The sequence below is a fragment of the Acanthopleuribacter pedis genome (genome assembly GCF_017377855.1).
In the GTDB taxonomy this organism is placed as follows: domain Bacteria; phylum Acidobacteriota; class Holophagae; order Acanthopleuribacterales; family Acanthopleuribacteraceae; genus Acanthopleuribacter; species Acanthopleuribacter pedis.
On the sequence record NZ_JAFREP010000025.1, the window covers coordinates 57,672 to 115,342 of the forward strand.

Below are 57,671 nucleotides of genomic sequence, written 5' to 3' on the forward strand. Positions count from 1 at the left end.
TGTTGCTGCGTTTGAGTTTCGAGAGTCCGCTGGTGAACGAATTGCTCATGCACCTTTATTGGCCGGATGTACAGGGGTCCAAAATCATTCCCTACGCGGTCGGCCTTGGCTTGTTTGAACTGGGAACCGTTGTATTTCTGGTTCGACGCGGCCTTGAACATCTGCGACGCGGCGACTTCTAAAAAGGACGAGACTCATCGGGGGCGTGACGGTGATCACCACGGACGAATTTGAGATTGGCCTGCCGGAGGGGCATCTTTTGCGGGATGCCGCCGCCGAAGATGCCGCCGCCGTTGCGGAAATCTACAACCAGGCCGTTCGGCGCGGTGGGGCGACCATGGACACCGTCGAAAAAACCGAGGCCGTGATCCAGGCTCAATTGAGGCGCTTGGATGCACGAGAGTTTTTGCTGGTTCTTGAAGGCAAAGGTGTGATGCTCGGCTGGGGGGCGATTAAGCGCTACAGTGATCGCGAGGGTTATCGGTTCGCTTGTGAAACCTCGGTATACATCCACATAGCGTATCTAAGGCGTGGTTACGGCAGTCTTGTTAAACGGGCCCTGATCGCCCGCTCGCGCCGGTTGGGTTATCGCCATCTCGTGGCCAAGGTTTTTGCGGAGAATCAGGCAAGCATCGATTGTAATTTGAAGCTGGGTTTTGAGGTGGTCGGCACCCAAAAACAGATCGGCTTTATGGGGGGTCGGTGGCACGATGTCGTCATCATGCAATTCATCCAGCCTCACGAGCCGGAGGCAGGTTCCGCGTGGTGAATGGGGTGCCGCCCGATTTTCGGCGTGGCGGCGCGGTAATCGTTTTTTTGTTTGGGAAAAGACGACAGAAAGAGACCTTTTTACGATCCTGTGCCAGGTATGAACCTTTGTTGTAACTGTTTTTTTTAAAGTGATTTTCTTTTGGGGTGCCCGAGAAAAAGGAAGAATTTTTGGAAAAAAGTAAAATTCCTTCTTGAGTTCCCGAGGTCATGCGTCGAAAACATCTCTGTCGGCCGGCGTGGTTAGGTGCGTCGGCCGCGAAAAGTTGCGAGGCATTCAACTTGGGTTAAGGAGGAAGTGAATGCGCCTGAAAGATATCGAGAGTGACATTATTTTGATGGAACAGTCGATCAAACAATGCGAGTCCATTAATAAGGAAATTGTCGACATTGAACATCAAGTCGAACATGTGTGCCACGATCTCGAAGAGGAACTTCACACGATTAACACCAACTTAAAGAAAAACGAAGCACGCCGCGCGGCCCAAGCTCGTTAAGCTCACCACATTGTTACTCGTTTAAAATTTTCCCAACAAAAACAAATAGCCACCCGTGCGGGTGGCTATTTGCGTTTTTACCGAACCTGTGCAAAACGCGTTAGCGCGGTTATGCAAGGTGTTGAAGCGAAACCGATTGGGTAAGATGCGAGTCTACCTGAAAGGTACTTTGCGCATTTTTTCTGCACGTTGCGCCCCAACAGATGGCGCAAGTGCGCCGCCAAGCATCCCCAACTAGGTTTTAGCGAGCCTACTAGAACGGGATATCGTCGTCACTGAAATCACTGTTCGGCATGTCGTAGTCGCCGCCACCGCCGCCGCTGCCGTTACCGCTACCGCCGGAATTACCGCCGAACGTCATGGGTTTCGGGCCGCCGCCGCCGCCTTCATTGTTGCCGCCGAACGACATGGGCCGGGCATCGCCACCGCCGCCGCCTGAACCGCCGTCGAAGCCGCCACCGCCACCGCCGCCGCCGTAACCACCGGAGCCGCCGCCGAAGCCGCCCTCGCGGGGACCGGGGCCGTCGCTTGCACGGCCCAGCATGACGAAGCGGTCGCAACGGATGTCGGTGATGTTGCGGCGCTGACCGTTTTGGTCATCGTACTCACGGTACTCAATGCGCCCCTCCAGATAAATCTGTTTTCCCTTGTGTAAGTAACGACCCGCGATTTCGGCTTGCTTGCCCCAAACCACGATGTTGTGCCACATCGTCTTCTTTTGGCGCTCGCCTTGCTGATCTTTGTATTCTTCAGTCGTGGCCAGGGAAAAACGGGCGAAGGGGGTCTGTGACTTGGTGTAACGGACCTCGGGATCTTTGCCCAAATTACCGATAAGCGTGACTTTATTCAAACTGGCCATGGATGTCTCCTTGTCTGCACTTTTCAGCATGGTGCGCCGCGGGGTGTTGGGACCCGCGGGCGGTCGCTGGTCAAAAGTGCCCTATCTTAACAATCGATCTGGGGTTTTTCACCACCTAAATTACCACAGCGGCATCCCTGATTCCACGGGCTTCTCTTGGCGTCAATCGTGCCCCGGGTTCTGGGTTACGGTGCGGCGATTGCGTGAAAACCGTAAAAAAATCAGGCTGATAAGTGCTCTATTTGCCTTTGTTTTCGCAAGCCGTCCCCTGGGGTGAGCGCCTGTGGTTCATGGCCGGCCGCTCCGCTCTTGGATTCCGTGGCCAAAGGAGGGCGCCGCCGCGGCCGTTCCCGGAAATCTGCTTCGCAAGCATCCTACGCTTGATTTAGATTTCAACTATCCTCTATGGTAAGCAGACGCGCCGTCTCGGCGTGACCGCGGTGCTTTTTATCCGTGGAAAAGAGCTAGGAGCCGTACCTTGCAGTTCTTGAGAACGACCGCCGCCACCTTGGTCGGCCTCGTCTTTCCTTACCGCTGGATGGCCAGCATTGTCCTGTTGCTACTGCTCGACTTTATCAGTTACCAAGCATTTACCCGGTCCGCTGTCGGTCTGCCCTTTGCCCATCAAGATAAAGTGCTCCACTTCGGTGCTTTTTTTGTCCTTTTCCTGTTGGGTCACCTTAGCCTTAACTACGATTTTTTCCCGCGGGTTACCCGCTTTTCTTTTAAAATACACGCTTTGAATTGGCTGATCTGGCTATGTTACGGCTTGTTAATTGAAGGGGTCCAAAGCTTTTTGAACTACCGCGGCGCCTCGGCCGCCGACTTTATCGCCGATCTGTGCGGCATCACGTGCGCCAGTCTAACGGTTGTTTCCCTAAAGCTTTATCCCAAGCCGACCGCGGCCGAGACCCATCCCGAACCGATCAGCCCGAACCAAGGGGCGAACCACCATGACTAAGGCTGCCGGCGCCGGCAAAAAACGCGGCGCTAACAAGAAAGACGGTGCCAAAATGACACCGATGATGGCCCAATACCACGCCATCAAAAAAGAATACCCGCGCGAGATTCTGTTTTTCCGCATGGGCGACTTTTACGAAATGATGTTTGACGACGCAATTAAGGCCGCTGGATTATTGGGGATTACCCTCACCAAACGGGGCCGCGGCACCGCCTCCGAGGCGCCCATGTGCGGCATTCCCCATCACGCCGCCGAAAATTACATTGCCAAGCTCATAAAGCTCGGTCAGCGCGTTGCCGTTTGCGATCAGGTCTCCGATCCCAAGGACGGCAAAGGCATCGTCCAGCGCGAGGTCACCCGTGTCGTAACCCCTGGCACCGTGCTCGATGAGAATTGTATGGAAGGCAAAGAATTCCAGTACCTTGCCGCAATTCTCGACGAGGGCGACCGCCTCGGCGTCGCCTTCATGGAGTTTTCTACCGGACGGTTTGAAGTGTCCCAACTTGAGGGCGAACAGGCCTACCTTCAACTCATGGACTTGTTGACCGCTAAGGACCCGGCCGAACTGTTGGTCCGCGAAACCGACGACCTGGAACGCATCGATCCCGGCTTCCTCAAGGAACGCTGCGTCACGCCCATCGACGATTGGTATTTCGGCAAAGACTACGCGCGCCAACAATTACTCGACCACTTTGAAACCCTTACCCTCGACGGTTACGGTCTCGAGCCCCTTGACCTGGCCACGCGCACCGCCGGTGCCGCACTGAGTTACATCTACCAAACCCAAAAATCCAAAGCATCCCACCTTCAAAGTCTTAAAGTGCTCAACCAAAGCGCCTACATGGTGCTCGACGGCACCACCCAACGCAACCTCGAGCTGACCCGCTCCTTGTTTGACGGCAACCGCACCGAAAGCCTGCTGGGTCAAATCGATATGTGCCGCACCGTGATGGGCTCGCGCTTACTCAAAGAGTGGATTCTCCAGCCGCTCACCGATGTGGCTGAAATCGTCGCGCGCCAGACCTATGTCACCTCTTTCGTCACCGGCACCATCCCCCGTACCGAAATGCGTGCCGTGTTGGGCGGCGTTCCCGACTTGGACCGTCAGGTCAGCCGTCTGGCGATGGGCAATATCAATCCACGGGATTTATTGGGGATCGCCGAGGCCTTGGGCAAAATTCCCGATATTGTCAACCAACTCGATGAGGTTGTCCCCGACCGTTACGGGCTCGATGACGACCTGTTCAGCGCTTTGTGGGGCATGCACGAACACATTCTCAAATCCCTGCCCGACGAACCGCCCAGCCACATGCGCGACGGCGGTTACATGGCCGACGGCGTTGACGCCGAACTGGACGAATTACGCACCCTGCGCCGCGATTCACGTGCCATATTGGCGCAGATTGAAGCACGCGAGCGCGAGGTGACCGGTATTCCCAAGCTCAAGGTGCAGTACAACAAGGTATTTGGCTATTACATCGAGGTCGGCAAGGTCCATACCGCCAAAGTGCCCGAACACTACGTGCGCAAACAAACCCTGGTCAACTCCGAGCGCTATATCACCGGGGAACTCAAGGAATACGAAACCAAAATTCTGGGTGCCGAGGAGAAAATTCTCGAAATCGAAGCCCGCCTCTACAGCGAACTGCTGCGCCATTGTCAGGACCGCATCAATCACTTGCGTACCTGGTCGCGAACCGTTGCGCAAATTGATTTACACGCCGCTTTGGCCGAACTGGCCGTCCAGCGCAACTACTGCCGTCCCAACATGTCCGATAGCGATGAGCTCGAAATCATCGACGGGCGCCATCCCGTGGTCGAGTCCCTGTCCGAGGAACCTTTTATCGCCAACGACACCTTCCTCAACAACCGCGAGGATCGGGTGCTCATTATCACCGGTCCCAACATGGGTGGTAAAAGTACCTACCTACGGCAAGTCGCCCTGATTACCTTGATGGCGCAGATGGGCTCTTATGTTCCCGCGAGCAAGGCGGATATCGGCGTGGTTGATCGGATTTTTACGCGCGTGGGGGCCAGCGACCATTTGGCGCGCGGGCAGTCGACCTTTATGGTCGAAATGACCGAAACCGCCAATATTTTGAACCACGCGGGCCCACGCAGCCTCATCATCATGGATGAAATTGGGCGAGGTACCTCCACCTTCGACGGTTTGTCGATTGCCTGGGCTGTTGCCGAGTACCTTCACGACAAAGAGCGCATCGGTGCCAAAACACTGTTCGCCACCCATTACCACGAGATGACCGATCTCGAAAAACTCTGCGAAGGCGTGACCAACCTGCACATCACCGTCAAAGAGTGGAAGAACAAAATTGTCTTTCTGCGGCGTATCGAACGCGGTGCCGCCGACCAGAGTTACGGCATTCACGTCGCGCAGTTGGCCGGTTTACCCGGTGAGGTCGTGCGCCGCGGTCGGGAAATTCTGAGTAACCTCGAAAAAAATGAACTGGATACCACGGGTAAACCGCGCTTGGCCGCCGCCAAGAAGCCCGATCCGGCCGCCGCCGCTCAAGCCGCACCACTCCAGCTCAGTTTGTTTGGACCCGAACCTTCGCCCGTATTAGACGCCTTGCGGGCACTGGAAGTCGATGAACTGACACCGCGCAAAGCCCTCGACCTGTTGTTTGAATGGAAAAGTATGGTGTAGGCTGCCCCTAACAGGTGGTTTCGGGGCGGGCTGATTTGAGATCTGCCTGCCTCGTGCTTCTCCGATAGGGTTTGGCTCCGCGGGGGTGAAGGATGATGTGGTTGGTGGTCGCGATAGGGGGCGCGCTTGGTGCCCTTGCCCGTTACGGTTTGGCATTGTGGCTGAATCCCATGGGTTCGCGGTTGGTGTTGGGCACCTTGGTCGCCAACCTCTTGGGCTGTTTCCTTGCCGGCTGCCTCATGGGCTGGTTGCACACCAAACCGATGGATCCCCACCTGCGCTTGTGCCTGCAAACCGGCTTGTTGGGCGCGCTCACGACCTTCAGTACCTTCGCCGTGGAAACCTTGGCCTTGTGGGTTGCCGGCCGTTTTGGCGATGCCTTTTTGCAGTGGGGCGCGAACGCGCTTGGAACCCTTTTGGCCGCCTGGTTGGGTTTTGTGTTGGTGCGCTTGATGGCGCCATAACCTAGCCCGCATTTCTCGCAAGGATTCGTCGCGAGAAGCAGAAAGCCTTGTGAGTACGAAGATTACGACCGAGAGACGGCACAGGGGTCCGACCTTTCGGCGTAGCAGCTGAGGCGAAGGCGACTCGGCCGAGTAATGCGGGAGGCCGCCCCCTCGTAATCGCATGGCTTGCCCCGTAGCAGAATTCCTTGTGAGAAATGCGGGCTAGCCTTGCTTGGGTTGAACCCACCGCTTTCGGTCTCGTTCTGATGGGGTTTGTGAGCGTCGGCTACCGCGTGGAGGCGTCCCTTTTTGCCGGGCGTTGCCGCCGAAATCCGTGGTTGCGCCCATCATGGACCGATAATTAAGGCTGAACCTTGGTTTTATGGGCGCCGCTGCTTATTGTTGGTGTGGAGGGAGTGAACTATGAGCGCAAATCCAACTTTTGTCGGCATACGCCGATTCTTTTACCTGGCCCTGGCGGGAAGCATCCTGCTGTTTGCTTATGGTTACCTGACCAAAGGGACCCTGCCCGGCGTGGATCAGGTGGATGAGGCTTTGTTTTTAGAACCCGTGCAAGAAGCCACCGTCAGGGCGCCGTTCGAGCTGACCTACGCCGGCAATAGCTACCATGTGGTGCCGCGCGCCGAATACCGATTACAAGGCCTGGTGGTAACCCACAACAACATCACCGGCTTCAGCGACATCTACCACGACAGCGGCTCCGTGGATACCAAGGACATTTGTGTGGTTTACGGCACCAACGCCCGAAGCGGGGTGTACCTCAACAGCGAATTTTGGTCGGGTGCCTGGACCTGTTACTACCGCACGGATTTGGGGTTTCTGTTTTCCAACAGCCACATTTCCAATAACCACTTGATTACCGACCGCGACGCCCTACGGCGACAAATCGCCGATATTCGCATTGGCGATCAGGTGGTGGTCGAGGGTTTGCTGGTCGATTACAACCCGATCAACCAACCGCGTAACGTGCGCGGTACCAGCCTGACGCGCGACGACACCGGCAACGGTGCCTGCGAGGTGTTGTTTGTTGAAAACATCGAAGTTTTGAAAAAGGGCACGCCGCTGGCCTATGCCGCGACCCGCTTCGGTGCCTACGGTTTTGTGCTCAGCCTGGTGGGGATGCTGGCCGCGCTGGCGATTGAAGCGCACACCACACCGCGCCACCAGTACAGTTCCCGCTGGGGCGAATACAAAGGGTATTAGGTTTCTTTCCGTTAGGTGTGGAGCTGTTCGGGATAGTCGCGTTTGAGCAGCATGTGCAGCTTGCGCGAGAGCAGATCGAGACCCACCTTGTTCTTGCCGCCGTGGGGGATGATGATGTCGGCCCAGCGTTTGGAGGGTTCGACGAACTCCAGGTGCATCGGTTTGACCGTGTTTTGGTACTGACTCAAGACCTCGGTCAGGGTGCGGCTGCGTTCGCCAATGTCGCGATTGAGACGGCGAATGAGGCGGTCGTCGTCGTCGGTGTCGATAAACACCTTCATGTCAAAAAGATCGCGAAGCCGGGGTTCGGAAAAAATCAAAATGCCTTCGACAATCAGTACGCTGGGCGGGGCCAATTCGTCCACCTGCGTTTTACGGGTGTAGAGACTGAAGTCGTATTGAGGGACCGCGATGGTTTCGCCGGCCCGTAAACGCTTGATGTCTTCAATCATGCGTTGGGTGTCCAAGCTGGCCGGATGGTCGAAGTTGATCTGTTTGCGTTCGTCGAGGGTGAGGTGGTCGAGCGATTTGTAATAAGCGTCGTGGCGAATGATGGCGAGGTCGGCGTCGTCGAGTCCGGCCTGCACCAAATCGGCAAAGGTACTTTTGCCGGAGCCGCTGCCGCCGGCGATTCCGATGACCACCGTGGTGGCGTGAGATGATTGACTCATGGGACGTGAAAAAGCCTCCGCGTGTGAATGGTTCATCTTACACAATTCGCCGCTTCTGATGCGACCAAAGGCGGGAAATGAGGCCGAACGGGGATCGTATGACGGCCGCGGCAACCAGAACGTAGGAAAAGATACGGACGGTAACTTTTTCCGATATTTGGATTTGAAATAAATGGGTTCAGTTGGTACATTGGTGGTCGCCCCACTCGTGAGTCTTAGGGATGGGCAGTGAAACCGCAACAGAGACGGTCGACTGTCAAATTGTGCTTAGACATTTAAGCATGATGGCCTATACTCGTTGACGGGCTCCGTCTTGCTAGACAAGCACTTGATCGTTAGCATGGGCTATCCCTTGCCACATTGCCCTACATTTTTGCGAGAGGAACTCCACCCGATGGATTTAATCCTTTATGACGAAGAACTGCAGCAGGTTCAGAAAGTTATCAACCAGTTACACATCGACGCGCGTTCAAAAATCGTGTTTGTCGTCGATAAGAACGGCCAGCAAATCGCGGCGGCCGGCGAAATTGGCGACATTGATCCCACCTCACTCGCGTCGTTGACGGCTGGTAACGTAGCCGCGACGGATGGGCTGGCAAAGTTAATCGGCGAAAAAGAATTTTCGATTCTGTTCCATGAGGGCGAGCGCGACAACGTTCACATTTCAATTGTGGCCAACCGTGTCATCCTGGTGATCATCTTTGACCACCGTTCCTCCTTGGGCCTTGTTCGTTTGCGCGTCAAAAAAGCATCGGTCGAGCTGGCTTCCATTTTTGAAACCATTATGGAAAAAGCCCAACGGGAATCGTCCAGCGGTCTCGAAGCCGCCTTTGCTGAAATTACCGATGACGACATCGACAATCTCTTTGGCTAAGTCAATTACCACACTTCAGGTCGGACAGGTGCTCGAATATGGCTTTTATCAACTATGCTGCACGAGAAGTAAACTGTAAGATTGTTTATTACGGTCCCGGTTTGTGCGGGAAAACCACGAACCTACAGTTTATTTACGAAAAAACGGATCCACGTAACAAAGGGAAAATGATCTCTCTTGCGACGGAAACGGATCGGACCCTCTTTTTCGACTTTCTGCCGCTTGATCTCGGCACCATTCGCTCCCTGAAAGTCCGTTTTCACCTCTACACCGTCCCCGGTCAGGTGTTCTACAACGCCAGCCGAAAGTTAATCCTCAAAGGGGTTGACGGGGTGATCTTTGTTGCCGATTCCCAGGAAGCGCGTCTCGACGCCAACCTCGAAAGTATCGACAACTTGGACAAGAACCTTAAAGAGCAAGGGTTTGATTTATCCACCATTCCCTACGTGCTCCAGTTAAACAAACGCGACCTGCCCACGGCCCTCTCGGCCGAGGAACTCACCCAGGAGTTGCGCATCAAAGGTGAGCCGGTTTTTGAAGCCATCGCCCCCAAGGGCATCGGTGTTTACGAAACCCTCAAAGCCGCCGCCAAGCAGGTTCTTACCGAACTGAAGAAGAGCAGCTAACCTTTTACACCGCTCCATTCCCATCTTGAAGGCCGACTCGTTCGGCCTTTTTTAATGCCCCGAGTGGCGCGGAACACGGCTTTCTCGCAACGCTCCTGGTTGAGGTGAGATACGTGTCTCCTTTTGAATGGCTTGACGGCCGTTTTCAACTGACCGATCAGCCCTATTACGTGCTTTTCTTGATTGGGGTTGCCGTCTTGCTACTCGCTTCCGAATTGGTCGTTTTTGTGTTGGCCAAACTCGAGAGTCATCAGTTCGGCGTCGTCCACCTCGGCACCCTGTTTACCCCGCTGTGCACCGGTTTTCCAAACCTCATGCTGGGCATTTTTGGGCAGAGCCGGTTGAGCGGTGATTTGGTCATCCACCTCAATATCGGCAACAACATCGCCAATACCACCCTGGTGACCGGTACCATCATTTTACTGGCCGGGCCGCTTACGGTGCGTGTCGCTTCCGGTAAAAGCAAAAAGGCGGTTCAAGCGCGCCGTGACTTTAACATCGCCCTTGCCGTGTTGTGGTTGGGTGCGGCGCTGTTGGTATACCTTTGCCACGACGGCTTGGTTTCCCGCTGGGATGCGGCGGCGCTGGTCGGTTGTTATGCCGCCTATCAGGCATTGATGTTGTTCCGACGGGGTAAGCCAACCAAGTCAAAACGTTTACCCAAGTCGCTCGGCGCCGCGCTTTTGGGGGCGTTGCTTGGTTGCGCCCTGCTGATTTCCTTCAGTGTTGATGCCGTCGCCGCCGGGATGGAAGGAATGGGCACCCTCGTTCCCGGTGCCTCGCTGGGGATGTTGCTTGGTTTGCTCACTGTTTTGCCGGAAAGTTTCCTGCTGCTGCGGTTAACGCGCAAGCAAGGCAGTCTCGGCCTCACCGGTTTGGTCGGTGATTGTTTGGTAAGCATCCCGCTGGTGATCGGCGTGTCCGCGCTCATTGTGCCGATTCCAACCGCGGTGCTCGCCGGGCCTTGGGACGTCGCCGCGCGTGGCTACTGGATGTTGGGTGCGACCATGCTGGGTTTCTCGATACTTGCCATGCAGCCCGGACAAATTAGCCGTAAGGTGGGTTTCGGTTTTTGCTGCCTCTACGCTTTGGTGTGGGTGTGGCTCTAGCCCGCATTTCTCACAAGGAATTCTGCTACGGGGCAAGCCATGCGATTACGAGGGTTTGCCTTCCGCGGGGCGGCCTCCCGCGGGGCGGCCACCCGCATTACTCGGTCGAGCCACCTTCACCGTAGCGCTGCTACGCCGATAGGTCGGACCCCGATAGGTCGGACCCCGAATGGTCGGACCCCGAGAGGTCGGACCCCGAGAGGTCGGACCCCTGCGCTGTCTCTCGGTCGTAATCTTCGTCCTCACAAGGCTTTCAGCATCTCGCGACGAATCCTTGTGAGAAATGCGGGCCAGTGCTTGTTTTGCCGCACAAACAAGATTAGCTTGGTGATGCTGGACGTCTCTCGTGGCGGAAAGGTTCGCTTAGATTGCGTTAAAGCAAAAGAAATAGAGGGCTTAAGGTGCATGCGGTTTTTTGGAACCCAAATTGCAGTTACTTCAGCCTGCTACCCGTGGGGCGACATTCGCCTCGAAATCAGAACCTCCCCTTATGTTTATCTGTGATCATCCCCAAAGGAGCATTGAGATGTTAGTGCAAAGTATGACGACCGACTTCCCCGCAAAAATTCTCAACGTGGTTGACGACTTTATCGCAACCGAACTGGAAAGCGTCCGTACCCGTTTGTTGGCATGCCTGCTGGATCACGACGCCGGCCTCGAAGATTTCGCGGAATTAGGGGCGCTTCACCTCTCGCGGCAGCTCAAAATTGATCGGGTTTTTGTCTGTGATACCGCCGACGGCACGATTGTCGCCGGCTGGGGGCGTGGCAAAAATGTGGTGAATTCAGAGGATTGGCCCAAGCAGTACCGTCCCTTGGAAATGGACGAAACCCTGATGCAAGCCCTTGAGGGCGACAACCTGGTGGCAAACCCGGTGCCCGGTGTCGGGGCGGATTTTGCGCTGCCCGTGCGATTGAGCGACGGGCGACTGTGGATTTTGGTCTTTGACGAGACGGAAACCGCGCGTGAGTTTTCCAATCGCGACCTGGCCCACACCTACTTGGTGCGCGATTTATTGTTGATAAAAGCGCGGCTCGTGGGCAGTGCTGACAAAGCTTATGCGGTTTCGCTGTAACCGGGTTCTCATTTTTCGCCGGTATTTTGCCGCCTGCCCGGTCGAAACAACCGGGCTTAGGCTCCCCGGAACGCGGTGCCGCTTTCCGGGGAATGCCTAACCTAACTCAAGACGGCGGTGGAACACAAAAGGCGCCGCATCGGTGACCAAGCTACCCGCGACGATCACAAAGAAGCTGTGGTCGTCGTCTTCACCCGCGCTAAAACGATCACCGGGGATTGTATACTCGCCGCTGAGTTCGTTGGGGTTGAAGTCGGCCGTGGGGACCAATGGGTGGGTTTCGATAATGTCGATGACAATATCGCGGCTGGTTTGGGCGAGGAACAAGTCCGCCGCCTTGATTTCATGTTCGCGGCTCTCGCAATCGAGATGGACGCTGATGGTTACTTGATGATTGGGTGCGACTGTAATTTGAAACGCACACTGAAGATGCTCGTGGTGTTGTGGTTCGTCACTAAGGGTGTGACCCTTCAATTTGGGCGTATTCAATCCATACCTCGACCTTCAAACCCCCCGGGGGTTTGGCGTCGACCGTTTACCCGCTGATTCGTTTGGAACGATCCCCCCGCGGTGAAACAGCCGTTATTTGATAACTTTTTCGGAAAACCTACCGGTGCCCAACTAAGCTTGGGTTCCGGTAAAACCTGTACAAACAAAGCTTGGAATAATAGGTAGCCGGCCCGTGCTTGTCAAGGGGCCGCGCGGTCGCCTTGTCAAAACGTTGTTAAACCGGGCGTCGGCTTTGTGTCAGGACGGTGGGGGGTGTTTTATTTGCCGGGGTGCCCGATTTCGCGCATGAGATCCATCGCCTCTTGGCGAACGCGCATGTGGGCCGTTCCTTCTCGATAAACGAAATACTCCAGGATTTTGTCGATTTCTTCGCGGGGACGGCTAATGGTGCGAATGATTTTGAGCAGTTGGCGTTGGGTGTCCAGCCCTTTGTGGTTGGCCCACACCAGGAACACCTGTTCCTTGGTTTGAGAGGCGACTTCCGCGAAGGCGCGCAGCAGAATCGGCGCGTCCCGGTCGGTTAATTCCAGGCCGAAAACCGCCAAGGGTTCGAGGTCGCGGCCCGCGCTGACCACGGCCAGTTCCGCCAAAACCGACTTCTTCCATGTTTCACGTTCTTTTTGGAACAGGTTCAAGATTTCCAAAACCGCGCGGGTTGACTGTAACTCGATAAAGAACTCGTACAACATCTGCTGGTTGTGGTTGGTCAGGTTCTTTTCGATCAACACCTGGAGCAGCGAGGGTTCCGAAAGTTTGGTTTTGATTTCGTTGATGTGGGAAACATCGTCTTTGGTTTTATGGGTGTTGAGAAACGCCACCAACCGGGCCAGGATAATGCCCGCCTGCTTGCCGTCGGAAACCATGATGGCTTGGTCGATGAGGTCGGTGAGGGTGCTTTCCAGTGAGCCGTTGCTCTCTTGAGCGGCGCCCTGAACCTTTAACAACTCGGCCAAAAGGTCGGCGGCGTTGGGGAAGCGTTTGCTGGTTTCGAATTCGAGACAGCGGTTGATAATGGTCACCAGTTCCTTGCTGATATCGCCGCGCAGCCCGTCAATCGGCGGATAGCTGCGTTTGTATTTGGCGGCGATCACTTCTTCAATGGTTCGGCCGGGAAAAGGTGTTTGGCCGGTCAGAAGTTCGTAGGCAACCGTACCGAAAGAGTACATGTCGCTGCGACCGTCCATGTCCTCGCCGAACAATTGCTCCGGTGAAGCGTAACGGGGTGTGCAGGTGATGACATTTTGGCCGCCGGACTCCTTGGGGGCTTCAATGCGGTTGGCAATCCCAAAATCGGTCACAATCACCTGACCCTCGGGGGTGATCATGATGTTGTCGGGTTTGATGTCGCGGTGAATCACGCCTTTTTCGTGGGCGAACGCCATGGCCTTGGCGATGTCAATCAGGACCGGCAGCGCCGCTTCTTCCTCGCGGTGTTCCTCCAAAATCATCCAGTCGGTTAAGGTGGTTCCCTCGATAAACTGCATAGTGAGGTAAATGATGCGTTCTGGGTGCTTTTTAAAAATTTCGGGGGGAAAATCCAGGTGTTTCTGGTACTGGGTGTCGCGAATCTCCCCAACCTCGTACACAAAAGCGATGTTGGGGTGGTGAAATTGGGCCGCTGTTTGTGCCTCGTACAAGAAGTTAACCCGCGCATCCTTGGAGCGGGTCATGCGTTGGTTGAGTACCTTCATGGCGATCGAACGTTTGAGCGCGTGGTCTTTGACCAAATAAACCGAGGCGAAGGCGCCTTCGCCCAAGTGGCCCTCATACTGGTAACGTGCGCCGCCGATGAGGTCGGCGGTGACGTTGTTGGAACCGAAGTGGAGGGTCATGCCCGCCTCGTCGGGTTGTGCCGCCAGGTTCGATTTAGACATCAAAAAGGCGCTTAAACCCTCGCGACCCTTGTCTTTGAGAATGCGGCGGAAATCGCGCAGGAGGGCGTCGAACATCGGTGGAGCGTCAATAACGCGGTAGTTGATTTTAAAGGTGTTTTCATCGCCGCCTTCGACGTCTTCGCGATGGGCTTCGCGCACCTCAAGGTCAATCTCCGCCCCGTCAAATTCCAACTTAAGCCGGCAGGAACTGACGCTGGGCAGGTTTTCGTAGGCGACCACCAGCACTTGGTTGTTGTTGATCCATTTGGTGCGGGTCGTGTAGCTGGTGGGACCGATGATGGTCTGCACCGCCAAATCGCAGGGGATGGGCGCATCCGTGTGGGAAAAACCCGAAAAAGAGTGCATGAAATCCGGGTCGGTGATGTCCAGCGATGTGTCACTGGACTCTTCCATGCGGTGGCGTTGCGCCAGCACGGTGAATTCCTGGCGGATATGAACCAAGTTTTGAATCCGCGCCAGGGCCATCTCGTCGTCGAGGGGGAGGAATAAGCAATCGTTGGCCCCGGAATGGAGCGCGGTGAGCACCGCTTGGTGGTGATCAACGCCCGCGTCCATGCGAATCATGGCGATAATCGGCAAGCGCAGAATGGAGTATTTTTCCCGCAGCTTCTTGACCAAATTGCTGCCGCGGTAATCCGGCAAGTTGGCGTTGAGTAACAGCAGGTCGTAATGGTTTTCTTTGAGAGAGGCAATCATTTTTCGTGCGTTTTCGACCGCATGCACCTCGGCCTTAAGGCCTGTTGAGACCAAGTCCTGCACGTGATTGCGATGTTCGGGGTGGCTTTCGGCAATAAGAATCATAAGAGAAGGCTTCCGTGAGTGGAAATCGAAACATAAACGTGTAGGGCATGCCTCCGCGTTTGGGTCTCAGAGGGGGGATGGAAGCAAGACGGCGGAACTCGAGAACGGATGGTTAGCAATGGAGAAGAATCGGTCCGGGGAGGGAAGGCGTACCGGCAGGTTTGCAACCAACCTAGTGCAAGCGGGCGTGTCCAGAAAAGTAAAAAATCACATAAACGGGATTTTTCGGGTGATTGACGCGGCCAGGTCACTTCCGAAGGGTTGCATGGTTACGAACCAGGTTCGAGAAAACAATTTTGATTAACCTTGGTTTTAAATGTCGGGTTAGTGTGTTTTCTTGGCGGGTTTGATGCCGTGCGCCACTGACTAAGTCATTGGTTCCTTGTGAGGAAGAGATTTTGAGTTGGCGTGAATTTATGCGTTTGGTCGGTTTTCTGGGGTTTTGGCACGCTTGCGTTGTTCGCCTTTTCTTCGGGCCGGGAAAATCAAAAAACCAGAGCTATTTTATCCCTAATTCCGCCGGGGTCACAATGGCTGAGTTCGCCTTTTTGCGGATCGCCGCGAAAGGGTGCAGCTTCTCTTTTGAGGGTTTTTAAAACGATTGGTTTTTCAGCGCGAATGCGGGCTAACTTCGCCTTTGTGCCCTGTTTTTTAGCCCGCACTCCTCACAAGGATTCGTCGCGAGAAGCAGAAAGCCTTGTGAGTACCAAGATTACGACCAAGCCACGGCATAGGGGTCCGACCTATCGGGGTCCGACCTATCGGGGTCCGACCTATCGGGGTCCGACCTATCGGGGTCCGACCTATCGGCGTAGCAGCTGAGGCGAAGGCGGCTCGACCGAGAAAGGCGGCCGGCAAACCCTCGTAATCGCATGGGTTGCCCCGTAGCAGAATTCCTTGTGAGAAATGCAGGTTAGGTCCTTGTGTTGGCGTGATGTGTTTTTTCGTTACCCCCGAGCCGACGGATCAAGGTGATTTCCGCCAATAACAAGGTAAACACCGCGGTGAGCAAGGCCGGTTGTCGGTCCATTTGGCGCACGGCAAGTTCGAACATACCGCCCAAGCTCGGGGTGCCCAACGGCAGACCCAACCCCAAATAGCTGAGAATGGATTCGAGTAGGACGGCATTCAAGGTGTTCAGCAGCATGCAAGTCCACAGTAACCGGCGCAGGTGTGGCAGCAACTCAAAGCGAAAAACCGCCCAAGTTGTCTCGCCGCGCATCCTTGCCGCGGTGACGAAGGGGGCAACCGCCAAGCGTTCCAACTGTTGTTCCGCCAATCGGGCGGGTTCGGGCCACAACAGGCAACCCATGGCGAGGACCAGGGTGACGGGTCCGCTGGGGAGAAAGACGACCGCGGGGAGGATGAGCAGGAACACGGGCATGCTGAGAAACAGTTGTACGCCGAAGCGCACCACGCGCTGAAGCCCGCTGGGGCTGAAGACCAGCAGACAGGCGGTTGCGAATCCAATCACCGTGGCGACCGCGGCCGCGGCGACTGCGATCAGGCTGGAGCGTCGAAAGCCCTCGGTGAGCCGCGCCCAGGAATCGCGGCCGAGCGTGTCTGTTCCCAGCCAGGCGAAGGCGTCGGGTGGAATCGGTTGATTGGGCGGGTAAACATGCCAGGCCGCCGGCCAAAAGGCCACACCGGCGAGAAAAACCAGGGCCGCCCTGTCGCGGTGGCGGGCGTTTGCCGCGAGGACCCATGTCACTATTGCCAAAATACCAAGCGGCCATGCGGTGGCCGCGTAGCCGTGGGCCGCGGCCGCCAGGGCACTCCAGCCGAGGACCGGTGCGGCCGGTGTGAACAGGGCCCGTTTCATTGGGTTTCCAAACCCGTCGCCAGGCGATCCCGTTGGACGTCCGCAAACTGGTAGGCGAGGACGGTCATCCAGGCCGACCACAGGCAGCCGCCGATGAGCAGGGGGTAGTCGCGACCGGTGGCGGCGTCCACCATCAACAAACCCAAGCCGGACCAGCCGAAAATGCTTTCAACGATGAACACGCCGTTGCAAAGCGCGGGGAGGTAAAGGCCGAGCACTTGGACCAGGACCGGCAAGGCTTGCCGCATTTGGTGGTTCCAGAACAGGCGCGGGCCGGGGATGCCGCGGCCTTTGGCGCTGAGGTACCAAGGCTGGAATTCATCGCGGGCCATGTGTTGGCCCAGGTAACTAGCCAGGTAGGCGGCTAGGGGCAGCGCGACCGCCAAGGTTGGCAGAACCAAGTGGCCGGGGGTGATCCACCAATCACCGGTACTGCTGCCGTGAACGGGAAACCAACGCAGACGGAGGGCGACCCCGTGCAGCAAAAAGGCGGCGAGCAGAAAAGAGGGCGTCACCAGTAGCACGTGCTGAAGGGCATGGCAAAGGCGTTGCAAAAGGCGTGGTGCGCCGGCTTGCGGTTGCTGCCCCCATAGGAGCAGGGCGGCAAACACAACCGCGGTAATACAAGCAGTGATCGCCAACACCACGGAGCGGGCCATGGGTTTTAGCAAAACCTTGGCGACCGGTTTTTTGTGGATAAAGGAATAACCGAGCTCGCCGGCGGCGAGCCCGAGCACAAAACGTCGGTATTGTTGTAGCGGGGGTTGGTCGTAACCGTAGCGGGCTTTTAGGCGGTCCACCGTCTCGCTGGGGACGCGTGGATCGATGTAGAGATCAATGGGATTACCGCGCGCCGCGATCAGACAAGCGAAGGCCAGATTGGCCGCCATCCAAAGAAGCAGAAAGGTGCGTCCGAAAAAAGCCGCGAGCCGCCGCCAGGGAAGAGACGGCACCGGTTAGCGTGCCTCGTTGCCAATTTGCCAGGTTTCCAAGCGGTACAGTGGGCTCAAATGAGAAGGGTCCGCCTGCAGCGACAGGCCCGCGCGCACCGCCGCAATTTGTTGACCGCTGTACAACATGGTGAAGGGTGATTCCTCGAGAAAACGTTGTTCCATTTCCGCGACGACCTGTTGCAGTTCGGCAGGGTCCTTGGCAAGGGTCACCTTGGCGATGAGGTCGTCAAGGGCGGAAGTGGCGGTCCAGTTGTTGCCGTTAATCGCGGCGTCGCTGTGGAGCAAGGCGTCGAGGGTCGGTCGGGAGCTTTGACGGACCCCGAAAAAGATCGCGTCAAAGGCGCGTGAGGTGCCGGTTTCGATGTAGTAACCGCCCTCAACCATGTTGAGTTCTACTTTGACGCCGAACAGGGCCAGGTCGGCTTGGATTGCCTGCAAATAATTTCCGCGTAAGTTGTTGCCTAGGTTGCAGGTGATCGAAAAGGTCAGTTCGCGACCGTCCTTTTTCCAGCTCGCGCCTTGTTTCGTCCAGCCTGCCGCTTGCAGTAATGTGGCCGCTTTGTCCAGGTCGGGTGTGGTTTTGGGTGGCGGCACATCGGTCAAATATCCCAGACCGACCCGCCAAGGACTGGCGGGTACGACGGCATGGCCCTGCCACAAACGGTCGATATAGTTCTGGCGATTGAGCACCAGAGATAAGGCTTGGCGCACGCGGGCGTCACCGAGGACGGGGTGGGGTTTTGCTTTTTTGAGTTGCTCCAACTCGGCTTTGTTGTTGGGTGGGTTGGCGGCGTAGGCGGCGGGGTCAAGAGGGTTCCAGGCCAACCACGCGGTTTCCAGATTCGTGTAAAAGGTGGGTTGGAGTTGTTCCGAGATTTCGCTAATGCGCTCTTTCGGAAGTGACCAGGCATAATCTAAGTCGCCGCTTTTGAGTAAGTTAAACAAGGTTTCTTTGGAGCGGACCAGGGCGATATTGAGCTGCTGGATGGGGGTTTCCGGGTCGACCGCCTTGAATTGCAAACGTTCGTCCCCAAAGGCTACCGGCTGATAGGGCCCGAACACCACCGCGTCCTTCTCCCATTCGTGGCGGTCCCATTGATCGAAGGGGATTTTGCTGAAATGGTGTTTGGGAATAATGGCGCCCTCGTTGAGGATTACCCGGTTGTACAAGGATTCCTGACTGAATTGAATGTCGATGGTGTGGTCGTCGACGACCTGCCAACTCTGGATCCGATTTTTGTCGGCGAACGAGGCCCAGGCGACCGTTTCGTTACGCCGAGCCTCGAGGCTGAAAACCACGTCGGCCGTGGTGAGAGGGGTCCCGTCGGTCCAGGTCAAACCTTGCGCGAGCTTAAGGCGCAGGGTGTTGGCGGGTTCGGGGCGTTGGGTTTCCTCCGCGACCAGGTAGGGGATGAGGACGGGGCTTCCGTCCCGAACGTCGGGCATTTCATGCCATAAGCGGGGGTAAAGGAGTTGGTTCACGATATCCGCGCCGCGGCTTTGGGCGATGTAGGGATTGAGGCTGTCGGGTGGGCGCCGCATGCCGACCTTGAGTTGGGTGATTGGGGTTTGGGCCTGGGTGCCGCCTTGGGGCGGGGATTCCGGGGTTGCCGGTTCGCTGCTGCAGGCCGCGAGCAGCGCGAGGATCGAGATGAGGGCAAGCGTGTGGATCGGCGCGCGCATGGTAAACCTCCACGGGTGCCGGACCGGCGCCCGCATCGCATTCGGTGGGTGACAAGCTGTCAACCTGATAAAACTCCAAGTGGTTACGTGTCACGAAAGCTTAACACATTCGGCCCGGTGACTAAACTTGGGTGACCACGATCGGTTGATTTTTGGTAATCACAATCGTGTGCTCGAATTGGGCCGCGTAACAGCCGCGCAGGGTAGACAGGGTCCAACCGTCTTTTTCCTGAAACGCGTTGGGCGGGCCCGTGGTCAGGAAGGGCTCGATGGTGATCACCATCCCTTCGCTGAGTTGGCGCGTGTCCTTGGGATCGTAATAGCTGGGAATGAACTTGGGTTCCTCATGCAAGGAGCGACCGACCCCGTGGCTGCCGAGGTTGCGCACAATGCCGAAGCCGGCTTTTTTTGCCTCCATGCTAACCGCGCGACCGATGTGGTTCAGCGGGCGTCCGGCGCGGGCCGCGCGCATGCCGCTCTTCAAGGCGCGCCGGGTGCTGAGGCATAGCTTTTGGAACAACGGGTTCACCGGGGGGACCGCCATGGACGCGCCGGTATCGGCGTAGTAACCGTCTTTTTCCGCGGAAACATCGATGTTGATTAAATCGCCCGCCTTGATGATCACCTTATCCGAGGGGATGCCGTGCGCCATGTGGTGGTTGACGCTGATGCAAGTTGCGCCGGGAAAGTTATAGCTGGACTCGGGGGCCGAGCGTGCACCGGCGTCTTCCAACAGTTTGCGGCCGACGGCGTCGAGTTCCGCGGTGGTCATGCCGGGTTCCACGGTCTGCAACATGGTTTTCAGGGTTTTGCCGACAATGCGGCCGATTTCTTTGAGTTTGACAAGGTCTTGTTCGCCGTCGATGGACATGGGGTTCGCCTCCCTTATTTGGTTCGTCTTCCATTGTGGGGGAAGGTTTTGGCCAAATTCAAGAGGCGTGTGAAACCGCCTAATAAACCAAGGGCTTGGGTGAAATGATGGCCGGGTGGTCGCCGCGGCGAATCCCGACCCACGGGGTTAGCCCGCATTTCTCACGAGGATTCGTCGCGAGAAGCTGAAAGCCTTGTGAGTACGAAGATTACGACCAAGCGCAAACGGAGCGGGGCCGACCATTCGGCGTAGCAGCGCTACGTCGCGTATTGCTCGACTGAGTAATGCGGATGGCCGCCCCGCGGAAGGCCGCCCCCTCGTAATCGCATGGGTTGCCCCGCGGCAGAACGCCTTGTGAGAAATGCGGGTTAGGCTTTGCGTTTGTATTGAATCACCCACAAATCTTTCCAGGTTTTGCCGCCGTCATTGGTGGATTGCCAGCTCCAGGTGAGGCTGTCCTTTTTGATGTCGTGGAACACCATGCGGCGGACCACCGATTTCCCGTCCGGGCCTTTGGTCGCCGGCATGCGTAATTCCATTTTGCCGTCGGCGAAAGCGCCGGTGAATTCCAGATAGCTACCGTTGCTGTCGACCCAGGTTTGGCGCCATTGTTTGGTTTTGGGATCGTAGACCGACCAACTGCGGCCCTCTAGACCGGGTCCGTTAAAGTTCTCCTGAATGATGCATTGGTTAAGCACCTTCTCGATTTTGTTGGAACCGGTCTGGGTGTTGCCCTTGGCGTCCTTCCAAGTCAGCGCCCAGTCGCCGACCCAAAAGTCGAGTTGGCCGCCTTCCGACGTGTCACAGGGTCGCTGGGGTTTGGGGGGCTGTTGCGGGGCGCTTTCGGCCGCAAAAAGGGGGAAACAAAGGAGGAGCAGCGCGGAAAACACAGCCGCGGAGGTGCGAAAACGATTCATGATACCGCCTTATCGTCGCGAATTTTAAATAGCTCAAAAGATGGAGTGAACAAAAACAGGAACGCCTGTAAAAGTCAACTCCCTTACGCGGATGTTTGGATGGGGCGTTCGGTTTTGATTGAAGCGGAGGCGGGGTTTCGGTGGGGGATAGCTTGGGATGCGTTATTTCTCAGGATAAAAGGATGAGATGAAGATGCGGATGGGCGTATGTGCCCTTTTCGCCCAACCGCCGGTTGGGCTTACCGCTTCCCGACGCGGATAAAGCCGTTACTTCGAAACAAGGGTTTGTGGGGATGTTGATGAAGCCGTTACTTCGAGAACTGGGTTTGTGGGGATGGTTAAACCGGGATCCTCGAAGTTTTTTCAGCGGTACGGCCGGTGTCGGCCCGGCCTGCGTTCTCGTGAATTAGGCTCGGCTAGAGGTCGATGTCGATTTCGTTGCCCCAACTGTCGCGGTCCAGCAGGAACGCGGCCAGTTCGGGAATCACCGAGCGGATCACCAGGAAATCATCCTTTTCTTGTAAATGGAGCTGGTGCACGCGCGGGTGGGTGTCCGTGATAATCAATTCCTGGAACAAGCCCGAGGCGCGGATGCGCTGGTAACTTTCACCTGGGAACACCCCGTGGGTGGCGATGGCGGTAATCTTGGCGGCCCCGGCCTCGCGGTAGGCTTGGCCGGCTTTGATCAGCGAACCGCCGGTGCGGATCATGTCGTCGTAAATCACCACGTGTTTGCCTTCTACGTCGGCGTTAATGCCCGCAATCTCCGTATGGGTGCCGCTCAAACGCCGCTTGTACACAAATGCCGCCGGGATGTGTAACTGGTTGGCCAAAAACTCGACCCACTTGGCGCGGCCCGCGTCCGTACCTGCCAAGATGACCTGGTCCAAATCGCCCAGCTCGCGCACGATGTTCGCGATCAAGCGGAAATTAACCAGGTGGTACGGGCGGATGTGGTTCTCAAAATAATGGGGAATCCCGGCGGTGTGCAGGTCCACCATCACAATTTCATTGCACACCCGCGCACGGGGAATCGAGGACAGCAGAATTGCCCGGTTTTTTGCGGTAACGATTTCTCCCGGCTTGGCTTGTCGTTCCATGGTGCTGTAGCCGAAGAAGGGGACGATAATCGTCAAATGGTCCGCGCCGTGGTTCACCAAACCACAGGCCAAATCGAAAAGTTCCATCGTCTCTTGGCTGTTGATCGTGCCGCCGACCACCACCGCGTCGCGGTCGCGGACCGGCTCGGTCAAGCGCATGTAAATTTCGCCGTCGGGAAAAACCACACGTTCGACACCGCCGCTCTGGTAGCCGTCAAATTGAGCCAGGCCGTCGCCAAAATAACGGTAGTTCGGTGTGCTGTAGACCAAACGGGGCGTGTGGGGGGTCGCCGGCGTTTCGGGTAAAGGCCATTCTTCGGGATGGTTCATGGGCTTCGCTCCAGCAATGCATCCGGGAAAGGGGGACGCTGCATTGTTTCGTTCGCCCGCGCGGCAAGGGATGGGCGTGCCAGGCGGGTTAGCGCCTAACCTAGCACAAGCCGACAAGCGCGCCCAGTCACGAGGCGACCTGGGACGGCAAGGGACAACCCGCGGCATCCTTCCTAGACAAACGGCACCGAGTTTGGTGTGATGAAGCCGAATCTAAAACCTAAATTGAGTGATTCTTGGCGGCGTCCTCGGACAACCAGCTGGGCATGGAACATATCGTGAAAATGCGCGACCTACTTTACATGTATGCGTCGTGCACGACCCCGGTGGCTTTTTCCAACACGTTTCGCGCAAATATTGGCGCGTCCTGCGCCGATATTTGCGCGATTGCACCCAATCGAATCGCACACTTTAGGAAAAAAAATCTAAGTGGGGAAGGGCAGATGGTTAAGCCGGCCGGTATGTTTGCGCTGATTCTGATGATGCCTTGTTTTGCCTGGCAGCCAGGCAATGATTGGCCCGAGGCGGCCGGACCCAACGGAACCTATGCGAGCAGCGTCTGGGACGGTGGCGGCGGGGAACTGTCGGTGTTGTGGCGTTATCCGCTTCATTCCGTGGTGTCGCCCGTGGTGTTCGCCGGCAGGGTTTACGCCCACGGCCGCGAAGGGGACGGCGAGGTCTTGATCGCGCTTGATGCCTTTGACGGCCGCATGTTGTGGCGTTTTCATTTTCCCGGCGGCGCCGTTGGGACGCCCCGCATTCGTACGCCTGAGGTCGCGCCTGTCGTTGATTTAGAGACGGGCAACGTCACGGTGCTCAGCTCCGGTCGCCAGCTTTTTTGTGTTTCACCCGACGGTCGGCTTCTCTGGCAAAGACACCTCGCCGAGCACTTTGGTTTTTCCCTGAGCGTCGGTCCGCATCGACCCACCCTGCTGCGTCATGACCGGCTGGTCATCTGCACCTTCAGTTTACCCGCCTCGGACGGTAAGGGCCTGGAACGGCTGGTGGTCGGGCTCGACAAAAACAATGGAAACCTACGCTGGTTGGTTCGTGATCCGGCCGATGCCCGGGTGGCCCGCGCCCCGGCAACCCTGGTGCCCTTGCCTGAGGCGCCCGTGCTTTTGGTGGGTGGTTTTGCCGACGGTCCCCGCTTCATTCAGCCGGAAACCGGAGAGGTGATGGATATTGGCTTGGCGGAACGGGGGGCTATTCGCCATTTCTTTATGTGCGGCAACAAGCTGATGGTCCAGGCCAAGGTTGCAACCGGCGAGGAGCTGCGCTGTTACGATTTAACCCGGTTGGTGCCGAGCCGCCCCGTGCCGGCCGATGTGGTTAGCTGGCGTCGTGCTTACGTCCATCCGCCTCAGGGCTGGGCCGCCGAAGAGCAGGTTCTGGTCGTGATGGAACGAGACGGAACGCTGGAGGCCTTGGAATTCGAGGGCGGGCGCATTCGCTGGCGGGCGCGGGGCCTGTTTCAGCAGGCACGGCCCTTCGTGCTGACCCCGGGCGGCCTTGCCGGCCTTAGGGGAAACCGGCTCGTTTGGCGTCATCGCGAACCCGAGGGATTGGTTGAAGCCGGCGAGGTCGTGGTCGCTTTGCCGGGGCCCGCCGTCGACGGGCCCGCGGCGCTGGTGCCCGCCTACCATCGGTTTTATGTGCAGAGCGGGCGTACTTTGGTGGCGCTTGGCCGCGCCGACAGTCCCCGCCGGGTGCAACCGTCCTTGTTCCAGCCCTTGACCGGTTCCGCGCCGAGTTCATTGGGGGAACCGGCCGTGTTGCACATTGAACCGACGCGGTTCCATTGGTCCGGGCGACAGCCCGTGCGCGCCTTTGTGACCGACCGTCATGGTCGTCGCCTGCGCGAGGTGCAGCCGCAATGGACGCTGGACGGTTTCGCCGGCAACGTGGATGCCCAAGGCGGCCTTAACCTCGATCTCCAAAATGCTTGGTTCGGTAAACTCAACGCCTCTTGGCAAGGCCTCGAAGCCCAAGCCGAGGTATTCCGGCAAACTGATCAAGATGTGCTCTTGGATTTGGAAGCCTTGGCGGCCGGGTCGGTCCCGCATTATTGGACCGCCGTCCAGCACATGGCGGTCGAACACTTTGACGGTGAGCGTGTCTTTGCCGCGGTCGGCGAAGGTGAGCGCGATGTTTGGGCGCTGTTCCATGGTTTTGCCGCGGAATCGGCTCAGGTGAGTGGTTTGGTACGCGCGGGTCAGCGCGGGCGGCGGCTCCCCGAAATGGGTCTGTACTACCGCGGCTTCTTTTTATCGTTGATGGAAAATGGACGTGGTTTGCGGCTCAGTTTTGGGCGCGGGGGTGATTACCCCGGTGTCGAGGCCGGTTTTCTGTGGAAACAAAACATCTGGTATCACCTGAAGATCGAGGTTCAGCGTGAAGAAAACAGCGTTGTGGTTCGCGCGAAAGCCTGGCCCCAAGTTGAACGGGAACCCGATCATTGGCAGTTGGAAATGACGCCGCGCATGGGCGTGCCCCACGGAACCGGTGCCGGTTTCTTTGGTCGTGTCTATGGGCGGAGCCGGATGTTGGCCGACAACCTTTGGTTGCGCGCGGTGAACAAAGCGCGCTACTAACCCGCAATTCTCACAAGGAATTCTGCTACGGGGCAAGCCATGCGATTACGAGGGGGCGGCCTTCCGCGGGGCGGCCATCCGCATTACTCGGTCGAGCCGCCTTCGCCTCAGCTGCTACCCCGAGAGGTCGGACCCCGAAAGGTCGGACCCCGAATGGTCGGCCCCGCGAAAGGTCGGACCCCTGTGCCGTCTCTCGGTCGTAATCTTCGTACTCACAAGGCTTTCTGCTTCTCGCGACGAATCCTTGTGAGAAATGCGGGCTAACGCACGGCGCCAAGGAAATCACCCCCGCGCGGGTGCACGCGGGGAGCTCAGGTTAGGGGGTTTTCTCCGTGTCAAGGTTGTGCAGGTAGGTCAACACGGTTTGCACGGCTTCCCGCGTGGTTAATCGATCCATGTCGAGATGGACCGCCGGGCTTGTCGGCGGTTCGTAGACCTGATCGATACCGGCCAGATTGGTGACCCAGCCGCGGCGGGCCCCTTGGTAAAGCTGTTCCTCGTCACGCGCCTCACAACTCGCTAAACCGGCGTCCACGTGGACCTCGATAAAACGTTCCGGGCCGACAATCTGCTGAACCTGGGCGCGCAATGGTTGCAGCGGCGAGACAAAAGCCGCCACAACGGTAACGCCCGTGTCGTTGAACAAACGTGCCGTTTCCGCGGCGCGTCGCAGGTTCTCAGCCACGCCGGCATTGGTGAACCCCAGCTCGCGGCTTAAGCCGCGGCGCAAGGTTTTGCCGTCTAAGACCGTGACCCAACGGCCCGCGTCAAACAAAGCCCGCTCCAAACCGAGCGCAACCTTTTGTTTACCGCTACCGACCAATCCCGTTAGCCACAGGGTGATGGGGGCAAGCGCCGCGCGCGCTTGTTTTTCCGCCACGGGCACGCCGCCGCGTCGCAACGCGGGCCGGGGCTCCGCCGCGCGCGTGACCGGCATGGTCGCGGGCAGCTTCGCCTCGGGCTCGCGGTTGATGATCATGCCCGCCGCCACCGTGCGGTGGGTCAGCGGATGAATCAACACGAAGTGGCCCGTTTCGCGGTTTTTTTCGTAGCTGTCGAAACAGATTTCGCGATCACTGTGCAGCACCAGCCGGCCGATTTCGTTGACCGCCAAAGATTCAGCCGATTCCCGCTTCAGCGATTCAACATTGAGTCGGTAGCGCAAATCCGAAACCATGACCGAACCTTCACTACAGGTATGCTTCAACAGGTAGCGGGTTTCGCGGTCCAAGGGCATGTCGTCCATCCAGACACACATCGCCTCGAATTGGTTGGCCCGACGCGGCAGGTTGTGGGTGTGAACCAACATGTCGCCGCGCGACACATCGACCTCGCGGTCCAGGGTTAAGGTGACCGACATCGGTGGGAAGGCTTCTTCCAACGGTCCGTCGAAACTGTGGATTTTTTGGACGTAAGCGATTTGATTTGAAGGTAATACGCGGACTTCGCCACCGGGACGTACCATGCCGGACAACACCGGGCCCGCGTAGCCGCGAAAGTCTTGGTTGGGGCGGATCACGTACTGAACCGGGAACCGCAAATCCACCAAATTGCGGTCGCCCGCCACGTAGAGGTGTTCCAGCATATGCAGCAGCGTTTCGCCCTGGTACCACGGCGTATTTTCGCTTGGTTGAACCACGTTGTCGCCCAATAGGGCGCTCATGGGGATGAAGCGCAGATCTTTGATCGACAAGCGGGCCGCGTAATCGGTGAATTCTTTACAAATTTCGTTGAAGACCGCTTCGTCCCAATCAACCAGATCCATTTTATTCACCGCGACAATCATGTGGGGAATGCCCAGCAGGGAGGCGATGAAGGCGTGGCGTTTCGATTGGGGGCGCAACCCCTTGCGGGCGTCGACCAGCACCACCGCGATGTTGGCCGTGGAGGCACCCGTCGCCATATTGCGCGTGTATTGTTCATGGCCCGGTGTGTCGGCCAGGATGAATTTGCGGCGAGCCGTTGCAAAGTAGCGGTAGGCCACATCAATCGTAATGCCTTGCTCACGCTCCGATTTCAAGCCGTCGGTCAGCAAGGCGAAATCGATTTGGTCGCCGCCGCGGTGGGTGGCGCTGTCGCGGGTGACCTGTTCCCAGGTGTCCTCGTGGATGTTGGCCGTGTCGTGGAGCAGGCGACCGATCAGCGTGGACTTTCCGTCGTCGACGCTGCCCGCCGTGCTGATGCGGATCAATTCCTTGCCCGCTTCTTGTTGTAAAAAGGTGGTCATCGCGGTTTGCGGCGCGGTGGTCATGATGTCTTCCTTTGGCATGGCGCGTTAAAAATAGCCCGCGCGTTTTTTGTCTTCCATCGAGGCTTCGCCGTCGTGATCCATGACGCGGCCCGCGCGTTCCGAGGTCCGTACCGACAACATTTCGGCGATGATTTTGGGGACCGTGTCCGCTTCCGAGGCGATCACCCCGGTGCAAGGTGAACAGCCAAGACTGCGGAAGCGGCACTTGAGGGTGGCGCGTTCGCCGCGGATGCGATCACGGAAGGGGAATTTCTCCACCGGAATCAGGTGCTTCCCCGCGCGAACCACCTCGCGTTCGCGGGCAAAATACATCGGTACAATCGGAATGTTTTCCGTGTAGATGTAGTGCCAGATGTCCAGTTCCGTCCAATTCGAGAGCGGGAACACCCGAATCGTTTCGCCTTTTTTGACGCGCGTGTTGTACAGCCGCCACAACTCGGGCCGTTGGTTCTTGGGGTCCCAGCGGCCGTGGCGGTCACGGAAACTGAAGATGCGTTCCTTGGCGCGGGACTTTTCTTCATCGCGGCGGGCGCCGCCGAAGGCCGCGTCGTATTCACCCGCGCCCAGCGCGTCCAGCAGCGCTTGGGTTTTGAGCGCGCCACAGCAGGAACCTGTACCCCAATCGTAGGGGTTGGCTTTTTCGCCAATCGCTTTTTCATTGCGATGGACCACCAGTTCAAAACCCAGCTCGGCCGCGAGCCGGTCGCGAAAGGCGTACATCTCTTCATATTTATAAGAGGTATCCACGTGCAGCAGCGGGAAAGGGAGGGGGCCGGGGTAAAAGGCTTTTTGGGCCAGTCGCAGCATGACCGAGGAGTCTTTGCCCACCGAATAAAGCATGACCGGATTGCGGAAGGAGGCCGCCACTTCGCGGAAGATGTGGATGGATTCCGCTTCAAGCTGGGCCAGGTGGGTGAGGTTGGCGACCCGTGTTTTGGTTTTTTGGGCGTCGCTTTTGGTTGCCGTGGGGGTAGAAGGTGCGGGGGGGGCGAGGTTCATGGGGTTACTCCTTTCCCGGCGCGACCGGGTTGCTGAGCAAAGCGGCGGCCGTGGTCTTGACCGGGGTGGGGGTGATCATGGGGGCCTTGGGTGGGTTGCGCAGGTAAGCCAGAATGCGGGCAACCGCGGCCGGGACGTCTTCGCGCGTTGTGTCGATGACGATTTCGGCCTGGTGGGGGGCCTCATAGGGATCGTCGATCCCGGTAAACTGGCTGATCTCGCCGGCGCGGGCTTTGGCGTACAGGCCTTTGACGTCGCGGGCTTCGCAGATTTCGAGCGGCGTGGCGACGTGGATTTCCACAAAATGGTCGCACATGGTGCGCACCTGATCACGGGTGGCGCGGTAAGGCGAAATGTAGGAGGCGACCACCGTCACCCCGTTTTCCTCCAGGGTGCGGGCGATAAAACCGGCTTTAAGCACGTTGCCGTCGCGGGCCTCACGACTAAAACCCGTGCGTGGTAGAAACTTACGGGTGATGTCGCCGTCCAGCCAGGCCACCGCCGTATTCTGTTGCTCCAACGCTTCTTTGACCGCGAGGGCCAGGGTCGATTTACCCGCGCCGGAAAGGCCGGTAAACCACAGGACCGCCGGTTTGCGGGTGACACGCCCGAGGGACAGGCGATCCCATAAGCGTTCGTGGCCAAGGTAAAGCACCATTTTGAGGAACAGTTCCAGCGAGCCCGCCGCAACCGCCAGGCTGACCTCGCCGGTAATCCAATAGACGAGGGCGATGGTGGTAAGTGTCGCCGTCAGACGCCACGACAGGGTTTTGAGGAGTGAGCGCAACCAGGAATCGTGAACAGGGGATGGGGACATGGTTCTCTCCCATAAAAACAAGCAAGCATGAATCAGATCGATTTGCTCCAAATTGTGGGCCGTCCCCAAATCGGGGTCAACCAGGTGACCCCCAGGTTTTAGCTATGTAAGGAAAGTTTCATTCTTTGAGGAGCGGCCATTCAGGTCGCCTGTCAATTCGCAAAGGTGCATAGGTAAGTTGTTTTATACAAGCTGTTTCATTTTGATTTCAGGTTGAACACGAGGGTTTTTCAGGGGAAATCCGGGGTCAACCCCTTGTCTTGATGCGGCAGAAGGAAGACCGTGCGGGCCAAGGGGGTGTTCAGGCGTTCCGGGGTGTACCAGTGGCGTAGCGGGTTGCGGTCGCACAGGTCGGGGTTGGCGGACAAGAAGGTTTCGAAGGATTTGGCCGGGCTGGTGATGCGCCGTTCCGCGATCAGGCTGAGGAAGGCAAGGGTGATGGTGAGGTTGGCCTTCTCCGGGACGCCCGCGCGGGTTGCGAGTTGTTGGATGCCGGTTGCGTAGTGGGCTGCCGCCGTTAAGAAATCGTAGCGACCCAGCATGTCCCAGGCCACGCCCAGGTGGTCGACATGGGTGAAGGTTTCCGCCGCGATGCGGCCCGCCTCGAAGTCCTCGGTGTATGCTGCGTAGTCCCGACTCATGATCTGCCCTCCGCCTCATTTAATGTGTGGCTGTCGGCGGCGGTTAGATCCAGGTCGTAGACCAGCTTGAGCTGTTCGATTTTTTTCATGGTTTCCTCCGAAAAAGGCACGCGGCCTTCGAAGCAATGGAGGGCCATGCCTTCGATTAAATCGCCCAGCGACATTTCTAAGTATTCCGCCAATCCCTTGAGGACCTTGAGCAGACGCTTTTCGATGCGAACCCCGGTTTGCATGCGTTGAATGGGTGCCGGCATAAGATGCCTCCTTGTTACTTTGGTACCAAGGTAGCTTAATGTTTATGGTACCAATATGTCAAGGTTGGGGTCCGTCTTCTCACCCCTGAAACCAAAAAACCCCCCGGAGCAGGATGCTCGCGGGGGGTTTCTTGGGTGGGTGGTGTGGCTGTGGTTTATTTGCGTTCTTTGACCAAAATGACGCGGCCGTTGTAGCCGGCTTGAGAGCAGCGCTCGCGAACGTGGTCGACCGCTTGGTCTTCGTTCCAACCGTCGCTGTTCAGCAGCGGGATCGCGATGGAGTTGAATCCTTTGCGGCCCGCGAGATCCAAGGCGTTGCGCAGGCAGCGGTCGACCGAGTTGCGGTCGGCGCGTTGGAAGCGGCTGTCCGCGGCGAAATGGATGATGGCGCGGTGGGGTAAGCGGCCCGCGCGGGTCGCGACCGCATCGCCCGGCTTGAAGGGGCCTTGGCTGTCGCGTTCGGTGTAAGGATCATCGCCGGCCCATTGGCGAATGCTGTGGGTCAGGTGTTGGGAGCAGAGGCGGCCACCGGGAAACCAGTGGCGTTGCCAGGGGTTGACAATGGCGTCGACGCTTTGATCGAGCAATTCGCCTTGAATGAGGGAAATGGGTGTTTGTGAAGGGGTAGACGCCATGGTGACCTCCGGGGAGTGATGTGTGCTAACCCCCATAAGACGGGTGCGTTTGGGTGATGGTCGAAAAAAAAAGCATGGGATGGCGCTTTTTTTCGAGAACGGGGTTTGGCGGAGGTTACCCACGGAAAGGGTGAGTGTGACGATCTAGTCAACAATAAATGTCACAAAATGACCGAAAATTTCGTCATAAAGCGGGGCGACTAAGTCTATTGTTTCGTTTAGCTCGCGCGGATCGGGCTTCGCGGCCGTGAAAATTTGCAAGGTCAATCCTGGAAAAAGTGCTTGCTCACTCGAATCGAAGGCGTACAATAAGGAAACTAGTTCGGAAAATACTGATCCCTTACGGATTGAGCCACGTCGCCGCACTTTTTGGTTGCTGCCAAACAAAAAAAGTTGGTTGGAAGACAAAGTGTTGGTCTCTTGTGATCGTCATTTGTTTTCTAAGTACCTTTTTTACCGGACCGTTTGGCAACGCCAGGTAACCGATAAAGCGTGGTGGCTTTTGATGATGACACCTCGAATTTGAATAGGTGTTCTTGTTAGGAACCAAAAACCATCGATTGCCCGTCGCGCATGAACTGTGACGGGCCGAAGGTGGTTGTGAATCCCGTGCAAAAACCACTGTTCGCTTTCTCGTGTTGTTCTCAACGACAGGCTTGTCGGTGCCGCCTGACTCGATTTTGACCGTTCAAAATCACCCCTCCCAGCCTATCTGCTTGGCGCTACCGGATCCGTAATCAGCATTCATTGTTTGGGACCCTGCTTGAAAAGCTTCGAATCCCGCGATTCTCACGAGGCATTTTTTCTGATCCCACCGCCTACCTTTCAGCTCATTCCGCGCGGTTTCCGCGAGAAATGAGCCAAACGCGGGCTTTGCCCGCGTTCGGGGACCGTGGTGACTGATCCCTTTTTTTGATGGAACTTGCGAAACTGTCTTGGCGCTACCCGCCCGTTTCGTGCCCTCCTAGCGAAACCAACCTGGTTCTACCAACAGGTTTCGCGCTCTCCGCGCTTCTCGTTGCACCCAACACCGACCCAACAGCACGTTGTAACCGCTCACACGTGACCTGGTTAACGCCAAACACGGTTGTTTCGATCCCATAACCCGTTTTACCCGTGAGGGTCATTGCGGTTCTGGAACCCCGCGACACCCTGTAACCAACACCCGGCGTTGCCGTTTTACGTAGCCCAACCACCCCGCAACCGCGGGTCGACCTCTATATGGAGATGTCGATGGGTTTTTCGGAATTCGCTGTTTCATCCTGTCTGCGCTGCTTTTTGATCGCAACCCTGTGTATCGGGCCTTTGTTCGCCCAGTTTAATCCCGAAGATCGCCATCCCGATGTGGCGCTAAGTTCCGACCGTTCCGCCGTGGGTTACACCTCGAATTGGAGCGCGGGCGTTCGCTCGCAAACGCCGATTAAGCCCAACGACGGCCTTTATTATATGGAATGGCAAAACCTAGAAGCACCCGCTGTTCTGGGTGTTGGTCTGATCGGTGCGCGGGATCCCTTGGACCGGGTGCCCGGCCGTGATCAGTTGGGTGTGTCGGTGATGGTTGACGGGTCCGTCTGGGTGGACGGCCGGTTAATGGCCGCGGGTGACGGCGGGCCGGGAACCACCGCGGTCGTGGTGGATTTGCGCGATCAGGTGCCCACCTTTTGGATTTTAGGTCGCCGCAACGGCAGTCCGAGCTTGTTGGCGCGGGTTATCCCACGGCAGGCCCACGATGCCTGGTATTTGTGTGCATTTGGGACCCGCGGCGCTTTAAATTACAGCCAAGAATTTGCTTTTTCCGGTTTGCGTCAGGGCAGCGCGGCTTTTGATGTTGCCGCGCTGATTAACGAATCGGGCTTTGATGTGCGCGCCCTGCAGTGGGGCTGGCCGACGGGTTCCGCGCCCGCCAACCAAGCGCCGCAATTGACCCTGGTCAGCGCGCCGGACAGCGTGGAAGCTGGTTCGCGTTTCGCCATGCGCGCGCGGGCCGAGGATGTGGAGGACGGCAACCTTTCCCATCGGATTGAATGGCGGGTTTCTGAAACCGGTGATGCGGCCGTGGGTGAGACCGCTGAATTTCTTTTTGCACGTGCCGGCACCTATCACATCGAGATCGTCGTGCGGGACAGTGCGCGGGCCGAGGCACGGATTCAGCATCGGATTATCGCCCTTGCCGGCAACAGTCCGCCCGCGCTGGAACTGCTTGAGGCGCCGCGTTCCGGCCGCGTGGGTGAAGCGCTGACCTTCCGCGCGCGGGCCGAAGATGCGGAGGACGGCGATCTCAGCGCGCGCATCCAATGGCGCGCCGGCAATGCGCGCGGCACCGGGGCGACCTTTACGTGGGAGCCGACCCACGTTGGTCGCTTTGAGCTTCAGGTGACCGTCGGGGACAGCCAAAGCCAGGCCGTGAGCCTGTCCCGTCTCATCGAGATTGAAGCCGGAAACAGTGCCCCGCGTCTTTCCTGGCTGGCCCGACCTGATCAGGTGGCTGTCGGTCAGGTTGCCGTCTTTCAGGCCGAGGCGATTGATGCCGAGGACGGCAACTTATCCGCGGCATTGTCGTGGCGGGCCGGTTCGGATCGGGCCGAAGGTCCCCGCTACAGCTTCGTTCGCGAAACGGCCGGTTTCTATGGGGTCACCGTCTCGGTGGTGGATGCCGAGGGCGAACGCGCTGAATTGGAACACACGATTGAGGTGGTGGCGCCGGAAAACCAGGCGCCCCGTTTGGCGATTACCGACGCCCCCACGCGGGTGATTGTCGGCGAATCATTTACCCTCACTGCCGCGGCACAAGATGCGGAGGACGGCGATCTCAGCGACCACATCCAGTGGTTGGATCAAAACAACAACCCTTTGGCGACCGGGCCCAGGCTTCAGCACCAGTTCGACAGCGCGGGACGGCTCCGTTTAACCGCCGAGGTGCGTGACGCCGAGGGTGCCGTTGCATCACAAACCGTTTCGATTCAGGTCGACGCCCAACAGGCGAGCGATGTTGCCCTTGCCATTACCCAAGTCCAAACGCGTGTGTTCGTGACCGATCTGATCGAGGTGCGCGCACGTGCCGTGGATGATCTCGGCAATGATTTAAGCAAAGCCGTTACCTGGACGACGACCGCGAGCGATGCAACGGGATTGGGCCCCCTGTTCCAATTCCGTGCGACGCGGCCGGGTGTCTATCGCGTGACCGCGCGGGTGGCGCTGGACGGGGTCGGTGTTTTTGAGGATACGCGCGAAATAGAGGTTCAGAGCGCGATGCCCGAGGGCGATTTCGTCACCTTTTTGTCGGCCACCGACAAACACGAAACCATTGAATTGAGTGAAGACCGATTGCAGGCGCGCATGACGGGGTCCGGCCACTTTGGGGTTCGCAGTGACCGATCGATCGAGGCCGGCTCCGGTTTTTATTATTTCGAGGGCCGTCGCCTAGTTGAAACTGGTAATTATGGATTCGGGGTGGCGACCGGTGCCGCGCCGCTCGACAATTTCGGGGGCAGCGACTTGCAGTCGTTGGGTGTGAACATGCTGGGCGGGGTGTCCTACAACGGTGAATTCGCGGCGTTTTTCCAAGGCGAACACGAAACCTACGGTTTGGCGGTTGATTACCGCGGCACCAACCCGATTGTGTACGTGATTGTCAGCCAAACCCTCGAAGGTCCCGGCGTATTGGCTCATACCCAAACGCTTGATGCCGTTACCGAACCCCTGTTTATTTTGGTGTACGGCAACCCCGTGGGTGACACCTTCCAGCAGGCGATCAATCCCGGTAACGATCTCAATACCGCGCCGATGCATTACGATGTCGCCGCCGTCTTGCAAGCCGCCGAGGTGCCCGGGGTTGATGAATTGCGGACGACCTGGAATCCCCCCGATCCCAATGCCAACCAACGGCCCGTGGTGACCATCGCCCAGGAAACCGGGTTGCAGGTGTTCATCAACGAGGCCGTGACTTTTACCGCGACCGCCGAGGACCGCGAGGACGGTGACCTTACCACGGCGATCAATTGGAGCTGGAGCGGTGGCGGTGAAACCGTCGTGGGCGGTTCCTTCACCCTAACGCCGGCCACCGCCGGCGCTTTTACCGTGACCGCTGCCGCGACCGATGTTGAAAATGCGACCGGCCGTGCCGAGATTACCGTGAACGTGGTAGATCCCGGTGAATTGGATCCCGACGAGGACGGCCTGACCAACCGTCGTGAGGAAGAACTGGGTACCGACCCCAACGATCCCGACAGCGACGACGACACCTTGCTCGACGGCGCCGAGGTGGATACCCACGGCACCAACCCACTCGCGGCTGATAGCGACGGCGACACCATGCCTGACGGCTACGAGGTGGGGTTTGGGTTAAACGCGACCGTGAACGACGCCGACGATGATTTGGACAACGACGGCTTCAGCAACATCACCGAATTCCAGGAAGGCACCGATCCCAGCGATCCGGCCGACTTTCCCGGTGTCGAATTTTTGACTTTCCTGAGCGAAACGGACAAGGACGCATCCATCACGCTGAGTGCGAACCGACTCGGCGCGATTTTCAGCGCGGGCGGCCACCACGGCGTGCGCTCCGATAAAGGTATTGCCCCCGGTTCCGGCTTCTTTTACTTTGAGGGCCGTCGCGAGGTGGACGCCGGCAATTTTGGGTTTGGTGTCGCTACCGCGGCCGCTTCCCTGGCAACTTACGGTGGCGCGGATAACCAATCGATCGGCATCAATCTCTTGGGCGGCATTTCCTACGACGACCAGTTCGTCCATTTTTTCTCGTCGACCGCGGACACCATCGGGATCGCTGTCGACTACCGCGGCGACACGCCCCATGTGTACGTCCTTATGGCCGGCGACGATCAGGGGCGCGGTGAGGTAATCACCGACCTGGCCATGCCCGATGTGACCGAACCCCTGCACATCTTAGTTTACGGTGAACCCGCGACCAGCGGTGTGCAACAGACGATTAATCCCGGTAACAATCTATTGGCCGCGCCTTTCCGCTACGACCCCAACACCCTCTTGGCGCAGGCCGGCGTGGACGGTAGTGAAACCGTGGAACTGGGTTGGAACGAACCCGATCCCAACGGCAACCAACGGCCCACCTTGACCCTCGACGCCGCGCCGCAAGTGGTGTTGGTCGGCGAGGCGCAGGTGCTCACCGCGAGCGCGCGTGATCCCGAGCAGGGTGACCTCACCGCCCAAATCACCTGGGCCGACGATGCCGAGGGAACAAGCGGTACCGGTGGCAGTTTTAATTGGACGCCCACCGTGCTGGGTGTCCACACCATCGTGGTGCGGGTCGTCGACGAATTAGGCCTGTTTTCCGGGGGCGTGTTGGAAATTCGGGTCATCGACAATGACACCACCGATACCGACAACGACGGTTTGACCGATTCCCAGGAATTGATCAACGGCACCAACATCAACGACCCCGACAGTGACGACGACGGGCTTAGCGACGGCGAAGAAGTTAACAACCTCGGTTCCAACCCGCTCAGCAGCGACACCGACAATGACGGCATCCCCGACGGTTATGAAGTCAGCCACGGCTTGCAGGTGACCGTTGCCGACGCCGACGCCGATCCCGACGGCGACCAATTCACCAACTTACAGGAATACGAGGCCGGCACCGATCCGCGCTCCGCCAACAGCTACCCCGGCGCCACCGGGATCACCTTGCTCAACCTCCAGGATCGCCACGAAACCGTGGTGCTCGATGACGAACGTTTGGGGGTGACCTTCACCGATACCGAACACCGCGGGGTCCGCTCAACCACCTCGATAGGACCGGGTGACGGCTTTTTCTACTACGAGGTTCAGCGACGCACCGTGGTCGGCAATTTTGGTTATGGCGTTGCCACCGCGGGGAGCGCGCTCGACCAATTCGCCGGCGTTGATTCGAACAGCCTCGGCGTCAACACCCTCGGCGGGATTTCCTATGCCGGGGACTTTGTGGCCTTTTTCTCCGCGCAACCCGAAACCTACGGCTTGGCCGTGGATTACCGCAACGCCCATCCCCGCGTGTACGTCATCTTCGATACCGGTGAAGGTCCCGATTTGGTCCACCAGCTTGAGATGAGCGACATTGCCGAACCCCTGTTTATCTTCCTCTACGGACAACCCGTTTTTGACAGCGGCGTCCAACTCCGACTGAACCCGGGCAATGACGTTGCCGTGGAACCCTTCGTCTATAACCCCGTGCAGGTGCTGCAAGACCACGGTGTTGACGGTGCCGAAGATCTGGTGCTTGGGTGGAACCTGCCGGATCCCGACGCCAACCGCAGGCCGACCATCCGTTTCGGCGAAGTACCCGATGTGCTCTTGCTGGGCGAAACCCTTACCGTCACCGCCACCGCCTTTGACGCCGAGGACGGCGACCTGACCGCCGCCATCGCGTGGCGCTCCGATCATGACGGCGCCGCCGCAACCGGGGGCACCCTGAGCTACCAAACCGCGACATCGGGGATCCACACCTTATCGGCGACCGTGGTGGATTCAGCCGCGGAATCCCTGACCCTTACCCGCCAAGTCACCGTGATCGACGGCTCGGGTGATACCGACGGCGACGGTTTAACCGACGGCGACGAGAACCTGGCCGGCACCGATTTCAACAACCCGGACAGCGACGGCGACGGCATCCGCGACGGTGACGAGGTCCACACCTACAATACCAATCCGCTCAGTACCGACACCGACGGCGATTCCATGCCGGACGGTTTCGAGATTCGCTGGGGTCTCGATCCACGCACCGACGATACCGAGGGTGATCTCGACGGCGACGGCTTCACCAACCTCGCCGAGTACGAGGCCGGCACCAACCCCCGTTCCGCGCGCAGCTATCCCGGTGCGACCGACATCACCTTGCTAAATCCCGAGGACCGCGATCCCTCCGTTGTTTTGTCAAATGACCGTCTTCAGGTTCAGTTCACCCTCGGGGGTCACCACGCCGTGCGTTCCGACGTGGCCGTGGCACCCGGTTCCGGGTTCTTTTATTTCGAAGGTCAACGGCTGACCGGCGCCGGCAACTACGGGTTCGGCGTGGCCACCGCCGCCGCCGCCTTGGACCAATGGGCCGGCTACGACGCGCAAAGTGTCGGTGTAAGTGCCATGGGCGGCATGGCCGCCAACGGGCAATTCACCCACTTTTTCGGTGGTGACCAAGATACCTATGGGATGGCCGTTGATTATCGCGGCGCCAATCCCATCGTGTACCTGCTGGTTTCCTCCACCATCGGTGGTGAGGCCGCGCTGATTGGTTCCGTGGTGATGGATCAGGTCACCGAACCCCTTTACATCATGGTCTATGGGGAACCTGTTAGCGGCACCTTCCAACAGGGGATTAACCCCGGCAACGACACCACCGTCGAACCTTTTGCCTACGATCCCTTTTCCGTTTTGGCAGCCGCCGGGGTCGACGGGGTGCTTGACCTGAAACTGGGGTGGAACCTACGTGCCAACGATCCCGCGAGTACCAGCACCTTCCTCAACCCCAATGACAAAGATCCCACCGTTAACCTGACCCCGGATCTGCTCGGCGTTTCTTATACCGGGGTCGGCCACCGCGGCGTGCGTTCCGACAAATCCATCGAATCCGGTAGCGGTTTCTTCTATTTCGAGGGCACGCGTACCGTGGATACCGGCAACTACGGCTTCGGGGTCGCCACCGCGGATGCACCGCTCGATAACTACGGGGGATCGACGACCTCCGGGCTGGGTGTCAACATGTTGGGTGGCCTGGCCTACGACGGCGAGTTCCAAACCTTCTTTACCGCCGCGCCGGACACCTTTGGCATCGCCGTCGACTACCGCGGCATGAATCCGATGGTTTATGTGATTGCCGCGCAGAGCAATGGTGAGGCCGGTCAAATCATCGCCCAACAAGCCATGTACGGCACCACCGAGCCGATTCACATCCTGGTTTACGGCAACGCGCTCACCGAGGGCATCCAGCAGACCATTAACCCTGGTAACGATGTGGAAACCGCGCCCTTCGTTTACGATGCCGCCGCGATTCTGACCGCCGCCGAAATCGACGGGGTCGACGAACTCATCCTCGCTTGGCAGGATCCCGAACCCAACCGCAACCGCAAACCGCGACTGACCTTGATCAGCCAAAGCACCACCGTGATTACCGGCACCGAGGTCACCTTGCAAGCCACCGCCGAGGATCGTGAGGACGGTGATATCAGCGCGACCATTCAGTGGGAAGACACCTTCGAAAGCCAGAGCGGTACCGGCGGCACCTGGGCTTATACCCCAACCCAACTCGGGGTGCACAGCATCCATGTCACCATCACCGATTCCGGGGGCGAAACCGATAGCGCGAGTTTGGCACTCACCGTGGTGGGTGAGAACACCTTGCCGACCGTGACCATTGCTGAAAGCGATTTGGACGTGGTCCAAGGCAACGCTGTTACCTTGACCGCTACCGCGACCGACGCCGAGGACGGCGACCTTGGCGCCGCCGTGGTCTGGACCGATGACAACGGCGACGACACCGCCACCGGCGCCGTGTTCACCTTTACGCCGACCAACATCGGCGCCCATGTGATTACCGCCACCGTGACCGACGGCAACGACGGTGTCGCCTCAGATTCCGTCACCGTCACCGTCTTGGATCCTGCCACCGTGGATTCCGACAACGACGGCCTCAATGACGCGCTCGAGGCCCAAAACGGGACCGATCCCAACGATCCCGATTCCGACGACGATGGTTTGACCGACGGCCAAGAAGTGCTTACGCTCGCCACCAACCCGCTCTCGGCCGATAGCGACAGCGACGGCATGCCCGACGGTTGGGAAGTGAGCTTTTCACTCGATCCCCTGGTTGATGACAGCGCCCTTGATCCTGACAACGACAGCTACACCAACCTGCAGGAATACCAGGAAGGGACCAATCCCAACGACGACGGCAGCTACCCCGGCGCGCCCGGCCTGACCTTGCTCAACGAAAACGACAAACACCAATCCGTGGTGCTCAGCCAAGACCGCCTCGGCGTGACCTTTACCGATTTCGGCACGCGCGCCGTGCGTTCGACCCTGTCCGTGTTCCCACGCGCCGGCATGTACTACTACGAGGGCCGCCGTATGGTTGACGCCGGCGACTTCGGATTCGGCGTCGCTACCTCGGCCGCCGCTTTGGACGCCTTTGGTGGCGCGGACAACCAAAGTATTGGTGTTCACGCGCTCGGCGGCATCGCCTACGAGGGCGGTTTCGTCTCCTTTTTCTCCGGTGAACAGGAATACTACGGTTTGGTTGTGGACTACCGCGGCGCCAACCCCACCGTTTACGTCATCGTTAGCGCGACCTTGGGCGGTCCCGGCACCGTCGTCGGGCAACGCACCATGACCGAGGTTACCGATCCCCTGTACATTTTTGTCTACGGTAACCCCGTCACCGACGGTATCCAACAAACCGTGAATCCCGGCAACGACACCGTTGGGCGCCCCTTCAACTACGATCCGCTCACCGCCATTACCGACCACGGCGTGAGCAATCCCGAGGCGTTGGTGGTTGGTTGGCAAGATCCCGATCCCAATGCCAACCGCATCCCCGTGGTTAGCATCAGCACCGCCGGCGGCAATATTGACGTTGGCACCACCCTGACCGCGGAGGCCGGCGCGATTGACTTCGAGGACGGCGACATGACCGCTTCCATCGCCTGGACCGACAGCGCTTCCGCCAATACCGCCACCGGGGGAACCTTCTCCTTCACGGTTAACACGCTGGGCGATCATGTTTTAACCGCGAGCGTGACCGACAGCGAGGGCGCGACCGGAACCGCCGCCGTCACTTTTACCGTGGTCGACCCCGACCTGATCGACAGCGACGGTGACGGCCTTGCCGATGGTGATGAACGCGACCGCGGCACCGATCCCAACGATCCCGACAGCGACGACGACGGCCTCAGCGACGGCGACGAGGTCAATACCCACAACACCAACCCACTCAGCAGCGACACCGACAGCGACACCATGCCCGACGGTTACGAGGTGACCTACACGTTGGATCCCACCGTGGACGACGGCGCGCTCGACCTCGACGGCGATACCTACACCAACCTGGAAGAGTTCCAGGCCGGGACCAACCCCAACAGCGCGACCTCGTTTCCCGGGGCCGTCACCGTCACCCGCCTCAATCCCGAGGACGCCGCGCCAGGTGTTCAACTGACCCAAGACCGCTTGGGCGTGACCTTTACCGAGGGCGCCGTTAGCGCCGTTCGCTCCGACATCTCCATTCAACCCGGCTCCGGTATCTACTACTATGAGGGGGCTACCACCCTCGGCGCCGCCAACCTCGGGTTTGGTGTCTCCACCTCGGCTACCTCCACCGGCGGCAACGCCGGCGCCGACACCCAATCGATTGGGGTGCTGGCGCTTGGCGGCGTGACCTACAACAACGAATTCGTCAGCTTTTTCTCCGGCGAACGCGACACCTACGGTCTCTGCGTCGACTACCGCGGTACCCATCCCATCGTGCATGTGATCATGGCCGAATCCTCCGGTGGGCCGGGTGTTCATTACGGCCGCTGGGAACTGGATCAAGTGACCGATCCGCTCTACATCTTCGTCTACGGCCAACCGCTCACCAGCGGGGTTCAGCAAACCATCAATCCTGGCAACGACCTCGCGTTGATGCCGTTTGAGTACGACATTGCCACCATCATGACCGACCTGTGGATCGGCGGAAATGTCATTGACGACCCCGACGACATGTTCCTCGGTTGGAACCGCACCAACCCCAAACCCACGCTGACCCTGACGCCGACCACCCTGTCGATTAACGAAGGGGAATTGATCGCCCTCGCCGGGACCGCCGTGGATTGGGAAAACAACGACCTGACCGCCTCGATTTCCTGGAGTGAAACGGGCGGAAACAGCGCTACCGGCGCCAACTTTGCCTTTGTCGCAAGCGGGGTGGGCTTGCACACCGTCACCGCCTCAGTCACCGACCGTTTCGGCATGACCCGCACCGACAGCGTGACAGTGTATGTTTTGGCCGCCGCCGACACCCGCGACAGCGACGGCGATGGTTTAACCGACAGCGCCGAGCTGGCCACCCACGGCACCGATCCCCACGATCCCGATAGCGACGACGACGGCGTGAACGACGGCGACGAGGTCAACACCCACGGTACCAATCCGCGTTCCGCCGACAGTGACAGCGACGGCATGGGTGACGGCTTTGAAGTCACTTATTCACTTGACCCGCTCACCAATGACGCCGGCCTGGATCCCGACAACGATACCTTCACCAACCTGCAGGAACACGACGCCGGTACCAACCCCCGCGATGCGAATTACTTCCCGGAAAAAGGCCGTGTCCAGATGAGCGACGTGGACCGTTATCCCAGCGTATCCTTGGATGCGACGCGGCACCAAATAACCTTCGCCGACGCCACCCCGCGCGGTGTGCGGTCCGCTGTTGCCGTGCAGCCAGGCTCCGGTTGGTATTATTTCGAGGGGCGTCGCCTGGCCGATCCCGGCAATTACGGCGTGGCCGTGGCCACCGCCCAGGCACCGCTCGATGCCGCCCTTGGTGAAAACGATCAAAGCGTGGCTTGGGTTAGCACCGGCAGCCTGCGTCACAACGGTGCCGAGGTCGGCAACTTCACGAGTTCGACCGTGGTTACCCCCGCTGTCGCCGACGTTTACGCCATGGCCGTCGACTACAGCGGATTGAACCCCATCGTGTACGCCTTCGTCGGCAACGACAACCTCGAGTGGGAAATCATGCCGCCCGTGACCATGACCCAGGTGACCGGGCCCGTGTACATGGCCGCCTGGGGTGAATCCGTGATCAGTGGTGCGCAACTGGTGATGAACGGCGGCGATACCGAGTTGGGTTACCGCAACTTCCGCCATCCCGGCCACTACGTTTTGTTCACCGAGGGGTTCTATGCCGGTGCCGAGTTCATGGGTACCGGCTGGGGACCGGAACACCGCTACCAGCGCCGCGAGCAAGCACCGAGCCATGAGCGCGTGTTCTTGCAGCAGGACGGCACCACCGGTGACGGCATTTACGTGTCGCCCACCGGCCTGGTCACCAGCTACAGCATCGACCACAAAATGGCGATCCGCGCCAATCAGGGCATGATTGGCGAATTCCGATACTGGGAAGCGCACCGTGAGATTCCCGAGCTGGGCAACCTGGGTCAGGGTTTTGTTTCGGAATACGGGAAAATCAACGATTACTGCTGTGTTTCAGAGAGCTATACCGACACCCCGCCCAGTATGTCGCTGAACTCCGCCGCCGGCGTGTGGCGCAACCTGGTCGCCCAGCAGGTCTACGACACCAACAACAGCACCTACGGGTTTGCCTGTGACTACCGCGGCGACCGCCCCATCATTTATTCCATTGTCGGCGGGCAGGTGGTGAACACCATGGTGTTGGACGACATGTTCACGCCGATCCACCCCATGTTGTACGGCAACCCCCAGGGCGCCGTCCCTTCCAACTCCGCCAACTTCGGTGAAACCGCCTTCGTCTACGATGCCTACACCATCCTGGAAAACGCCGGTGTCGACGTCAGCGAGCTGGTTTTAGGCTGGGGACCCCACCGCATCACCCGCGATTAAAAAAGTAAACGGTGTTTCATTTTCACACGTTGTTGCAGGTTTTTGAGCTTGAATGCATTGGCGAGCGATGCATAAGATTGGCTCACCAAAAACCAACAATTGAAGACGAAGCGGTGGTGACTCGTGGCCAAATCGAAGGCTCGCAACATTAGACCCGTGCATAAGACGTTGCTCCTTATGCTTTCCGGGAACCAATGTGCGGCACCACACTGCCGGCGATCCTTGATCGCGGAGGACGGGCGAACCAACATTGGGAAAATTTGTCATATCGAGGCGGCCTCGCCAGGGGGGCCACGTTGGAATCCCAACATGAATGATGCGGAACGCGCCCATGTTGATAATCTTATTTTGCTGTGTGATGCCTGCCACAGCGTCATTGATAATCCCGACAATGAAGCGGACTACGGCGTGGCCTTGTTGCAACATTGGAAGCAGGAGCATGAGGAAACCTACCGTCTTGGAGACCCTCACAAAAAGCTTTCAGCCATGGCGTTGGCCGTCAAGGCCATTAGCGAATGGGATTTTGAGGAGCGTGATGGTCTCCATCCATTGAGGGAACCATTTGAAGTCGATGCGAAAATCGCGCACAATCATGTGGTTCGGAACCGCTCGATGATTCAAGTGTACAAAGCTTATTTCGGACAGCTCAACGCGATTTATCAAGAATTGGAAACCCACGGTAGCTTCAGAAAGCAGAACATGTTGCGTAACATTCAGTACTTGTATTTAAAGGCGAAAGGTCTTCGTGAGGCGCATGATGCAGCGTCCGTGCTTGAAATGGGGGACGCCCTACTTGAGGACGTTCAAGGGGCTTTAATTGACCGCCTGGATGCGTCGGGTTTTGATGAAGCGGACAGGGATTTTGCCGTGGCGGTGATGGTGGTGGATGCGTTTTTGCGGTGTAAGGTGTTGGAGGAGCCCGTATCATGATTGTTGAACCAGACTTGAAACCGGAAAATCACGTTTATTATTTGGGGGCCGTGGTGCTTGAGGCCCTTCTCAAGACCACCTCGAAACGTCAGAAGGTTTTTGATTTATTTGAAGCTGTTCGTCAGGTTCAAACGGTGGGGGTTCCCGTGTTTATGGCGACACTTGATTGGCTTTTCCTTATTGGTGCCGTTCGGAGCGAAGGTGAGGAACTGGTTTTATGTTCTTGAGATCACTGGTGATTAAAAAGGGTGAGGCTGTGATCCGTTCGATCCCGTTCCATATGGGCTTGAATTTAATTGTGGATGAAACCATTTCATGTGAAGGACAAGAATCTGGTAACAATGTTGGGAAAACAACCGTACTCAAGTTGATTGATTTTTGCCTAGGTAGTGATGGGGAAAATATTTATCTCGAGGATGAATTTAAAGGAAAGGCCAATGCCCAAGTTGAAGCTTTTGTGAAGCGTGCCGACTTTGAAGTTTGTTTAACGCTCACACGAGACTTGGATTCGACCATGGACGATATTATTATTCGTCGTAACTTCCTTGAGCGATCCGCGAAGGTATTTGAGATTAATGGTGAGAAACAAACATTGAAAAGCTTTCCCGCCAAGCTTAAATCTCTCGTGTTTCGCTCTGATGATGAGAAGCCTACTTGGAAACAGCTTGTGGCCAAAAATATTCGATATGAAAAAGAACGGTTGACCAACACTCTGAAGGTACTAAGTCCGTATACACGGACAGAAGAGTACGAAGCCTTGTACCTGTTTTGGTTGGGTGTTGATGTGGATATTAACGCTCGGAAACAAAAAAAGATAAGAGAACGGACCCAAGAGCGAAATCTAATGAATCGCCTCAAGAAAGTGACCTCTTACTCTCAGATTAATCAGTCATTGATCATTGTGGATCGAGATATTAAGGATTTAAGTGAAAAACGTGCGTCAATAGGTGACGGTGAAGACTATAACGAAACGCTCAATCGTTTTGTTGAGGTGAAATCCCTGATACAAAAATTCTCACGAGTGATTACGCGTTTAGAGCTACGCAAGCAATTGATTTTGGAAAGCAGAGACGCTCTCCGGCAAGAGGTGAGCCAGGTTGACTTAAGCCATGTTCGGTCTGTTTATGAACAGGCCAAAGCTTATGTGCCCAACTTACAGCGGACCTTTGAGGAAACGGTCGTCTTTCATAATCAAATGGTGCAAAGCAAGCTTCGGTTTGTATCGGTAGAGTTACCCGAATTGGAGACGGAGCTAAAAGAGCAGCGCGACCAATTAGAGGCCGCTCTCGCTGAACAGGAAGCCCTAACGCTTCAACTTGATAGGCTCGGGTATTATGGAGATGTCCGTGAACTTGATCGAAAGTTGAACTCAGCTTTTGAAACCAAGGGCTCCTTAGAGAGTCAGAAAAAGTTGTGGGATGAGACCCAGGATAAGCTTGATGTTTTAGAGGAGGAGATCGATGAAATTAATAAAGGCATTTACTCCAAGGATGATTTAATCCAGCAGCAAATAACTGAATTTAACCGCTATTTTTCTTTACTGTCCAAGCAGCTTTATGGTGAGCAGTTTGTTTTGAGTTCAGATAAGAAAGAGAAAGGTTATACTCTTGAAATTAGCAGCATTAGTGGTAATTTAGGAACCGGAAAGAAGAAAGGTCAGATCGCCGCATTCGATTTAGCATATATCCAGTTTGCGGATTCCAGGGAGATTGAGTGCTTACACTTTATTCTTCAGGACCAAATTGAAAATGTTCACGACAATCAACTGAGTAGCATTTTGACGAAGCTGGTATCTCAGACGAATTGTCAGTACATTTTGCCCGTTTTACGTGATAAGTTACCACCTGATATCGATGTAGATAGCCATCAGATAGTTTCCTTGTCTCAGAAAGATAAACTGTTTCGGATTTAGTTTTGTTGGATCAATTGATGCTTGACGAGGTGCGTTGCCATGATCGTGATTTATGGTGTGAAAGAGGCGCTTAACCCGCGCAAAGCGAAGATGTCCGACCTGTTGCACCAATGCATGCAGCAGGTGTTGGGGATGCCGGAGGACAAGCGTGCTCATCGATTCATTCCCATGGATTCAGACGACTTTTATGCACCGGGTGGCCGAAGCGCGGCTTACACCGTGATTGAAATCAACATGATGGCCGGCCGAAGCCCGGAAACGATTAAAGCGCTTATTAAAGCGATTTTCCGGGCATTCGAGGATGGCCTGGGCTTGGCGCCCGTGGATGTGGAGATTACCGTGAACGAACAGCCCGCCCATTGTTGGGGGTTTCGGGGCATCACCGGCGACGAGGCCCGACTCAATTACCGAATCGACGTTTGATTGGTTTCTTTGTGATCGATTTCCCGCGATGAAATCGCTAGGCGGGCGGCGATATCTGGCTCTTGTGTTATGCTGCCCCACATCAGCCCGGGCGTGTTCACCCTGGAGCCAACCCAGCCCTTTTCCGCCTCGACGAACCGCGGTTCCAACCGATAGGTTTCACTTGGCCCTTCCGCTGGATCAATGACTCCGGTCAGGGTGGTGCGTTTTCGGTGTTTGGCATCCGCGAATGTGTCAACCTAAAAACCCCGTGGGTCGATGAGGATTGCGTCGTGCGTGAAACCCAACCAATATCTTTTACCGACTTTGATGCCTTGTGGCGACGGGTGACCGGCCTGTCCGGCGCGACCCGCTTGGCCGCCCTACACGCCGCCTACGGCGAAACCCACCGCGCCTATCACAACCTCGAGCACGTTATCGCCTGTCTGCGCGGGCTGGATGAGGCCTATCTGGTACTCGCCGACAAGCCCTACGCTTGGGACGCGGTGGCCGTGGGCCTGTGGTACCACGACGCAATCTATCGCATCGGCTCCGGTACCAACGAACGCGACAGCGCCGATTGGGCCGCCCGTGATTTGCGTGCCGACGGCGCCGATCCGGTTTTTGCCGATCAGGTCCATGCATGGATCACGGCCACCGAGCACCAAGCCGAACCCGAGGGTCGCGACGCCCAACTTCTGGTGGATCTCGACCTCGGCATCCTCGGTTGTCCCACCGAGATCTACGACCGATTCGAAACGGCGATCCGGCAAGAATACCGCCGCGTTCCGGGTTTTATTTACCGTCGCAAACGCGCTGAAATCCTGCGCGGTTTCTTGGCGCGCCCGGCGATTTACCACACACCCCACCTCCACCAGGCGTGGGAACAACAGGCGCGCGAAAACCTGGCGCGCGCAATCGAGGCGCTTGTTGGGTAATCATTTTTCGCCGGAAGCCTGGCATAAATTGTTCGAAGAACGTCGGCCCAAACCCTTGTCCGCACCATGGTGGGCCCGCGGTGGCCATCGCCAAACCATCCTCTCCCATTTCCTGCGCAAGGTGGACGACCTGCCCCGTTGTACCCCCGAATCCGTCCAACTCGACGGGAGCGATCAACTCGCGATTCGTTATTATCCCGGCACCACCGATACCATCGTTTACCTGTTCCACGGCCTGGGGGGAAGTGCCGACGCAGATTACATGAGCCGCGCCACCCTGGTCGCCGGCAAACGGGGTTTTCATGTTTTTTCCGTAAATCACCGGGGGTGCGGCGAAGGCGCGGGTCTGGCGCGCGAGCCCTATCATTCCGGCCGCGGTGAGGACCTGGCGGCGGTGATTGCCCACGGTCGCCGCAAATTTCCCAAGGCGCGCCACCTCGCCGTCGGTTTCTCCCTTTCCGGCAACGCCTTGTTGCTGCTGCTGTCCGGCAAACGCGGCGTCACCAAGCCGGACGGCGCCGTGGCGGTCAATGCACCGATTGCCCTGCAAACCGCGGCGGTTGCGATTAAATCCGGGTTCAATCGCGTCTACGACCTGCGCTTTGTGCTGCGTCTGCGGCGTTCCGTGCGCCAACGTCAGGCCGCGGGTTTAGAGCCCGAACCTTACCAAATCCCACCCTGGGCCACCCTACACGATTTCGACAACCTGTACACCGCACCTGCCGGCGGTTTTTCCGACCGCGAGGACTATTACCATTCCTGCTCCACCAAGGACCTGCTGGTCCACATTCAAACTCCGACCGTGCTGATGTCCTCGGTCGACGATCCCATCGTCCGTTGGCACGATTATGCCGAGGCCCAACGTTCCGCTTCCGTGTATCTGCACCGCGAGCAGGTGGGTGGGCACATGGGGTATCTCAGCGCGAACGATACGCCCTACGGTTCAAAGTTTTGGTTGGATTACGCCCTGGATCAATACCTCGTTGCGTTGAACGAAGGGTTGCGCATTCGATCTTAACTTTATTGATTTCTCTTGGTTAGGCCGTGGTGCTCACAAGGGTTCCTGGCTGGAAATAAGGGCGAGTTTTCGATTGAACCAAATCAATAGCGCGGGTGGCAGGATGAGCAGGGTTGCCGCCATGGCCGCGTATTGGGGGTTGGCCTCGGCCACGAAATCGTAGACCTTTAGCGGCAGGGTCTGTACCTTACCCGCGCCGATTAACAAGGTGGTCCCGTACTGGGTCCACGAAATGAGAAAGGTTTGAAAGGCGCAGATCAGCAAGGGTTCCCGGAATAGGGGCAGTAACACTTGGGTAAATGCCTGGCGCCGGTTGCCGCCGAGCGTGTAGACCAATTCTTCCAGGCGCCGTTTGTGGTCGTTCCAGAAGGGCACGAAAAAAATCAGCGCAAAGCCGGCCGCGAACATGATTTGTGCCGCCAGCACACCCAGCATCGAGCCCACCAAATCCAGCTTCAAATATAGGTAGAGCAACACCGTGGCCAGGATGACCGGCGAAAAGACGTAGGGTGCATAGGCCGTGATCAGCAGTTGCTCGCGACGAGGGTGGTAGGCCACATAACGCGCCGCCAAAAAACCCAGCGGTGTGGCGACCGCGCAGACCAACAGTGAAATCAACAGGGAGATGCCGATGCTGTCCACCATCGCGCTGCCGGTGAGGAAGTGCGACCAGTGTTGCGCTTGCCAGTCGGTCGGCAGCAGGTGGGGAAAACGCCAGTTGTTGGTCAGGCTGAGCAACGGAACCAACAGATAGGGGCCCAGGCAAAAGGCCAGGGCCGCCGCGACCGCGAGGAATCGGCGGGTGCCGCGCGCTTCAAACACCGAGCCGACCTTGTTTGCCCGCGCGTCGGAACACGAGGGTGAGCACCGCCGCGACCAGCACGCTGTAAATCAGCGCCGCGATGAAGGCTACCGGCTTCTGCTGCAGATCGAACATCTGGAATTTCCGCATGGTGAGGACAGAAACCATTTGCGGTGACTGTTTCCCCAGTAACAACGGAATTTCGTAGGCGCCGAACACGCTGATCCACCACAACATGGTATGCACCTGGCCGCGTTGCCAGAGGATCGGCCATGCGACGCGGCGCCAACAATCGCGGCGGGTTCCGCCCAGGGTGAGCGTGAGGCGACACAGTTCCTCTACCGCCTCCGCGCGGTAAAACCAGCGCAGCAGCAACGAGAAGTAGGGGATGGTGATCAGAAGAAACGCGACGATCACACCGATGGAGGCCGGATCGTGGATCAGCGGCATGAAGGCTTGCGGGCTGTCGATCAGCCCGAGCGCGGCGAAGGGACGGGCCAACAGTCCCGAACCGGTAAACATCTGGAACACCACAAAAGCCGCCACCGTCATCGGTAAAGCCAAGGGTAGGTACACCGCCGTACCCAGTGCGCCCTGTTCCAGCGGGCGTCGTAGGCTGAGGCTCACCGGGAGGGCGACCATCCAAGTCAGCGCTAAGGTGAGGGTGGCGACATAAGCGCTGTTGAGGAGGGAAAACCAGATTTCCGAGCGGGTGAGCGTGGCCGTCCAGAAGTCAAACGTAAAACCTTGTCGTAGCAGGCCGACCGTGCCAAAGCTGTAGGCCGCCGCATAAACCAAACCCACCGCAATCGGCAGAACCGCGACCAGGACGAACAGGGCAAAAGCCCAGAACGATGGGTCGCGTCGTGGGTTATTCACCCAGGACCTCGCGGCGGAAATCCTCGTAGAGGCGAATCATGTATTCCGGGGCCAATTCCATGTGGGCGCGGTCCTGGATGGTCTCTCGGGCCGGGGCGTGGACGCGGTTGGGCACGGATGCGAATTTTTCGGACCAGGTCGCTGGTAACTTGGCGCGGTCGAGCACCGTGCCGTCACCCCAAACCGCCGGGTTCTGTTTCTCGAGTTGGGCCGCGGGCGAAATCATGAAGTTGATCACCGTCATGGCCGCGGCCTTGTTGGGCGAACCCGCGATGATGCCCAGGTAATGGCTGTTCTGAATGGTGCCGTAGGCCGGTACGTAGGCGCGTGATGTTTCGGGGAACAAACCCTGCAGCACTTTGTTGTCGACCTCGCCGTCGTTGTTGCTCATGGTGAAATCCAACTCGCCGTTGGCGAACATTTGATGCATTTGGGCCAAGCTGTTGGGGAAACTTTCGCCGCCGCGCCAGAGATGGGGCTGGAGTCGGCGCACGTAGGCCCACAGCGCCGTGCTGATTTGGCGATAGGTCTCTTCGTCAAAGGGGCCGCCCAGAATTTGGGGATCGCCCGCGATATCGATCATCCAGGATTTGAGCAGGGTCATGCCGGTGAAGGTGCTGTCAAAGGTGAAGCGGCCAGGGTTTTTTTCAACCCAGGCCAGCAGGTCGGCGCGACTTTGCGGGGGGGTGGTCACCCGTTCGCTGTTGTAGATGAGCGCCAGTTGTACATTGCCCCAGGGACACTCGTAGCCGTCGATGGGCTGCTGGAAGTCGATGCCGATAAAGGGGTTGTCGAAATCGATCAGAGCCGCGTTGGGGAGCTGTTTGGTGAAGGGGCCGAACAGGGCGTTGATTTGGCGTAACTGGTAAAAGGTTTCCCCGTTAATCCAAACCATGTCGTATTCGCTGTTTTTTTTGCCCGCTTCCAGTTCCGTCATAATCGCCGACACGATTTGACCACCCTGGGCCGGTACCAGGTTGAGGGTGATGCCGTGTTGTTCCTTGACGCGGGGCACCACCCAGTTGCGCATGTAATCGTTGATATAGGGATCGCCCATCCACATGGCGAAATTCACCGTTTGGTCACGACTCTTTTGGGTGATCTCCGCCCATTCCGCGGTGAGTGGATCAAAAGGCGGTTGGGTTTCAGTGGCGGTGGGCCGACCACAGGAGAAAAAAAAGCATCCCCAAAAAACCAAACCTACATTTTTGAGAAGGTGCGCGCGTCGTGACATAAAACCTCGTTGGTGGCGAAAACATGGGCTGGAACAATCCTGCCGTCGGTCGCCGTTTTTACCATAAAGCGTGTGTGGTGCGAAGGGGTTGTGTCTTGGCTTGTGAAGTGAGAAGGGCTTTTCCTTGTTGGTGGAAAAGCCCTGGTTGAAAAAGCATGATGCGGGGGAAATCTAAAACAGATAACTCAGGCTGAATTGGTACTGGCGGGGCGGGCCCGCGTTCCGTTGTACCGGCGGCGTACCCGCGGGGCCTGCCTGAATTTGGTTGCTCTGGGTGGCGTTGTTGCTGTACCCGCTCAGGTTGTCTTCGTTGGTTAGGTTAAAAATATCGGCGCGCACTTCCAGGCGATTACCGCCCAGGTCCAAGCGGTAGCTCAGGCCTAGATCGAAGATCCGGGACCAGGGTAAGCGGTCGCTGTTGCGTGCTTCACCGGGATAGCGGTCGCTGTTGCCCTGGTACGCGTCGCCAAAGGCGCGGCCGTCGCCGTTGAGATCCGTGGTACCGAAAACCGAGGCGTCGGGGATGCGGTTGATCGGCTGACCGCTCTGGATCAGGCCGGCCAAGCTCAGTGTCCAGCGGGGCAGGGGATGAACCGCGCCCAGCAGGCTGATTACGTGGGTTCGGTCGTTGATGGACGGTCCCCACTCGTCACCGAAACGGTTGCTGTCTTGGGCTCGGAAATTAATGTCTTCCGTGTCGTTGCGCAGCTCGGAAAGCGTGTAACCCAGGCGGAACGAATAGATGTCGCCGCCGCGATCCTTGACCAGGTTGAAGTTGGCCGCCTTGTAGCGCGAGCCGCCTTCCGTTTCGCTGATGACGATGTTGCGTGCGCCGCCCGCGACCGGTGCGACCGGGCGGGTTGCGTCCGCTTCTTCCGCGCCGCGCACCAAGGCCGACAATTCGGCATCGCTTAAGGTCTCCGCCTGTTCGCGGGTGATCCCGTAAGCGCTGGGGGCGTTAAGGTTACGCAGTCGCACCAAGTTCTCGGAACGGGAGTACATCAAATCAACATAAAACAACATATTGTCGCGGATTTGGCGTTGGTATCCCAGCGAGAGCTGCAGCGTTTCGGGGTTTTCCCAACCGTTGGGATTGAGAATACGGCGTTCATTGCTAAATGCCGTGTCGCGCAAGTTGGCGACCTGATCGGGCGTGGGGCCCCCGAGGTAAGTGACCCCGGTGGGGTTCACCGTGAGGTTGCCGTCGAAGGTGATTGCGTCTAAGTCGGTGTCCGCCGGCAAAATACCCAATGCGATCAGTTGGTTGAGCTGTTGGCGAAACCCTTCCGCCGTGCTGTTCTGTTGGAGGGCGTCGCTGTAAATCGCGTAAGGCAGTTTTTCATAGAACAGGCCCGCGCCGCCGCGCAGCACGCTGCGTTCGTCCAGCGCGTAGTTGGCGCTGATTCGCGGCGCGAGGTTGTCCTTATCGCCCGAGGCCCCGCCGACCGCGGTCAGGTTATCGTAGTCATAGCGCAAGCCCAGGGTCAGGTCGAGGCGGTTGCCGATTGAGATTTGGTCCTCGATGAACAGGCCGTGCATCGTTTGACGGCGCCCGAATGCCTTGGGTTGCAGTTCCACCGCGTAATCCAGCACCGTGACATCGGCGGGTAAATCGTTGAGCGTCAGTCCCGCGCCCAATCCTCGTGCAATCAAGGCCTGTTGTTGGTTTTGGTTCAGTTGGACCAGGTAGTTGCCGTTGACATTGCCGCCGCCCAGCAGTTCAAAATCGGCCGCGATCAAATCGTAACCCACCTTGAAGACGTGGTTGCCGCGAACCCAGGAAACCTTTTGCTGGAGCTGGTAGGTGCGTTCCAAATCGTCGAAGATATAGCCGGGATGGCCGAGCACACCCGCCGTGATTCCCTGTGCATCCAAGACCGTAACTTGTGGGCCGGGCCCCGAGACTGGTTCCCCATAGTCCCAACGAAAGCGTGAATACTGCAGATTGGCCTCGTAGGTAAAGCCGTCACCGATGTAGGTGTTGGTGAGGGCCACCAAGGCCGCGTTGCGGTCTTGCCGGTTGGCGGCACTGGGAAAAGTGACCCCGCCCTCTAAGCCGCCGCCTTGGCGTTCCAATGCGACTTGGCCGAGGTTGGCGCGCAGCGCGCTGCTGAATTGCGGGCTCCAGTAATGGTCGATTTTCAGGCTCGTGTAGGTGAATTCATTGGCGCCGGCCACCGTTTCATTGACGCCGAGTGATGGGGAACGAAGCAGGTTGTCTTTGTCGTCGGCCGTGTGTTCCAGATTCACAAAATAAAAGGTACGGTCGGGGACCAGAGCGCCGCCCACCGCGAAACCGAACTGGTCGCGGCGGAAACCGTCCTGCACCTGGTTGCCGGACAGATCGCGTTGTGCAAAGGGTGAGGAGGCGTCCAAAGAGGGCCCCGGTCGGGTGACATAAAAGACCTCGCCTTCCATCGTGTTGCCGCCGCTTTTGCTGGTGATGTTAAAGATGCCGTTGCCGGTACGCCCGAATTCGGCCGAGTAGTTGTTGGTCAGGACCGTGATGTTGCGGGTGAAGCCGACCGGGATGGGGAACTTCTGACCGCCCAAAAAGTTTTCGTTGTTGTCGAGGCCGTCGATCATGTAGTTGGTATACAAAGCGTTGGCGCCGTTGATGCTCACGTTGGGCGCCTCGGGGAAAAAGCCCGTGGCCTGGGTGACGTTGGGCAGACGGAACAAGGCGCGGGTAATGTCGCGACCTTCAATCGGCAGCGTTTCAATTTCGGCTTCACTGAGCGTGGACGAAATTTCGCCGTTGATCCCGTTGAGTTTGGCGAATCCGCTGGTGACCGTGAGTGATTCGGTTTGGGTTTGGCGCGGAAAACGCAACAGGGTGACACTGCTGACGAAGTTGGCGCGTAAACCGACCCGTTCGGCTTCGCTCGCGCTGTAGGTGGTGTCGGCCGCGGCGACCACGCGGTAGTCGGCCGGGGAGAGGCCGTCGATGCGAATTTTACCCAAGGCGTTGGTGGTCAAGACGCGTTGCCAACCGGTGGCCTCGTTGCTAATCGTGACGGCTTGATCGGCGAGGGGGGTTCGCTCGGGGTACAAAAGCACCGAAATTTCGAGGCCGGCTTGCTGGGCCCAGAGTGGGCATGCGGTAAAGAAGATCAACCATAACAAAGGTGTTCGCGCGTTGAGGGGGTACGGCTGTTTCATGAGTGGGGATCCCTCCAGATTTCGTGGATCAATCAATAAATGTTTTGGCAAGGTTGCATCCCGTCCACGGCAAAGCCGTTGATGATTGCGTGCAACCATCAGCAGGGCTGTGAACGAGGTGGCGTGGTGGGGGGGCGCAAGGCCTCGCGATTGTAGCAGAAGCACGCCTCGAACTGCCGAAGATTCGGTGGATGTGCTGAACCTTCCCACATGGCCAACAACCAGGGGCCTGGGTTCATTCCAGGATTGCCGGCCGCGGTGCAAGAAAGTGGTGAACCGACCGTGCAAATCAGGGGCAGGCAACCAGCTCGAGGTGCGACCTAGCACCCCGAGATTGGGGAAAAACAGTCGGGTTTCGCCAATCGGCCGGCCCCACAAAGGGCGCGACATTTGGACGAGGAAGGGTTACTATTCTGCTTAAATTCAGGTGTTTGCATAAGACTGGCACTGCTTGCATAAGACTGGCACGGCAAAGACGCTTCCCGCCGAGAAGCGTTTCCTTTGATCTGCCAATCCAACGCCGTAGAAAAGGCCGCCGCAACGGGTTGTGGGTGTTGAACCCGTGTGGCGACCTTTGCTTGTGGGTTATCTGTTAGCGGAGGCGAAGGCGCAGTGCCTTGATCGCGATCTGATCCGTGTCGTCGGCGCCCTCCGTTCGGAAGCGAATCTCGGTTTGGTCGTTAAACGGGAAGGTCGATGCATCAACCGCCACGGTCGCCGTGTATTCCAATTGGTTGTCGAACTCGACGCCTTGGATGTAGGTTTCCCATCGGTGCCATTGACGGCCGGCGCGGGCTTCTACAAACAGGCGCTCATGGTCTGCCATACCAAAGGTTTCGAAAACGAACTTAAGTTCGAGCGTGCCGTAACCGCTCAATGCCACGTTATCGAGGGTTTCGTGCGCGCCGCCGGGGGAATCCGTTTTTAAGGGATCAAAACCATGATTGATCAAGGTGACCCAACTGGTTTTGGCCGGAGGATTGCCGTTTACCGACCACAGCACCCGTGAACCCGCGTGTAAGGCGAGCGATCCATTGTTGTGAAGCATCAAGTGGGTGGCGCCTGATCCGACGGTTCGGCTCGCCCAAACGGCTTGCCCGGCCGCCGTGTAGAGCACCAGGTTGCCGTCTCTTTGAAGAATCATTCTTGTGCCGGATCGCCCCTGGGTCCCCGACGCCCAACGAACCTGGCCAACTTGGCGATTGCGCAAAACCAGGTTGCCGTCCCCCTGGAGCTTGAAGCGGTAGGTCCCGTTTTCGGACTGGAGCCATTCCCTTGCCGCGAGCTGTTCGTTTGCGCGCAGGCGCGCCGTGCGGTGGCCGGAGGGGTCGTCTTGAGCCACCACCTCCACGGACCGTGTGGCCGTGATCGCCGCGTTACCGGCCGCATCCGTGACGTCGTAACGCAGCGTGGTGCGTCCCTTGCGGCTTGTGTCAACGCTTCCCGTTACGCGGATTTGTGCTGATAAATCGCCGTCCGTATCGTCCACCGCGCCGGCGCCCGGATCGCGGAACACGCCGCCGAGGGCAACCGTCATCGGATTGGCGCCGCGGACGGTAATAATCGGGGGCGTGGTATCGCCGCCGCCGTCCAATCCCTGGAAAAAGTAAATGGGTTGATTGGCGCGTTCCGAAACCGTGTAGTAATCCAACCCCAAGGCATCCCAGGCAACGGCCTCCCCCTGCGGTTCGCCGCGCACCGGTATCTTGAGGGGATCGCGGGAAAGGGCCGCGCCGATTGGTTCGTCTTGGTCGCGAAGCCACAGGTAGTTGCGGTTGGTGGTTTTAATAATGATGCGGCTGCCGTCCGGTGCGATATCGCCCGCGGTTAACCAGTGAATATTGATGCGCGCCACTTCTTCACCGGTATGGGTTGTGCCGTGGCGCAAGGGTGCGGCGAATCGGTAAACGCGATTGCTTTGCTCTCTTTTACTGACCACGTACACATCGCCGTTGCCGGGGTCGACCAGCAGGGTTTCCGCATCGCGCCGCCCGTCCGGGTAGCGTAGGCGAATCACATCGGCACGAAGCGAAGCGCCCGTTTGGCCGACCACCGGTTCTTCGACGCGGTACAGCGTTTTAATATCGCGGCGCGCCCCGTTGTCGCCGATGTCGCCGACATACACGTAGCTTTTGTTCGGTTCCGGGCCCGGCCCAACCGCGATGTCTTCCCAGTCGACGTTGGTTGCGTTGCTAAGGGCGTAGTTCGCGATCCCGCGGCCGGATGCGTCAATCGCAAAAATGTGTTCCTGTTGCGGGTTCCCCGAATCATTGTGGACCCAAAACAGGCCCTCGTTTGCCCGGCTCGCCGCGATGCCGGAAATCTCATCCAGCACCGATTGGGTGATTCGGCCGACTTCGACACCTTCCGCGAAGGTCGTTCCTTGCGTTCCGCGTTGGTCGGGCGGTTGTTTGAAGTGGGGTTCGGTGTGGATTGAAGGAAGCGTGTTTTGGGCGACGCCGTTTTGAGACAGGCAAGGCCCACTGCCAAGAGAAAAGAAGAAGAGGAGCAAGAACGAAGCATCAATAAGTCTTAGCATTTTTTTCCTCGAATGAATTCATGTTAGGGCTCGGAATCACGCCCGATCCAGCGGATCAACCGCGACGAAATGCGGGAGAGGCCACATTTCTCTCAAGGAATTGTCGCGAGAAGCTGTAAGCCTTGTGAGTACGAAGGTTACGGCCGAGAGCAAGCGGAGCGGGGCCAACCCTTCGGCGTAGCAGCGCTACGTCGCGTATTGCGCGACAGAGTAATGCGGAAGGCCGCCCCCTCGTAATCGCACGGGTTGCCCCGTGGCAGAATTCCTTGTGGGAATTGCGGGCTAGGTAGAGCGCTTGGGCGAAACCGGGGAGGACGGGTTCCGCAATCGTCAGTGCGAGAGCGTGGTTCGAGCATTGCTAGGATTTTAGATGCCGTGCGTCAATATGTCGAATGAGGTAATAGTGAAATAAGAAACAAATATGAATAGTTTTTTTGGCTGATTAT

Annotated in this window: 41 protein-coding genes and 2 pseudogenes (1 of these 43 only partly in view); 20 read left to right on the forward strand and 23 right to left on the reverse strand. The window is 57.9% G+C overall.

Annotated features, from left to right (window positions below; genetic code table 11):
• The 3 genes from J3U88_RS23855 to J3U88_RS23865 all read left to right on the forward strand — a co-directional run.
• Positions 1 to 182, forward strand: the 3' portion of a protein-coding gene (locus J3U88_RS23855; protein ID WP_207861506.1) for a putative ABC transporter permease subunit. Its footprint begins 1,504 nt before the window's first position; 182 of the gene's 1,686 nt are visible here — the last part of the coding sequence; the start codon falls outside the window, past its left edge; it ends in the stop codon at positions 180 to 182.
• 23 nt (positions 183 to 205) lie between these two features.
• Positions 206 to 769, forward strand: a complete 564-nt coding sequence (locus J3U88_RS23860) for a GNAT family N-acetyltransferase (RefSeq protein ID WP_207861507.1) — start codon at positions 206 to 208, stop codon at positions 767 to 769.
• 301 nt (positions 770 to 1,070) lie between these two features.
• Positions 1,071 to 1,265 carry a hypothetical protein gene (locus J3U88_RS23865; RefSeq protein WP_207861508.1) on the forward strand — a complete coding sequence of 65 codons (195 nt, stop codon included), beginning with the start codon at positions 1,071 to 1,073 and terminating at the stop codon, positions 1,263 to 1,265.
• Between the two features lie 253 nt (positions 1,266 to 1,518).
• Here J3U88_RS23865 and J3U88_RS34765 read toward each other — a convergent pair whose 3' ends face one another.
• A complete protein-coding gene (locus tag J3U88_RS34765) occupies positions 1,519 to 2,124 on the reverse strand; it encodes a single-stranded DNA-binding protein (protein WP_207861509.1) in 606 nt (201 codons plus the stop codon).
• A 478-nt stretch (positions 2,125 to 2,602) separates the two neighbouring features.
• On the opposite strand from J3U88_RS34765, the gene J3U88_RS23875 reads away from it, so the two are divergent.
• The 4 genes from J3U88_RS23875 to J3U88_RS23890 all read left to right on the forward strand — a co-directional run bounded on the left by J3U88_RS23875 (position 2,603) and on the right by J3U88_RS23890 (position 7,420).
• Positions 2,603 to 3,085: a VanZ family protein gene (locus J3U88_RS23875; RefSeq protein WP_207861510.1), complete on the forward strand. Its 483-nt coding sequence runs from the start codon at positions 2,603 to 2,605 to the stop codon at positions 3,083 to 3,085.
• On the forward strand, positions 3,078 to 5,750 hold the full coding sequence (mutS, locus tag J3U88_RS23880; protein ID WP_207861511.1) for a DNA mismatch repair protein MutS: 2,673 nt from the start codon (positions 3,078 to 3,080) through the stop codon (positions 5,748 to 5,750). Before J3U88_RS23875 ends, mutS begins: the two co-directional genes overlap by 8 nt.
• Before the next feature lie 92 nt (positions 5,751 to 5,842).
• Positions 5,843 to 6,214 (forward strand): fluoride efflux transporter CrcB, encoded by a 372-nt coding sequence (gene crcB, locus J3U88_RS23885; RefSeq protein WP_207861512.1) that lies wholly within the window; start codon positions 5,843 to 5,845, stop codon positions 6,212 to 6,214.
• Between the two features lie 405 nt (positions 6,215 to 6,619).
• Positions 6,620 to 7,420: a hypothetical protein gene (locus J3U88_RS23890; protein ID WP_207861513.1), complete on the forward strand. Its 801-nt coding sequence runs from the start codon at positions 6,620 to 6,622 to the stop codon at positions 7,418 to 7,420.
• 11 nt (positions 7,421 to 7,431) lie between these two features.
• On the opposite strand, the gene udk is transcribed toward J3U88_RS23890, so the two are convergent.
• Positions 7,432 to 8,091, reverse strand: coding sequence for a uridine kinase (gene udk, locus J3U88_RS23895; protein ID WP_207861514.1), 660 nt, complete (start codon positions 8,089 to 8,091; stop codon positions 7,432 to 7,434).
• A 394-nt stretch (positions 8,092 to 8,485) separates the two neighbouring features.
• Between udk and J3U88_RS23900 the strand changes: the two genes are divergently transcribed.
• From J3U88_RS23900 to J3U88_RS23910, 3 genes are all read left to right on the forward strand, one after another.
• A complete protein-coding gene (locus J3U88_RS23900) occupies positions 8,486 to 8,965 on the forward strand; it encodes a roadblock/LC7 domain-containing protein (RefSeq protein WP_207861515.1) in 480 nt (159 codons plus the stop codon).
• 38 nt (positions 8,966 to 9,003) lie between these two features.
• Positions 9,004 to 9,591 carry a GTP-binding protein gene (locus J3U88_RS23905; RefSeq protein ID WP_207861516.1) on the forward strand — a complete coding sequence of 196 codons (588 nt, stop codon included), beginning with the start codon at positions 9,004 to 9,006 and terminating at the stop codon, positions 9,589 to 9,591.
• Positions 9,592 to 9,704: 113 nt separating this feature from the next.
• On the forward strand, positions 9,705 to 10,700 hold the full coding sequence (locus J3U88_RS23910) for a hypothetical protein (RefSeq protein ID WP_207861517.1): 996 nt from the start codon (positions 9,705 to 9,707) through the stop codon (positions 10,698 to 10,700).
• 130 nt (positions 10,701 to 10,830) lie between these two features.
• Here the strand turns inward: J3U88_RS23910 and J3U88_RS35400 are convergent.
• Positions 10,831 to 10,899, reverse strand: a pseudogene (locus J3U88_RS35400) (pentapeptide repeat-containing protein); the annotation flags it as partial.
• Positions 10,900 to 11,226: 327 nt separating this feature from the next.
• Here J3U88_RS35400 and J3U88_RS23920 point away from each other — a divergent pair.
• On the forward strand, positions 11,227 to 11,775 hold the full coding sequence (locus J3U88_RS23920; protein WP_207861518.1) for a hypothetical protein: 549 nt from the start codon (positions 11,227 to 11,229) through the stop codon (positions 11,773 to 11,775).
• A gap of 96 nt (positions 11,776 to 11,871) precedes the next feature.
• Here the strand turns inward: J3U88_RS23920 and J3U88_RS23925 are convergent, their stop codons facing one another.
• Both J3U88_RS23925 and J3U88_RS23930 read right to left on the reverse strand, forming a co-directional pair.
• The gene (locus J3U88_RS23925; protein WP_207861519.1) at positions 11,872 to 12,264 is read right to left on the reverse strand and encodes a hypothetical protein; all 393 of its coding nucleotides are present in this window, start codon (positions 12,262 to 12,264) and stop codon (positions 11,872 to 11,874) included.
• A 278-nt stretch (positions 12,265 to 12,542) separates the two neighbouring features.
• A complete protein-coding gene (locus J3U88_RS23930) occupies positions 12,543 to 14,981 on the reverse strand; it encodes a protein kinase domain-containing protein (protein ID WP_207861520.1) in 2,439 nt (812 codons plus the stop codon).
• Between the two features lie 743 nt (positions 14,982 to 15,724).
• Between J3U88_RS23930 and J3U88_RS35405 the strand changes: the two are divergent.
• Positions 15,725 to 15,796: pseudogene (locus J3U88_RS35405) on the forward strand (pentapeptide repeat-containing protein); the annotation flags it as partial.
• A 98-nt stretch (positions 15,797 to 15,894) separates the two neighbouring features.
• Here the strand turns inward: J3U88_RS35405 and J3U88_RS23940 are convergent.
• The 6 genes from J3U88_RS23940 to J3U88_RS23965 form a co-directional block, all read right to left on the reverse strand.
• The gene (locus J3U88_RS23940) at positions 15,895 to 16,803 is read right to left on the reverse strand and encodes an ABC transporter permease (RefSeq protein ID WP_207861521.1); all 909 of its coding nucleotides are present in this window, start codon (positions 16,801 to 16,803) and stop codon (positions 15,895 to 15,897) included.
• Positions 16,800 to 17,756, reverse strand: coding sequence for an ABC transporter permease subunit (locus tag J3U88_RS23945; protein ID WP_207861522.1), 957 nt, complete (start codon positions 17,754 to 17,756; stop codon positions 16,800 to 16,802). Before J3U88_RS23945 ends, J3U88_RS23940 begins: the two co-directional genes overlap by 4 nt.
• 3 nt (positions 17,757 to 17,759) lie before the next feature.
• The gene (locus J3U88_RS23950; RefSeq protein ID WP_207861523.1) at positions 17,760 to 19,439 is read right to left on the reverse strand and encodes an ABC transporter substrate-binding protein; all 1,680 of its coding nucleotides are present in this window, start codon (positions 19,437 to 19,439) and stop codon (positions 17,760 to 17,762) included.
• Positions 19,440 to 19,560: 121 nt separating this feature from the next.
• A complete protein-coding gene (gene map / locus J3U88_RS23955; RefSeq protein WP_207861524.1) occupies positions 19,561 to 20,310 on the reverse strand; it encodes a type I methionyl aminopeptidase in 750 nt (249 codons plus the stop codon).
• A gap of 368 nt (positions 20,311 to 20,678) precedes the next feature.
• Positions 20,679 to 21,227: a DUF1579 family protein gene (locus J3U88_RS23960; RefSeq protein WP_207861525.1), complete on the reverse strand. Its 549-nt coding sequence runs from the start codon at positions 21,225 to 21,227 to the stop codon at positions 20,679 to 20,681.
• Positions 21,228 to 21,643: 416 nt separating this feature from the next.
• Positions 21,644 to 22,657 carry a ribose-phosphate diphosphokinase gene (locus J3U88_RS23965; RefSeq protein WP_207861526.1) on the reverse strand — a complete coding sequence of 338 codons (1,014 nt, stop codon included), beginning with the start codon at positions 22,655 to 22,657 and terminating at the stop codon, positions 21,644 to 21,646.
• A 443-nt stretch (positions 22,658 to 23,100) separates the two neighbouring features.
• On the opposite strand from J3U88_RS23965, the gene J3U88_RS23970 reads away from it, so the two are divergent.
• Complete coding sequence (locus tag J3U88_RS23970; RefSeq protein ID WP_207861527.1) at positions 23,101 to 25,251, forward strand: outer membrane protein assembly factor BamB family protein; 2,151 nt, start codon at positions 23,101 to 23,103, stop codon at positions 25,249 to 25,251.
• 316 nt (positions 25,252 to 25,567) lie between these two features.
• Here the strand turns inward: J3U88_RS23970 and cysN are convergent, their stop codons facing one another.
• The 7 genes from cysN to J3U88_RS24005 all read right to left on the reverse strand — a co-directional run bounded on the left by cysN (position 25,568) and on the right by J3U88_RS24005 (position 31,256).
• Positions 25,568 to 27,502 (reverse strand): sulfate adenylyltransferase subunit CysN, encoded by a 1,935-nt coding sequence (gene cysN / locus J3U88_RS23975; protein ID WP_207861528.1) that lies wholly within the window; start codon positions 27,500 to 27,502, stop codon positions 25,568 to 25,570.
• A 24-nt stretch (positions 27,503 to 27,526) separates the two neighbouring features.
• Positions 27,527 to 28,501 (reverse strand): sulfate adenylyltransferase subunit CysD, encoded by a 975-nt coding sequence (cysD, locus tag J3U88_RS23980; RefSeq protein ID WP_207861529.1) that lies wholly within the window; start codon positions 28,499 to 28,501, stop codon positions 27,527 to 27,529.
• A 4-nt stretch (positions 28,502 to 28,505) separates the two neighbouring features.
• Entirely contained in the window at positions 28,506 to 29,318 is an 813-nt protein-coding gene (cysC, locus tag J3U88_RS23985) for an adenylyl-sulfate kinase (protein ID WP_207861530.1), read from the reverse strand.
• A 230-nt stretch (positions 29,319 to 29,548) separates the two neighbouring features.
• Positions 29,549 to 29,959 carry a hypothetical protein gene (locus tag J3U88_RS23990; protein WP_207861531.1) on the reverse strand — a complete coding sequence of 137 codons (411 nt, stop codon included), beginning with the start codon at positions 29,957 to 29,959 and terminating at the stop codon, positions 29,549 to 29,551.
• Entirely contained in the window at positions 29,956 to 30,213 is a 258-nt protein-coding gene (locus J3U88_RS23995) for a hypothetical protein (protein ID WP_207861532.1), read from the reverse strand. The genes J3U88_RS23990 and J3U88_RS23995 overlap by 4 nt, the downstream gene beginning before the upstream one ends.
• Positions 30,214 to 30,368: 155 nt before the next feature.
• Entirely contained in the window at positions 30,369 to 30,848 is a 480-nt protein-coding gene (locus J3U88_RS24000; protein WP_207861533.1) for a macro domain-containing protein, read from the reverse strand.
• Positions 30,849 to 30,992: 144 nt separating this feature from the next.
• Positions 30,993 to 31,256 carry a hypothetical protein gene (locus tag J3U88_RS24005; RefSeq protein ID WP_207861534.1) on the reverse strand — a complete coding sequence of 88 codons (264 nt, stop codon included), beginning with the start codon at positions 31,254 to 31,256 and terminating at the stop codon, positions 30,993 to 30,995.
• Between the two features lie 825 nt (positions 31,257 to 32,081).
• On the opposite strand from J3U88_RS24005, the gene J3U88_RS24010 reads away from it, so the two are divergent.
• From J3U88_RS24010 to J3U88_RS24040, 7 genes are all read left to right on the forward strand, one after another.
• Positions 32,082 to 43,409, forward strand: a complete 11,328-nt coding sequence (locus J3U88_RS24010) for a hypothetical protein (RefSeq protein WP_207861535.1) — start codon at positions 32,082 to 32,084, stop codon at positions 43,407 to 43,409.
• A gap of 309 nt (positions 43,410 to 43,718) precedes the next feature.
• Positions 43,719 to 44,339: an ABC-three component system protein gene (locus J3U88_RS24015; protein WP_207861536.1), complete on the forward strand. Its 621-nt coding sequence runs from the start codon at positions 43,719 to 43,721 to the stop codon at positions 44,337 to 44,339.
• Entirely contained in the window at positions 44,336 to 44,566 is a 231-nt protein-coding gene (locus J3U88_RS24020) for an ABC-three component system middle component 6 (RefSeq protein WP_207861537.1), read from the forward strand. The genes J3U88_RS24015 and J3U88_RS24020 overlap by 4 nt, the downstream gene beginning before the upstream one ends.
• The gene (locus J3U88_RS24025; RefSeq protein WP_207861538.1) at positions 44,557 to 46,251 is read left to right on the forward strand and encodes a DUF2326 domain-containing protein; all 1,695 of its coding nucleotides are present in this window, start codon (positions 44,557 to 44,559) and stop codon (positions 46,249 to 46,251) included. The genes J3U88_RS24020 and J3U88_RS24025 overlap by 10 nt, the downstream gene beginning before the upstream one ends.
• Before the next feature lie 39 nt (positions 46,252 to 46,290).
• Positions 46,291 to 46,674, forward strand: a complete 384-nt coding sequence (locus J3U88_RS24030; protein ID WP_207861539.1) for a tautomerase family protein — start codon at positions 46,291 to 46,293, stop codon at positions 46,672 to 46,674.
• A 272-nt stretch (positions 46,675 to 46,946) separates the two neighbouring features.
• A complete protein-coding gene (locus tag J3U88_RS24035) occupies positions 46,947 to 47,591 on the forward strand; it encodes an HD domain-containing protein (RefSeq protein WP_207861540.1) in 645 nt (214 codons plus the stop codon).
• Positions 47,584 to 48,609: a YheT family hydrolase gene (locus tag J3U88_RS24040; RefSeq protein ID WP_207861541.1), complete on the forward strand. Its 1,026-nt coding sequence runs from the start codon at positions 47,584 to 47,586 to the stop codon at positions 48,607 to 48,609. The genes J3U88_RS24035 and J3U88_RS24040 overlap by 8 nt, the downstream gene beginning before the upstream one ends.
• A gap of 33 nt (positions 48,610 to 48,642) precedes the next feature.
• Here J3U88_RS24040 and J3U88_RS24045 read toward each other — a convergent pair whose 3' ends face one another.
• The 5 genes from J3U88_RS24045 to J3U88_RS24065 form a co-directional block, all read right to left on the reverse strand.
• Positions 48,643 to 49,431, reverse strand: a complete 789-nt coding sequence (locus tag J3U88_RS24045) for an ABC transporter permease subunit (protein ID WP_207861542.1) — start codon at positions 49,429 to 49,431, stop codon at positions 48,643 to 48,645.
• A complete protein-coding gene (locus J3U88_RS24050; RefSeq protein WP_207861543.1) occupies positions 49,424 to 50,290 on the reverse strand; it encodes a hypothetical protein in 867 nt (288 codons plus the stop codon). The genes J3U88_RS24045 and J3U88_RS24050 overlap by 8 nt, the downstream gene beginning before the upstream one ends.
• The gene (locus tag J3U88_RS24055) at positions 50,283 to 51,524 is read right to left on the reverse strand and encodes an ABC transporter substrate-binding protein (protein WP_207861544.1); all 1,242 of its coding nucleotides are present in this window, start codon (positions 51,522 to 51,524) and stop codon (positions 50,283 to 50,285) included. Before J3U88_RS24055 ends, J3U88_RS24050 begins: the two co-directional genes overlap by 8 nt.
• A gap of 171 nt (positions 51,525 to 51,695) precedes the next feature.
• Positions 51,696 to 54,686 (reverse strand): TonB-dependent receptor, encoded by a 2,991-nt coding sequence (locus J3U88_RS24060; RefSeq protein WP_207861545.1) that lies wholly within the window; start codon positions 54,684 to 54,686, stop codon positions 51,696 to 51,698.
• Between the two features lie 592 nt (positions 54,687 to 55,278).
• Complete coding sequence (locus J3U88_RS24065; protein ID WP_207861546.1) at positions 55,279 to 57,225, reverse strand: immunoglobulin-like domain-containing protein; 1,947 nt, start codon at positions 57,223 to 57,225, stop codon at positions 55,279 to 55,281.
• Positions 57,226 to 57,671 lie beyond the last annotated feature (446 nt).

Coding starts and splice junctions, on each gene's coding strand:
- J3U88_RS23890 (WP_207861513.1), top strand. CDS start 6,620: ATGAGCGCAAATCCAACTTTTGTCGGCATACGCCGATTCTTTTACCTG.
- J3U88_RS23920 (WP_207861518.1), top strand. CDS start 11,227: ATGTTAGTGCAAAGTATGACGACCGACTTCCCCGCAAAAATTCTCAAC.
- J3U88_RS23960 (WP_207861525.1), bottom strand. CDS start 21,227: ATGAATCGTTTTCGCACCTCCGCGGCTGTGTTTTCCGCGCTGCTCCTC.
- cysN (WP_207861528.1), bottom strand. CDS start 27,502: ATGACCACCGCGCCGCAAACCGCGATGACCACCTTTTTACAACAAGAA.
- J3U88_RS23930 (WP_207861520.1), bottom strand. CDS start 14,981: ATGATTCTTATTGCCGAAAGCCACCCCGAACATCGCAATCACGTGCAG.
- J3U88_RS24055 (WP_207861544.1), bottom strand. CDS start 51,524: ATGTCACGACGCGCGCACCTTCTCAAAAATGTAGGTTTGGTTTTTTGG.
- J3U88_RS23970 (WP_207861527.1), top strand. CDS start 23,101: ATGGTTAAGCCGGCCGGTATGTTTGCGCTGATTCTGATGATGCCTTGT.
- J3U88_RS23995 (WP_207861532.1), bottom strand. CDS start 30,213: ATGCCGGCACCCATTCAACGCATGCAAACCGGGGTTCGCATCGAAAAG.
- J3U88_RS23865 (WP_207861508.1), top strand. CDS start 1,071: ATGCGCCTGAAAGATATCGAGAGTGACATTATTTTGATGGAACAGTCG.
- map (WP_207861524.1), bottom strand. CDS start 20,310: ATGTCCATCGACGGCGAACAAGACCTTGTCAAACTCAAAGAAATCGGC.
- J3U88_RS24030 (WP_207861539.1), top strand. CDS start 46,291: ATGATCGTGATTTATGGTGTGAAAGAGGCGCTTAACCCGCGCAAAGCG.
- J3U88_RS24060 (WP_207861545.1), bottom strand. CDS start 54,686: ATGAAACAGCCGTACCCCCTCAACGCGCGAACACCTTTGTTATGGTTG.
- J3U88_RS23950 (WP_207861523.1), bottom strand. CDS start 19,439: ATGCGCGCGCCGATCCACACGCTTGCCCTCATCTCGATCCTCGCGCTG.
- udk (WP_207861514.1), bottom strand. CDS start 8,091: ATGAGTCAATCATCTCACGCCACCACGGTGGTCATCGGAATCGCCGGC.
- J3U88_RS24010 (WP_207861535.1), top strand. CDS start 32,082: ATGGGTTTTTCGGAATTCGCTGTTTCATCCTGTCTGCGCTGCTTTTTG.
- J3U88_RS24015 (WP_207861536.1), top strand. CDS start 43,719: ATGAATGATGCGGAACGCGCCCATGTTGATAATCTTATTTTGCTGTGT.
- crcB (WP_207861512.1), top strand. CDS start 5,843: ATGATGTGGTTGGTGGTCGCGATAGGGGGCGCGCTTGGTGCCCTTGCC.
- J3U88_RS24020 (WP_207861537.1), top strand. CDS start 44,336: ATGATTGTTGAACCAGACTTGAAACCGGAAAATCACGTTTATTATTTG.
- J3U88_RS23990 (WP_207861531.1), bottom strand. CDS start 29,959: ATGAGTCGGGACTACGCAGCATACACCGAGGACTTCGAGGCGGGCCGC.
- J3U88_RS23940 (WP_207861521.1), bottom strand. CDS start 16,803: ATGAAACGGGCCCTGTTCACACCGGCCGCACCGGTCCTCGGCTGGAGT.
- J3U88_RS23965 (WP_207861526.1), bottom strand. CDS start 22,657: ATGAACCATCCCGAAGAATGGCCTTTACCCGAAACGCCGGCGACCCCC.
- J3U88_RS23905 (WP_207861516.1), top strand. CDS start 9,004: ATGGCTTTTATCAACTATGCTGCACGAGAAGTAAACTGTAAGATTGTT.
- cysC (WP_207861530.1), bottom strand. CDS start 29,318: ATGTCCCCATCCCCTGTTCACGATTCCTGGTTGCGCTCACTCCTCAAA.
- mutS (WP_207861511.1), top strand. CDS start 3,078: ATGACTAAGGCTGCCGGCGCCGGCAAAAAACGCGGCGCTAACAAGAAA.
- J3U88_RS24065 (WP_207861546.1), bottom strand. CDS start 57,225: ATGCTAAGACTTATTGATGCTTCGTTCTTGCTCCTCTTCTTCTTTTCT.
- J3U88_RS24025 (WP_207861538.1), top strand. CDS start 44,557: ATGTTCTTGAGATCACTGGTGATTAAAAAGGGTGAGGCTGTGATCCGT.
- J3U88_RS23900 (WP_207861515.1), top strand. CDS start 8,486: ATGGATTTAATCCTTTATGACGAAGAACTGCAGCAGGTTCAGAAAGTT.
- cysD (WP_207861529.1), bottom strand. CDS start 28,501: ATGAACCTCGCCCCCCCCGCACCTTCTACCCCCACGGCAACCAAAAGC.
- J3U88_RS34765 (WP_207861509.1), bottom strand. CDS start 2,124: ATGGCCAGTTTGAATAAAGTCACGCTTATCGGTAATTTGGGCAAAGAT.
- J3U88_RS24000 (WP_207861533.1), bottom strand. CDS start 30,848: ATGGCGTCTACCCCTTCACAAACACCCATTTCCCTCATTCAAGGCGAA.